We start from the raw sequence: 57,053 nt of genomic DNA, 5'->3' as shown, positions 1-57,053 counted from the left end.
GTACCTCGGCGATCAGCCGTACGAGCCGCCGTACCTCGCCCGGCAGACCCGGGCCCGGCGACCGGCCGGCCCGCCAGTGCCGTACCTCCGCGCCCAGCTCGCGCAGCCCTGCGGCCAGTTGGCCACCGGGGCAGGCCACGGTGACCTGCAGTCCCGCCGCGAGCTGGGCCCGCGCCAGGTCCGTCACGACCCGGGCGACACCGCCGTCGACGGGCTGCGCGAGGTGCAGGACCCGGGTCCCGGGCTCGGGTGCTGACTGGTGCATTCGCGGGTTTCCTCGCTCACGGGGGCGCTCGGGACTGCGGTCGGGAACGCGCCTCACTGCCGGACGTCCACGGCGGCGAAGAGCCCACCGGCCCACGCCGCGTCCCACTGGGAAACGAGCCGGGAGCCCGCCGGGTCACCGCCCCGGCGCAGAGCCGCGCCGAGATCGAACACGCCACGGTCGCAGCCCGGCGGGCGGGCGTAGGCCGGGACCCGCCTGGCCTGTACGTCATCCGGTCGGCCGGTCGTGGAGTCCGGTACGCCGTCCGGTGGACCGGTGGCGTCGCGCAGTGCGACCGGCGTACGCCCGGGGCGGGAGTGCGCTTCGCGGGCGGGCGCCCGTGGCGAGCGATGGTCGGGGGAAGAGCCGGCCGTGCGGACGAACCCGCCGAGCCGCACGGCGTGGTGGCGCTGCGGGAACTTGCGCATGACCGGCGGTGCCCTTTCGCACGTGCTGGAGAAGTTTGCAACTCTAGTCGCCATCGGCATCAATACGGTCAAATCGGGCAAGTGTGTCGGAATCGTGAAGGCGTTCCCGCGTGGTTCCGCGGCGTCTCCGATGTGGATCACCCCATTGGCGGCACAACCAGGGAGGGTGCCGCGCGTTGACACAGCGCCGGGAATCCGCCCGGATGTCGTGTCGATCCCAAGGAGCACCTCTCCATGTCGCGTATCGCGAAGGGCCTGGTCCTGACCTCTGCCGCCGTCGCGGCCGTCGCCGGTGGTGCCGGCGTGGCCTCCGCCGACGCCGGCGCCACCGGCGTCTCGGCCAACTCCCCGGGCGTACTGTCCGGCAACGTCGTCCAGATCCCGGTCCACGTGCCGATCAACGTCTGCGGCAACACCGTCGACGTCATCGGTCTGCTGAACCCCGCCTTCGCCAACACCTGCGTCAACGACTGACGTCCGCACGCCCCTTCGGCCGGCCGCCCGCCCCGTGAAATCCTCGCGGGGCGGGCGGCCGGTTTCGCTCCCCCGGATGGGGCACGCCCGGTGTCCGAGCGGTTGCGGCGGGCGATCGGTGAACGGACGGTGGGCTCAGGTCCCGATGTTCACCGAAAGGAACACCCACCATGCGTGGTCTGCCGCCCCGGCGTCTCGCGTCCACTGTCCTCTGCGCTGCCGTCCTGGTCGGCATCACCGGCCCCGCCGTCGTCGCCGCGGACTCGGCGCACGAACGCACCCCTGGCGCCTCCCCGATGGCCGTTCCCGGCGGCGAGAGGCTGCTGACCCAGGTCAGAGCCCTCCGCGACTCGGGCGCCGTCCTCGACCCGGTCGCCGACCTGCTCGAGCAGTCCCTGACGAAGGGCCGGCTGCCCGCCGGCCAGGCCAAGCGGCTCGGTGACGCGGCGAAGAAGGCCATCGCCAGGGTCGCCGCCGCCCCGGCGCCGCCGGTGGCGTCCACGCCGCCCGCGACTTCGACGGCGCCCACCGCCCCCACCGCGCCGACGAGTCCCCTCGTCCCCGCGGCGCTCACCACCCCGGCCGGCTCGACGACCCCCGCGGCCCCGTCGGCCTCGACGACGCCCGCGGCTCCGTCGGCCTCGATGACGCCCGCGGCTCCGTCGGCCTCGATGACGCCCGCCGCCCCGAGTCTGCCCGCGACGCCGGACGTGGCGGCCAGCGCGTCGCAGTCCGCGGCGGCGGCCCAGCCGGTCGCGGCCCAGCCGGTCGCCGCGCAGCAGAGCGACGACGGCGAGCGGCCCCTGGCCCGCGACGCCGTGGACGACCTGCTCGCCACGCTGAACCAGGCGATCGACAACCTGGTCGGAGCCCTCACCTCCAAGCTCAACGATGTGCTGTCCTCGGCCACCGGTGTGCTGGACGACCTCCTCGGCCTGCTCGGCTCGACCCTGGGCGGCGTCACCTCCGCCGCACCCTCCCTCCCCGCCCTTCCTTCGCTGAGCCTGCCCCCGGCACCGTCGCTGCCGGCCGTGTGACGCGGGCGAAACCCCGGCCCTCGGCCGCCGGACCCACCGTCCGGCGGCCGAGCGCCGTCCTGCGGAGTGCTTCTCGGGGATCTCATATGTCTTGTGGGCGCAGGGTTTCCGGCCCGGCCGGACATCGTTAGGCACGGCACCGGAATCCCCTGGGGTGACGTGAGTCGCCGAAGAAAGGAACACGATGAAGTCCCTGAAGGCCGCCGTCGTCGTCGCCGGTTCCTTGGCCCTCGCCGGCGCCGCCGCGCCCGCGTTCGCCTACGACGCCGGCCACCTGCCGCCCATGAGCCTCAACGGCGCGGTGGACACGCTCGGCAAGAACCCCCCGACCGTGAAAGACCTGATGCCGCTGCAGCACCAGTCGGACGCGCTCGACACCGAGAACAAGGACTCCGTGCTGAGCACGTTCAACGACACCTCCGACACCCTCAACCGGGGACTGCTCGGCGGCCGGCCCCTGGGAAGGTGACCTCACGCGCCACCGACGTCCTCGGGCGCCCGGGCCGGAACCGCACTCGCGGGGCCGGCCCGCGCCGTGTCCGGGGCACCGTCCCTCGATCGTGTGGAGCGTCCCCGGGCGTTGCTCCGGAAGGGTGAGAGGCCACCCGGGAGCGCCGCGGCCCGTCTGTATGGTCGCGCGGTGACCTCAGCCCCCAGCGAACTCCGTCCCTTCCGCGCCGTCGACGTCGGCACCTTCGTCCTGCTGGCCTGGATGGCCAGGAACGAGGAGGGCGACGGCAGGACGCCCTGCCTCCTCGCCTGCTCCCTGGGTGACGGACCGGACGGCCCGGAGGCCGCGTCGGCCGCCGTCGAGCGGCTCATCGGCGACCTCGGCCTGCACATCGGCGGCGAGCCCGTCGACGGCACCACCCGGCCGAGCCTGAAGGTCGGCATGCTCGTCGCGGCCGGGCAGATCGTCCTGCAGATGCCGCAGATCAGCAGCCAGGTCACGCCGCCGGCCGACTGGCTGCGGGCGGTCGAGAAGCTCGGCTACACCTACTTCATGCTGACCACCCGCGTCTGCCCCTCGACGGGCCCCCGCCGGCCGGTCGACGGCGAGGCCCTGGCCGCGTTCGCGGGCTCCCCGGAGACCACGAACGCCGCCGCGCACGCCTACCTCCCGGCCCGCGGTCTGCGGGTCTGATGCACCGGTACGCGGGTGGCGGCCGCGCCCTCGCCCTGCTCATCGCGCTCGCGGGGGCGGCCGGCCTGCTCGCGTCCTGGGTCATCACCCTCGACGAGTTCAAGCTGCTCCGGGACCCCGCCTTCGTGCCCGGGTGCAGCCTGAACCCGGTGGTGTCCTGCGGCAGCGTGATGAAGAGCGCGCAGGCCTCGGTGTTCGGGTTCCCCAACCCGATGCTGGGCCTGGTCGCCTACGGCGTCGTCGTCTGCGTGGGCATCGGCCTGCTGGCCGGCGCCCGCTTCCCCGCCTGGTACTGGCTGCTCTTCGAAGCGGGCTGCCTCTTCGGCGTCGGCTTCGTCTCCTGGCTGCAGTTCGAGTCGCTCTACCGGATCGACGCGCTGTGCCTGTGGTGCTGCCTGGCCTGGGTCGCGACGATCCTGCTCTTCTGGTACGTGACATCCCTTTGCGTGCGCCACGGTTTCCTGCCCGCGCCCGAATGGCTGAAGGCCTTCCTCGCCGAATTCACCTGGGTGCTTCCGCTGCTGCACGTCGGCGTGATCGCCATGCTGGTGCTGACCCGTTGGTGGGACTTCTGGACGAGCTGACTATTACGGCACCCGGGGGAATTGTGAACTGATGCCGTTTTCCGGCTCGTTACGCGGTACGGACGTCGAACCCCCGCATCCTGAAAGGGACCGTACCTGACATGAAGTCGACCACCCGAGGAACCCTCGCCGCCGTCGTCACGGGCATCGCGGCCACCGTCGGGGCCGCCGGTCCCGCCGCCGCGGCCGGTACGGTCCCCGTGACCGTGCCCCTGGGCGGCGTCTCCAAGGCCCTCGACATGGAGGTGCCCCACGTCGGTGCGGAGCTGCCGCTGGTGAGGCCGGGCGCCCCCGACGGGCCGCGGTACGTCACGGGCCGGCTGCTGCCGGAGCGGACCCTGCCCCAGCTGCCGGTCAACAGTGCCCTGCCCGGCCTGGACGCCAGGTCCCCGCTGCCCCACGTCCTCGGCGACGGCTTCGACCACGTCGACGTCGACGCGCCCGCCTCCGACCTGCGCGCCCTCACCCCCGGCCTGTCCCTGGACGCGCCGCTGACCGCGCCCAGGGCGGACAACTCCGGTCTCCCGCAGACCAAGCTCCCCGAGGTCGGCGTCCTCGCGCCGGTCCTCCAGACGGTCCCCGACGCGAACCTGACCACGGGCCCCGGCCTGTAGGTCCCCGCCCCCACGACACGGGCCGTCGCGCACCGCCCCCGGCCCCCGTACTCCTCGGATGGCCCTCGGGCGGTGACCCCGCCCGCCCTCCGGCGGTTACCGGTACGGACATGATCTGGAACCCGGACGAGGAGTGCGCGATGGTCATCGGTGCCGGCGGACTGGCGGTGGGCGCGGAGCAGCAGGTCACGAGGGCGGTGCGCAGACCGTCCCGGAGAGAGGTGGCGCGGGGGCTGCTGGCCTCCGCCGCCGCCCTGGCGCTGGCCCCGGTCGTCGCCGCGTCCCGGCCCGTGCCGCCGGCCGGGGGCTCCGACGGCCGCTCCTTCGACGAGGCCTACCGAGGCCGCCGCATCCAGGGCGTCCTGGTTCCGGACGCGGGGCGCAGGGCGCTCGACGGCGCCTGGCAGATCACCATCGACGGCCGCCCGCTGCATTTGATGCGCCGGGCCGACGGCACCTGGCTCAGCATGGCCGACCACTACACGTCGTACCCGACCCCGCTGGAGGCGACGCGGGCGGCCGTGGACCAGATCGGCCCCGGGCAGCGGCTGCGCGATCTGGCACCGGGCCCGATGGGCGGCGAACACGCCGGGGACCACACGCACACGGGGGGACAGCATGGCGTACGTGCGTAAGGACGTCCGCAAGCTCACCCCGAACGAGCGACGGCGGTTCGTCAACGCGCTGCTGGAGCTGAAACGGCGCGGCGAGTACGACGAGTTCGTGCGCATGCACATCGACTTCTACACCGCGGACGGCGAGGACGGCCTGCGCACCGCCCACATGACCCCCTCCTTCCTGCCCTGGCACCGCAGGTTCCTGCTGGAACTGGAGCGGGCGCTGCGCCGGGTGGACTCCTCGGTGACGGTGCCGTACTGGGACTGGACCCGGGACCGTACGACGACCTCCGTGCCCTGGACGAAGGACCTGCTCGGCGGGAACGGGCGGCGCTCCGACCGGCAGGTCATGTCGGGTCCGTTCGCCTATTCCGCGGGTCACTGGACCATCAAGGAGGGCATCACGGACGGCCGGTTCCTCACCCGGGACCTGGGCCGCTCCGCCGCCCCCATCCAGCTGCCCACCAGGAGCGAGCTGAAGTGGGCGCTCGACGACCCGGTCTACGACGCGTGGCCATGGGACTCGACCGTCCGCAGGGGCTTTCGCAACAAGCTCGAGGGCTGGGGGACCGGTACCGGCAGCGCGTCCTGGCACAACCACAACCGGGTGCACCGCTGGGTCGGCGGTGCGATGCTCGGCGGCGCCTCGGTCAACGATCCGGTGTTCTGGCTGCACCACGCCTTCCTGGACCTGCAGTGGTACCGCTGGCAGCGCGCCCACCGCCAACACCGCTATCTGCCCGCCGAACCGCCCGGCGCCACGGACAAGCAGCACCACCGGGTCGTGAGCCGGCACCAGAAACTCCCACCGTGGCAAGAGACACCGGACCAGCTGGAGGACGCGAGCCGGTTCTACCGGTACGCGTGAGCCGGTTCCACCGGTACGCGTGAGCGGGCCGCCGGCCGACGGTCGTCCGGCGGCCGATGGCCGTCCGCCGGTGGGTGTCCGCCGGCAGGGGGAAGGGCCCCGGCGCTCGGAGTGCCGGGGCCCTTCCCTGTTCGTACGGTCGGATCGGTCGGATCAGTTGCCGTAGCTGCCCGGGCCGGGAGTACCGGGGGTGTCACCGCCGATGTTGGCGCAGGCGTTGCCGAACGCGGGGTTCAGCAGGGCGATGACGTCGACCGTGTTCCCGCAGACGTTGACCGGGATGTTGACCGGAACCTGGACCAGGTTGCCGGACAGCACGCCGGGCGAGTCGGCGGCCGCGCCCTGGGCGCCCGCGTCGGCCAGGGCCAGTCCGGCCCCGCTGATCATCACGGCGCCGGTACCGAGGACGACAGCAGCCGCCTTCGCGATGCGAGCCATCACGTTCTCCTTCTGTTGCTCGGAAAGGCGCAGCGGCAGGCCAGCCGCCGCACTTCCCGTTCAACGGTGCCGCCCGGACCTGGTCACGGTGGAAGGTGGCGGATCACCCTTCGAGACATTGCTCCGGCGATATCCAGGGGCGCCGGGCGGTGGTGGTCGTCTAGCCTGCGGCCATGGACACCGACACACTCTCCGGCGCGGCCGAGCGGCCCCGGCGACTGATCGGGCTGCTCGCCGAGGAGCGCCGGCTGCGCGCCTTCGCCGCCGTCGTGCTGGGGGCGGACGGCCCCGAGAAGGTCGCCGAGGCGGCCGGCCTCACCGCGAAGGACACGGCCCTCGCGCTGCTCAGGCTGCGTGAGCAGGGCGCGGTGACGGACGGCGCGGACGGCGGGTTCACCGTCTCCTACGACCTCCTGCGCGAGCTGGCCCGCGGGGAGCGGCCCGCGCGGCCGGCCGGGGACGACGTACTGGACACCTTCGTACGGGAAGGCCGGCTGGTACGGCTGCCGGCCCGCTGGACACGCAAGCGACTGGTGCTGCGGCACATTGCCGAGCAGACCTTCGAGCCGGGCGTCGAGTACCCGGAACGCGTGGTGAACGAGCGGCTGCGGGCCTGGTGCGAGGACTCCGACGAGATCGACCATGTGACGCTCCGGCGCTACCTGGTGGACCTGCACGAACTGCGCCGGAGCGAGGGGATCTACGTCCGGGTGACGCCGGAGGCGACGGCCGCCTGAGGCCGGAGGCCACGACCGGCGTGGCAGCCTCCGGCCGGCCTCCGACAGGTGGGGGTCAGGGCAGTCGTCGTACCGGGGAGCCGGCCAGGTAGGCCTGGATGTTCTCCACCGCCTGGCGGTAGTACGTCGTGTAGTTGGCGTGCGAGACGTAGCCGAGGTGGGGCGTGGCGAGGAGGCGGGGGGCCGTGCGCATCGGATGGCCGGCGGGCAGCGGCTCGACGTCGAAGACGTCGACGCCGGCACCCGCGATCCGCCCCGCGTGCAGCGCGGCCAGCAGGGCGTCCTGGTCCACGATGGCCGCGCGGGAGGTGTTGATCAGATAGGCGCTCGGCCTCATCAGCGCCAGTTCGGCGGCACCGACGAGGCCCCGGGTGCGGTCGCCGAGCGCCAGGTGGACGGAGAAGAAGTCGCTCTCGGAGAGCAACTCCTCTTTGGAAGAGGCGAGTTCGACGCCCACTTCCTCGGCGCGCTCCTTGGTGAGGTGCCGGCTCCAGGCGCTCACCCGCATGCCGAAGGCGAGTCCCACCCTGGCCACGCTGCCGCCGATCCTGCCCAGTCCGAGCAGCCCCAGCCGGCTGCCGTGCAGGTCGGCGCCGACCGTGGACTGCCAGGGCCCGCCGGCCCGCAGCGTGTTGCTCTCCTGGACGATCCCGCGGGCCAGGCCCAGCAGCAGCGCCCAGGTCAGCTCGACCGGCGGCGTGCCCGAACTCGCCGTACCGCACACGGTGACCCCGTGCGCCTCGGCGGCGGCGAGGTCGATGACGCTGTTGCGCATGCCGGAGGCGATGAGCAGCCGCAGACGGGGGAGGCGGGCGATCAAGGAGCCGGGGAAGGGGACGCGTTCGCGCAGGGTGACGACGATGTCGTAGTCGGCGAGGGCCGCGGCGAGTGCGTCCTCGCCGTCCAGGTGCTCGCGCAGTGCGACGACCTCGACCTCGTCCTCGATCACCGACCAGTCGGCCATCGTGGTGGCCACGCCCTGGAAGTCGTCCAGCACCACACAGCGAAGTCGCACGCGGTCTCTCCCCCCACGCCGGTTCCGGCGGTTTCGACAAGACTGTAATGCCGCTCCGCACGCGTCCGCGCTGCTCGCCGAGGACGTACCCACTCGCTTCCGGCCGAGTGAGGACGAACAGACACCCGAAGGCCGCCGGCGAGGCCGGGAACCGGAGGCCGCCGGTGGGGGCTGGGAACCGGAGGCCGCCGGTGGAGGCTGGGACCAGAGGCCGCCGGTGGAGGCTGGGACCAGAGGCCGCCGGTGGAGGCTGGGACATCGGCGTGACGCTTTTCGCGGTCATCTTCGCCTACCAGCGACGGTCGGCATGGACACCCGGCATCCGGTCGGTGTACGCCCGCCGTCTGGTCGCCTCCGCTCGACGGCCGGACTGGCGAACCTGACCGGCCGGGACAGCGCCGCTCTGGCGTACGCGCAGAAGGGCCCCGCACCCCACCGCCCGGCGCCCGACCCGGCGAACGCGAACGGGTGACAGCCCGCGCACCGCAGCCCTGGGCGCGGCAGCTCGCCGACCATCGCAGGATGAATCCGGTCCTGGGCATGGCCCAGAATCTTCGGGGTCCGGCATCCCGCGGATGTCGAGAACGTGCCACCGGCTCCGTCCCAGGGACGTCAGCGGCCACCACCGGCCGCGCGAGGAAGAAGGAGAGACCAGCATGGCGATTCAGCGGATGGACAACGTCGGCATCGTCGTCGAGGACATGGATGCCGCCATCGCGTTCTTCGTGGAACTCGGCATGGAGCTGGAGGGCAGGGGGGAGGTCGAGGGCCTCTTCGCCGACCAGTGCACCGGCCTCGACGGCGTCCGCTGTGACATCGCGATGGTCCGGACCCCGGACGGCCACAGCCGGCTGGAGCTGGCGAAGTACCGCAGCCCCGCGGTGATCAGCGCCGGGCCGCGCAACCGGCCGCACAACATCGTGGGCACGCACCGCGTCATGTTCGCCGTCGACGACATCGAGGACACCGTTGCCCGCCTGCGCCCTCATGGCGCCGAACTCGTCGGCGAGATCGCCCGGTTCGAGGACAGCTATCTGCTCTGCTACCTCCGCGGCCCGGAGGGCATCATCGTCGGACTGGCCGAGCAACTGCGCTGAGAAGCGGGAACCGGAGCACGCGGCCGAACGGAAGCCATGAGACGGACCTCGGAGGGGGGCGGCTCGCCACCTCCGAAGTCGCCTGCCGGCGTGGAAGGCCCAACGACGCCATCCCGCCCGCCCAGTTGGCGGAGCGGCCCGTCACCAAGGGGGTGCCCGGGGCTGAGCCGTGTCGCCTCCGCCTGCGCTGACCGGTCCTGGGTATCCGTCAGAGCATGCATGCTCTCGTTGCCTACCGCTCGTATCACGGCGCCGTCACGGTGTGGGCCTTCGTGGTCAGCATCCTCATCGTGCTGGTGGCGGGTTGGTACATCCGGCGCCGCAGGTAGGCCGACACGTACGGCCTGGTGCTGCCGCGAGACGGCAACGGCGGCCGGTACGCGATGGCTGCGCCGAGCCGGCGTCGTCCACGTCTCCGGGGTGGTACCTCAACGCGTAAGGACCTGTCGGGACGGGGCCAGACGGGGCTCCCCCCACATCAGCCTCTCGAACCACCCATCACGCTGTGGTCCCTGTCTCCCGGAGCCGAAGGCCCTGCCGGCGGCATGATGGCATCATGGCGAAACAAACCGCTGGCGAGTGGCTCGAAGTGCAGAGTGCAGCACTCAAGTACATCGCTGATAACCGCAAGAAACTTGCCGCACAGGCAGAGGCCCGTTGCCCTCACGATGGACGGTTGCTTGCTGCGATCTACCCCGTAAGGGGGAAATCCTGGGAATGGCGAGTAGGGGAGCACCTGACACGTGAGCAAGTGGTCAGGGAACGTCTCGCCATGGCGGCAATGGAGTACGAGGCCCTGGTCGAAAGCGGCACACACGGTGAAGAGGCCTGGGAGGGGACTCTGGGACTGGTCGGCACCCACGGCCCAGGGGATCGCGTGCCTACCCCGCCCCCGAGGGTTACGGGACCGTACACGCTTTCACCAAGGGAACACGACCCAGCTGAACTGGCGAGACTACGTGACGACCTCCCACGAGGGGACTTCGCGAGCTGCGGCAAATGTCGGCGCACCTTCATGATCCAGACTCCGGTGATGATCTACGCCGCTGGATACGGCCTCATGAGGCGCACTGGAAAGCCGATCATCGTCCATCCTGGCCGGGTGAATCCCGTCCGCCCTGATGACCGTGTTCCTGAGGGTGTCGAGGTGTACGGATTCGAACCGCCCTGGTATCCATCACCCTGGCGGATCATCGGTCTCCCGGACGGGTAGCTTATGTATCATGGCTCCCCGGAAAACCTCAGATTCGCGCGTACGTGGCTCGTCGAACCTGTCCGTGATGTAGCGCACCCGGACCGCACCCGGAAGGGGTCGGTTTCGCGTGCCCACAGTAGCGTTTGTGGCGACTGCACTAGCAGGCGGAGTTATTGTCGGGATCTTGGTTCTGGTCTACGCGACGGTTAGACGGGTTACTCCCGAGTCATTCAAGATCAGCGCCAGCATCGCCCGGTGTGCCTCGTTCTCGGTCGAGATCAAGGCGGCCAGAGGTTCACGTCGTTGAGCTATGTAGCCGGCCGGCCGGGGCGGGACCGGCCCGGAGAGGCCGCACGCACGGCTCGGCCGACGGATCCGCCCGCGGAGCAGGCGACTTGACGGCCGGAGCCAGGACGCGGGAGTTGATGACGCGGTCGGGGCACAGCAGCCCCCGGGCCGCGCTGATCCACCAGCACACGACCAGCGACCGACCGGATGGCCGTGGTCATTCCGTGCTGCAAGGGTGCCTGGAAGACCACGTACACCGAGCAGTGGACCGACACGGGGGAGATTCGCGAACGGCGCGACCTGAAAGGCCGTGCCGAGGGAGAGACGCGTACGGTGCCGGGTCATCCCGCTTCGACGCGCATCCTGTGGCGGCACATCCTCGACGAGCAGCTCCAACCGGGTGATCTTCTCTTTCGAGGCGAGACCGGCGGAATCCTGGCCGGCTCCGTCATCCGCCGGGCTTGGCGCAGGGCCCGCAAGGCCGTGTTGCCGTCGCACGTCTTCGAGTCGCCGACCGGGCGGCGTGTGTACGGCAACCGAACACGCGGTCGACGAAGTGGCTCAACGGCGGGTTTCCGCCCGCTCAGGTGGCGGAGTGGGCCGGGAGCAGTGTCGCGGTGCTCCTGGCCACTTACGAGCGGTGCGTCGACGGCCAGCCGCCCGATCTCAGGCGGCGGCTGGAAGCTGCCGGGGACCTCCACGAGCCCGCCGGCGGTGGCTGATCCGCCCGGCCGGCCCCCGGTAACTTCGACACCTATGCGGCACGGCCACCCGCGAAAACCCGGTGACAGCCGGACGGCCCCGGATCGCTCACTTGATCAGCAAGGCGGTGCCCAGGGCTGGGCCGTGTCGAGTGAAACCGCCTCTGACCAGCAAAAAGCCCTCCCGAAGGGGAGGGCTGGGTGTGGGCGCCCCCGGCAGGACTCGAACCTGCGGCCAAGCGCTTAGAAGGCGCCTGCTCTATCCACTGAGCTACGGGGGCCTGGTGGCCGGCTTCGTACCCGGTGCCCTGGACGGGCTGATCCGTGACGCTGCCGGGGACAAGGATAGGGCTCCCTGTTCCTTGCCCCTGTCGCTTCGCCTCCGTGGCTCGATGTGGAGGTTCGGTGAAGCGGTCCTGATAATCGCAGGCAGGTACGAATCGTGCATCGCTTTTGACGCCTGGCGCACCGGGTGTTGTGCACTTGTTATGCCTGGACTGGGCCCGTGTCCCGGTCGTCCCTTCTGCCTGATCTGACCCGTCGGCACGCAGACATATCTATATGCTTCAGAATTCCCCTAAAATTGGGCATTCTTCGCATGTGGTGACCTTGGACGTACGGCCTCAGCTGCTCGACACACTTTCCGCTCTGCGCGACCGTGTCGCCGCCGCACGCTTTCCGCTGCCCCTGGCCGGGGCCCCACGCGCGCGTGCCAACCGCGACGAACTCCTCGCACAGCTCGACGACTACCTGCTACCCCGGCTGCGACACCCCGAGGCGCCGCTGCTGGCCGTCATCGGCGGCTCCACCGGCGCCGGCAAGTCGACGCTGGTCAACTCCGTCGTCGGCCGGCGGGTGAGCGAGGCGGGCGTGCTCCGGCCGACGACCCGGACCCCGGTCCTCGTCTGCCATCCGGAGGATCATCACTGGTTCAGCGGCGTGCGCGTGCTACCCGATCTCACGCGCGTGTGGACACCCCACCAGGACCCGGTGGACGACCTCATGGTCCCCGGCGACACCCACGGGCGGGTGCTGCGCGTGGAGACCGCCGACTCCGTCCCGCGCGGGCTCGCCCTGCTGGACGCCCCCGACATCGACTCCCTGATCGCCGACAACCGTGTCCTCGCCGCCGAACTGATCTGCGCCGCGGACATCTGGGTGATGGTCACGACGGCCGCCCGCTACGCCGACGCCGTGCCCTGGCATCTGCTGCGCACCGCCAAGGAGTACGACGTCACCCTCGTCACCGTCCTGGACCGGGTCCCCCACCAGGTCGTCTCCGAGGTCTCCCGGCAGTACGGCGCCCTGCTCACCAAGGCCGGGCTCGGCGACGTACCGCGCTTCACCGTGCCCGAGCTGCCCGAGTCGGCCTGGGGCGCCGGCCTGTTGCCCAGCACCGCCGTCGCGGCCCTGCGCAGCTGGCTCGTGCACCACGCCCAGGACACCGGTGCCCGGCAGCAGGTCATCGCCCGCACGGCCCATGGGGTCCTCAATTCGCTCAAGGCCCGGATGCCCGAGCTGGCGGCTGCCGCGGCCGCCCAGTACGCGGCCGCACTCCGGCTCACCTCCGCCGTGGAGTCCGCCTACGACGCCGAACACGCGCGCGTGCGCGGCCGCCTCCAATCCGGTGCCGTCCTCGCCGGGGACGCCCTGAAGCGTTGGCGTGCCTTCCCGCTGGACTGCACCGCCGGCGAGCTGCTCGACGCCCTCGTGGAGAGCCTGGCCGCGCTGCTGCTGTGCTCCGTCACCGCGGCCGACGAACGGGTCGACGAGATCTGGCGGCGCGAGCCCGCCGCGGCAGCCCCGCAGCTCGCCGGTCGTGGGGCCTCCCTGGAGAGCGCCGAGCACCGCATCGGTCTCGCCGTACGGCGCTGGCGGCGCGAGCTGGAGGAGTACGCCGAGGACGAGGTGCGCGTCCTGGAGCGTACGGCCGCGCCCGACTCCGAGGCCGTCTCGGCTCTGGTCGCCACCGCGCTGCTGGGCGGGCGCCGGGCCCGCAACGCGGGTGAGGGCCTCGCCGAACGGCTCAGCGCCCACGGCGCACTCAGGTTGCGGGACCGGGCCGGACGGCTGCTCAACGAGCACGTGGACCGCGTGATGCTCGCCGAACGCGAGCGGCGCCTCGCCCCGCTCGATGCCCTGGACGTCCACCCCGAGCCCCAGGCCGAACTCATCGCGGCGCTGTCGCTACTGCAGAAGGAGAGGTGACCGGTGACCGCCGTCACTGACCAGGACCACACGGATCACATCGACCACATGGGACGCAGAGAGCGCGGCAGCGAAACCGACCACTCGGGGCGCAGAGAGCGCGGCAGCGACATCGACCACATGGGACGCATGGAGCAGGGCGGCGACAGAGGGCCCGGGCGGCCCGCGCAGCTTGCCGAACACCTCGGCCCGGGGCTCACGGGACCCGGCGAGCAGGCCGACGGCTCACGGGGGCCGCGCGTGGAGGCCGCCGGTGCCGGTGACGGCGTGGGTACGGGCGACAACGTGCAGCGGGTACGGCACGCGCGCGCGAGGGACGTGACCGACGAGGGCGCGGACAGTGGACCGGGGGTTCGGGTGTCGGAGTCGCGAGGAGACGAGTCGCTGGGCGCGGACGCGGAGCATGCCCACGAGCGGCACGCGCGCGTGGGTGACGAGGGGCCCACGCGCGCAGACGGGAAGCTCGCCCGCGAGGACGAGAGGCACGCGTGCGTGCGGGGCGAGAAGCCGCTGCGCGCAGGGGACGAGCAGCACGTACCCGTGCCGGACGGGAGTGTGCATCAGGGCTGGCCGGAGCGAGGCCTGAGCGGCGACGCCGGTATGAGCGCGCGCCTTCACACGCCGAAGCCCCGCAACACCGAGGACACGCAGAAACCGCCCCAGGCCGAGGACGCGCTGGCGCTCCGTCCCTTCGAGGACACGCGGAAGGCCCGTCCCGCCGACAACGTGCTGAGGTCCCGCTCGCTCGAGGACCTGCTGCGGGACCTGCCCGCCGAGGACGAATTGAGATTCCGCCCCCGCCCCGACAGCCTGATGGGAACACCCCGCCCCGACAGCCTCACGGGGGCGCCCCGCCCCGACAGCCTCACGGGGACGCCCCGCCCCGACAGCCTCACGGGAACGCCTCGCCCCGACAGCCTCGGCGTGACGACGTCTCCCCCCGAACACCTCACGGGGACGCCCAGCCCCGAGGGCTCCACGGGAATGCCGGTCCCCGACGACCTCACACGAGCGCCACGCCCCGTCGAGGACGCGTCGAGCCCCGTGCCCGTCGAGGACGGGTGGACGCGCGGTGCCGTCGAGGACGCGCGGAAGCCCGGTCCGGTCGAGGAGGCGCCGGCGGCGGATGCCGTGGAGGACCCGTTGGTGCCCGGCAAACCCGTCGAGCTGCTGAAGCCCCGCCTCACCGAGGACGCCCCGCAGCCCCGCCTCGTCGAGGAGGTGATGAAGCCTCGTCCCGTCGAGGAGGTACCGGAGTCTCGTCCGGTCGAAGACGTGCTCAGGTCTCGTTCCGTCGACGACGTACCGAGGCTTCTGCCCGCCGAGGGTGCGCCGGAGCCCCGTCCCGACGAGGACGCGGGTGAGCCTGGTCGCGCGGAGGACACGCGGAAGCCGGGCCCGGTCGAGGAGGCGCCGGCGGCGGGTGCCGTGGAGGACCCGTTGGTGCCCGGCAAACCCGTCGAGCTGCTGAAGCGCCGCCCCACCGGAGACGTGCCGGAGTCCCACCTCACCGAGGACGCACAGAAGTCCCGGCCCACCGAGGACACACACAAGTCCCGGCCCACCGAGGACGCATCGATGTCGCGCCCAGCCGAGACAGCGCCGAAGGCCCGCCCCGCCAACGAGGCACCGAAGGCCCGCTCTGCCGAGGAGCCGTCGAAGTCGCGCCCTGCTGAGGCGGCGCCGAAGTCGCGTGCGGAGGCGTCACCGAAGCCCCGCGCGGTCGAGGAGTCGCCGACGTCCCGGGCCGCCGAGGAGTCGCCGAAGACCCGGCCCGCCGAGGAGGCGTCGAAGGCGCGGCCTTCCGAAGACGTGGCGAAATCGCGTTCCGGGGACGGCGAGGCGAACGAAGTGGACCCTGAATCCGCGGAGTCCTGGGACGACGGCCTGATCGCCCGGCGCATGACGGAGGCCGCCGCCGCCGCGCTCGCCGCCGAACGCACCACCGCCCTGGAGGCCCCGAACCGCGGTGCGGGCAGCCACAATCCCGCCCCGCTGGCGTACGACGGCTCGCTGAGGTCCCGGCTGGACGCCCTGCGCGAACTCGTCGGGCTCTCCCGCACCCGCCTGGAGAGCCGCACCCTCGCCGAGGCGGGCCGTGTCCTGGACGAGGCGGCCGCCCGCCGCAAGCTCTCCGGCAAGCACACCGTCGTAGCCATCGCGGGCGCGACCGGTAGCGGCAAGTCGCAGCTGTTCAACTCCCTCGCGGGCGTGGCCATCTCGGAGACCGGCGTCCGGCGCCCCACCACGGCCGCCCCCATCGCGTGCAGCTGGAGCGACGGCGCGGCGGGCCTCATCGACCGGCTGGGCATCCCCGGCCGGCTGCGCCGTCGCCCGCTGCAGAGTCCCGAGGCCGAGGCGCAGCTGCGCGGGCTCGTCCTGATCGACCTGCCCGACCACGACTCCGCCGCCGTGCAGCACCGCGAACAGGTCGACCGGATCCTCAAGCTGGTCGACGCGGTGATCTGGGTGGTGGACCCCGAGAAGTACGCCGACGCCGTGCTGCACGAGCGCTACCTGCGGCCCATGGCCGGGCACGCGGAGGTCATGTTCGTCGTCCTCAACCAGGTCGACCGGCTGCCCGGGGAAGCCGCCGACCAGGTCCTGGACGATCTGCGGCGGCTGCTGGACGAGGACGGCGTCGCCCTCGGCGAGTTCGGCGAGCCGGGCGCCACCGTGCTGGCCCTGTCCGCGCTCACCGGTGACGGCGTGGCCGACCTGCGCGAGGCGCTCGGTGAATTCGTGGCCGAACGTGGCGCCGCGGCCCGTCGGGTCGGGGCCGACCTGGACGCCGCCGCGGCCGAGCTGCAGCCCGTCTACGCCACCGGGCGGCGGGTCGGCCTCAGCGAGGAGGCCCGCGAGGAGTTCGCCGCGCGGCTCGCGGACGCGGTGGGCGCCACGGCGGCCGGCGAGGCGGCCGAGCGTGCCTGGCTGCGCAACGCAAACCGGGCCTGCGGCACTCCGTGGCTACGGCTGTGGCGCTGGTACCAGGGCCGCGGCGAACGCCCCACGGGCCGCATCGCGGTGCGCACCCAGGCCGATGAGGAGGCAACGGCCCGCCAGCGTGTGGAACAGGCGGTCCGTACGGTCGCCGACCGGGCCTCGGCCGGGCTGCCCGCCCCGTGGGCGCTTGCGGTGCGCGAGGCGGCCGTACGCGGCTCGCACGGGTTGTCGGAGGCGCTGGACGAACTGGCGGCGCGGGCCGGACTGCCGCCGGGCCGTCCGCCCCGGCCGAGCTGGTGGCCGATGGCGGTGCTGGTCCAGGCGTCCATGACGCTGCTGCAGATCGTGGGCGGGGCCTGGCTCGCGGGCCAGATCGCCGGTGTCATGGCCCCCAACCTGGGTGTCCCGGTGCTGCTGATGATCTGCGGGATCGTCGGCGGCCCGCTGGTGGAGTGGGGCTGCCGGATGGCGGCGCGGGGGCCCGCCCGGCGCTACGGCCAGGATGCGGAACGGCGGCTCCGGGAGGCGGCCGGGAGCTGCGGCCGGGCCCGGGTCCTCGATCCGCTGGCGGCCGAGCTGCTGAGGTACCGGGAGGTGCGCGAGCAGTACGGGCGTGTCGTACGGAGCGGAGCCGGGGTGGGGTGAGGCGGGCCGCCGTGGCTGGGGCGGCGTGGGGTGGGTGAGGCGGCACGGGCAGGGGCGTCACTCGTGCGGGTGGCGGAGTTTTCCACAGATGGCATGGACGTCCACAGCTTTCAGCGGGCCCGGCCCGGCGGAGGCAGTCTGTGACCACGTCGAACGCACGGCGGGTCCGCCCGGAAGAGGGGCGGGTGTGCGGCGGTCGGCGGGGTGTGCGGGCGCGTACGGCAGTCGTACGCGCCGGCACGGCAGACGCAGCCGTACGGGAAGGGCCCGTACGTGTGTCCGCCCGGCCGGCCGGGACCGGCCGGGGGAGGGGAGCGAGGGCATGAACGAGACCATCGTCTGTGTGGTGGGCAACGTGGCGACCCCGCCGGTGTACCGGGAGTCGCCGGCGGGCCCGTCGGCACGGTTCCGGCTGGCGGTCACCGCTCGCTACTGGGACCGGGAGAAGAGCGCCTGGACGGACGGGCACACCAACTTCTTCACGGTGTGGGCCAACCGCCAGCTGGCTGTGAACGTGTCGGCGTCGGTGGAGGTGGGCCAGCCCGTGGTGGTCCAGGGCCGGCTGAAGGTGCGCACGGAAGCGCGCGAGGGCCAGCAGCAGTGGGCGTCGGCCGACATCGACGCCGTGGCGATCGGCCATGACCTGGCCCGCGGCACGGCCGTATTCCACCGCGCGGCCAAACCGGAGACACCACCGACGGCGACCCGCCCGGAGCCGAACTGGGAGACACCCGCGACGGCCCGCCCGGATCCCAACTGGGAGACACCGCGGCCCGGTGACACGCCGGACGGCCGCCCGGCCCAACCGAGTCCGGAGCCAGCGGCGATGACGTGACGTCAGGGCGGCCGTCCACTTCGATCCGAGGGGCGCAGGCGGGGACGCGGCGAGGGAATACGACCCGTGCCCGAGCCCGTGCCCGCAGCCTTGGCTGTGCAACCCGTGCCCGTAGCCGCGGCCTTGGCTGTGCAACCCGTGCTGTCCGTGACCGGAGCTTGCAGACCGTGCCCGTGCCCGTACCCGTGTGGGCACGTGCCCGAGGCTTGCAACCCGTGGCCGTTCCCGGCCTGGTGTGCCGGTGACTCCGCCTCGAACTTCTCGGACCCCTCGGACCCCTCGGACCCCTCGGACCCCTCGGACCCCTCGGAGGGCCGCTGGGACCTGGGACCCCTCGGACTCCTTGAACTCCGCGAACCCCTCGAACACCCCGTGCGCTCGGTGGATTTGTCGATACACCCAGCTCACGAACGGCTCTCGCGATAACGATTACGGATCGGATCGGCCGTCGGATGATCCGACCGGCCGGTCTGGCTCCGCCGGATCCATAGGATGCCGGGCGTGCCCCTTGGGGCCGCTGATTCTGCTGGTGGGACCGTCCCCCACGTCCAACGGGTCCTGCTCGAAGGGGAATTCTGTGTTTGCTGCGCTCTCTGGATTGCGTCGGTCCGCCGGAGCGGCCCGCCTGGCCGCCGTCGCCGCGGTGGGCCTCGCGGCGGCCGGTGTGCTGTCCGGCGCCGGTACAGCCGTGGCCGACGGGACGTCGCAGACCCAGGGCGGCGCGACGGCCACGACCAACGGCCTGAAGACCTACGGCGAGGCCGTGATCCATGGGGACGGCGGCGATCAGAGAGTCTCCGCGGGGCTGTTCGAGATGTCGGTGGACGGCGGCGGCACGCTGCAGACGTACTGCGTGGACCTCCACAGTCCCACCCAGCGCGACGCCCGGTACCAGGAGACGTCCTGGAGGGGCACGTCGCTGGGCGCCAACGAAAACGCCGGCAAGATCCGTTGGATCCTGCAGAACTCCTACCCCCAGGTCAACGACCTCGCCACACTCGCCCGGCGGGCGGGCGCGGGCACCCTCACCGAGCAGGACGCGGCGGCCGGCACCCAGGTGGCCATCTGGCGCTACTCGGACGGTGCGAAGGTCGACGCCGCCGATCCGCAGGCCGAGAAGCTCGCGGACTACCTGCAGAAGAGCGCCCGGAACCTCGGCGAGCCCCAGGCCTCGCTCACCCTGGATCCGCCCGCGGTCTCCGGCCGGTCGGGAGACCTGCTCGGGCCGGTGACCGTGCACACCAACGCGGGGGCCGTCACGGTGGCTCCGCCGGCGGACGCGGCCGGCGGCGGGGTGCGGATCACCGACAGGACAGGCAAGGTGCTCACCTCCGCCAAGGACGGCAGCCGCCTGTACTTCGACGTCCCCGAGACCGCGGCGGCGGGCACCGCCCAGCTGACGCTGCAGGGTTCGACCACGGTGCCCGTGGGCCGTGCCTTCGTCTCCGACAGCCGTAGCCAGACCCAGATCCTCGCCGGTTCCAGCGAGTCGACGGTCTCCGCCACTGCGACGGCCACCTGGGCGGCCGAGGGCGCCATACCGGCGGTGTCGGCGCGGAAGAACTGCGTCAAGGGCGGAGTGGACGTCGTCGCGGCGAACAAGGGCGACGAGCCGTTCACCTTCGAGTTGCTGGGCACCGAGCAGGTGATTGCCGCGGGCGCCTCCCGCACGGTGACCGTTCCGCTCCAGGAGGACCAGGCGTACGACTTCACGATCACCGGCCCGAACGGCTTCAGCCACCGCTTCACCGGTGTCCTCGACTGCAAGACGCAGGGTGCGATCGCGACCGAGACCACCCGGATCCACACCCAGCCCAGCCCGGCCACGGTGGGCGGCGTCGCCGCCGCGGACACCACCGACCTGGCCGAGACCGGTGGCTCCGCGATCACCCCGCTGATCGCGGGCGTGGCGATCGGCCTGGTCGTCATCGGCGGCGCGGTCCTGGTGCTGCTCCGCAACCGCGAACAGACGGACGCCTGACGACGACGCGGACGCCCTCCTGTGTGAGTGCAGGGATGAGGGCGAAGCCCAGGCGCTCACCCAGCGGGCGCGCACACCGCGGGCAACGCTCCCCGCGCGCGTTCGTGAGAGTGATCGTCATACAGAGGACGATGATCGGATCCGAGGGTGGGCTGTCCCCGTCTCGTCGGGGGAAACCTGCTCTCGCCGGAAAGGTCGTGAGCCGTCGGCCGTTCGGGATCTTCCTGTGGAGAGAAGGTGTGCCCGATGCCATGGGCTGGCTGAGATCACAGCCGTGCCGCTCGGGATGGAGCTGCCGGCCCTCGGGGCCACCGTCACGGGCGTCGTCCACTGGCTCGACGCACGCAACCATCAGGTAAGGGTCCGGCTCGATGAGTGGCAGACGGAGGACGAGTGATCGTTCCTGGGCCGTCTCTGGGCCGTGCGAGGGTGCCCGAGGGCGGCCGATGGCGACCGGCAGTGACAGGTGAGACGGAGTCCGCAGCGGCGAAGCCCCAGGTCAGAGCCCCCGGACCAAACGGGTTAACACCCAAGGCTGGCGGTCAGGCAAGATGGGGTGTATCTGCCCACTGCCAGATTTCAAGCTGCCGGACGGTTTCTCTTGGCTGAGTTCATTTACACCATGCGCAAGGCGCGCAAAGCGCACGGCGACAAGGTGATCCTCGACGACGTCACCCTGAGCTTCCTGCCGGGGGCGAAGATCGGCGTCGTCGGTCCGAACGGCGCCGGTAAGTCGACCGTGCTGAAGATCATGGCGGGCTTGGAGCAGCCGTCCAACGGTGACGCCTTCCTCTCGCCCGGTTACAGCGTCGGCATCCTGCTCCAGGAGCCCCCGCTGAACGAGGAGAAGACCGTCCTGGAGAACGTCCAGGAGGGTGTCGCCGAGGTCAAGGGCAAGCTCGACCGGTTCAACGAGATCGCCGAGCTGATGGCGACCGACTACTCCGACGCGCTGCTCGACGAGATGGGCAAGCTGCAGGAGGAGCTGGACCACGCCAACGCCTGGGACCTCGACGCCCAGCTGGAGCAGGCCATGGACGCGCTGGGCTGCCCGCCCGGCGACTGGCCCGTCGTCAACCTCTCCGGTGGCGAGAAGCGCCGCGTCGCGCTCTGCAAGCTGCTGCTGGAGCAGCCCGACCTGCTGCTCCTCGACGAGCCCACCAACCACCTCGACGCCGAGTCGGTGAACTGGCTGGAGCAGCACCTGGCCAAGTACCCGGGCACCGTCGTCGCCGTCACCCACGACCGGTACTTCCTGGACAACGTCGCCGGCTGGATCTGCGAGGTCGACCGCGGCCGCCTGCACGGCTACGAGGGCAACTACTCCAAGTACCTGGAGAGCAAGGCCAGCCGTCTGAAGGTCGAGGGCCAGAAGGACGCCAAGCGGCAGAAGCGGCTCAAGGAAGAGCTGGAGTGGGTCCGCTCCAACGCCAAGGGGCGCCAGGCCAAGTCCAAGGCCCGCCTCGCGCGGTACGAGGAGATGGCCGCCGAGGCCGACAAGATGCGGAAGCTGGACTTCGAGGAGATCCAGATCCCGCCGGGCCCGCGCCTGGGCAGCGTCGTCGTCGAGGTCGACAAGCTGAACAAGGCCTTCGGCGAGAAGGTCCTGGTCGACGGCCTCAGCTTCACGCTGCCGCGCAACGGCATCGTCGGCGTGATCGGCCCGAACGGCGCCGGCAAGACCACGCTGTTCAAGATGATCCAGGGCCTGGAGACGCCGGACTCCGGCGACATCAAGGTCGGCGAGACCGTCAAGATCTCCTACGTCGACCAGACCCGCGCCAACCTCGACCCCAAGAAGACGCTGTGGGAGGTCGTGTCCGACGGGCTCGACTACATCAACGTCGGCCAGGTCGAGATGCCGAGCCGGGCGTACGTGTCCGCCTTCGGCTTCAAGGGCCCGGACCAGCAGAAGCCGACCGGCGTCCTCTCCGGCGGTGAGCGCAACCGCCTCAACCTGGCGCTGACCCTGAAGCAGGGCGGCAACCTGCTGCTCCTCGACGAGCCCACCAACGACCTGGACGTCGAGACCCTGTCGTCGCTGGAGAACGCGCTGCTGGACTTCCCCGGCTGCGCCGTCGTCGTCTCCCACGACCGGTGGTTCCTGGACCGGGTCGCCACGCACATCCTCGCCTACGAGGGCGAGTCGCGGTGGTTCTGGTTCGAGGGCAACTTCGAGTCGTACGAGAAGAACAAGGTCGAGCGGCTCGGCGCGGACGCCGCGCGTCCGCACCGCGCCACCTACAAGAAGCTGACCCGGGGCTGATCGATCTTGCGGCACCTCTACCGCTGTCCACTGCGCTGGTCGGACATGGACGCGTACGGCCATGTCAACAACGCGATCTTCCTCCGCTATCTGGAGGAGGCGCGCATCGATTTCCTGTCCCTGCGGGGCAAGGAATCCAAGCAGGGGTCCGTGGTGGCACGCCATGAGATCGACTACAGGCGGCAGCTCGTCCACCGGCCCACGCCCGTGGACATCGAGCTGTGGGTCAGGGAGATCAAGGCCGCGTCCTTCATCGTCTCCTACGAGGTGAAGGACGACGACCACGTCTACGTGCGGGCCTCGACGGTCGTCGTCCCGTTCGACTTCGAGACTCAGCGGCCGCGCCGGATCACACCGGAGGAGCGGGAGTTCCTCGGGAAGTACGGGGACGACGCCGAGGGGCAGGCCGGCGCCGTATGACGGTGCTGCACCTCGGCGACGAGACGGAGGCGGCGGACCTCGCCGCCTTCCTGTCCAGGCTGCTCCACTACGACCGTGGAGCGGCGGTGCGCCTGCAGGCGGCCGGCACGGCACTCGCCGTCTTCGGACGGCCGCCGTCCTTCGAGGTGCTGGCCATCCGCGCGGTGCGGCTGGCGAAGCCGTACGAGCACGGGCTCGACCTCACCCTGGACGTCACCGTCTCCGCCGGTGAGTTCCTGGAGTCCGTGGACGAGCAGGCGGCCACCGCCGCCGTGCCGGGTCCGGTCACCGGTCCGCCGTGGGCCGGTGTGCTGCCGCCGCGCGGCGGCTGGCGGCCCGAGCCCGGGCTTCCGGCCCCGGACGCGCTGCGGGCGACCGTGGCCGCCGCGGTCACCGAGTTCCGCTCGCGCACGGAGGAGCTGGCGCCCGAGCGGCGCGGCCGGGCGGAGCTGGACCGGATCGGCCGGGACATCTGGTCCCGGGAGATCGGGCGGACCCGGCTTCCGGTGCGGGCCGTGCACGCGGCACAGACCCTGGGTTTCCTGCGACCGGGCACCGAGCCGGCCGACACCGGGCTCTTCTCCTCGGGCGCGTGGCTCAGGCTGCGTACGCCGTACGGATCCGTCGCCGTCCGGCGTTCCGGGCTCGGGGCCCTCGGGATCAGCGTGCGCTGACGGCTCGTCCACGCCGGGTGCTCACCGCCGGGTGATTCCGCGGTGCCCGGCCGGCGGTGCCGGAACCCCGGTCGGCGGTCGGCGGTTCGTCAGTCGGCGGTGTTCACCATCGAAGCGGCCGCGTACGTCAGGTAGTTCCACAGCGTCCGCTCGTGCTCCTCGGACAGGCCGAGCTCGTCGACGGCCGCCCGCATGTGCTTCAGCCAGGCGTCGTGCGCCGCCCGGTCCACGGTGAACGGGGCGTGCCGCATGCGCAGCCGGGGGTGGCCGCGGTTGTCGCTGTAGGTGGTGGGGCCGCCCCAGTACTGGATGAGGAACAGCGTCAGCCGCTCCTCGGCCGGACCGAGGTCCTCCTCCGGGTACATCGGCTTCAGGATCGGGTCCCCGGCCACTCCCTCGTAGAAACGGTGGACGAGCCGGCGGAAGGTCTCCTCCCCGCCGACCTGCTCGTAGAAGGTCTGCTCCTGAAGCGTGCCGCGCCGAATCTCATTCACCTGTACATGGTCTCAGACCGGGTGACCGAGGACCGAAGGCGTAGGACCCGCATACGGCGGCCCGCCCCTACTGTGGACCCATGGGCGCCTACGACACCGAGATCGACGACCTGGCCGCCGCGGCGCGGGCCGGGCTCGTACGGGAGATCGACGCCGACGGGGTCTGGGCGGCGGAACCGGTCTGGCGGGACGCGTTCGCGACGGTGCCCCGGCACCTGTTCGTGCCGTACTACTACGTCTCGGGGCGGGGCGGCTACGAGCGCCGCTGGCGCGAGAGCCCGGCTCCCGAGGCCCGGGAACGCTGGGTGCGCGGCGCCTACGAGGACATGCCGCTGGCCACCCGGCTGCGCGACGGCGAACTGCTCTCCTCCAGCAGCCAGCCCTCCTTGATGGCGCAGATGCTGGTCGCCCTGCGGGTCGGGGAGGGCGACCGGATCCTGGAGGTCGGCGCCGGCACGGGATACAACGCGGCCCTGCTGGCGCACCGGCTCGGCGACGACGACCTCGTCACCACCGTCGACCTGGAACCGGAGATCACCGAATCGGCCCGGCAGCACCTGACCGCGGCCGGGTACCAGCCGGTCGTCGTCACCGGCGACGGTGCGCGCGGGGTGCCCGAACGCGCCCCCTTCGACCGGATCATCGCCACCTGCGCGCTGCCCAGGGTGCCGCGCGCCTGGCTCGCCCAGTGCCGCCCCGGCGCCCGCGTCCTGACCCCGCTGGCCACCGGACTGCTGGCGCTCACCGTGCGGGACGCGGAGCACGCCGAGGGCCGCTTCCTGTCGACGCCCGCCTACTTCGTACCGCTGCGCGGCGAGGGCCGGGCGGAGCCGGAGGACGTGTCCCTGGCCGGGCTGCCGGACCGGGCCCGGGAGCAGGACCTGTTCCGCTTCATGCTCGCCCTGGTCCGGGGCACCCTCGAACCGCGGGCGGCCTACGCGCTGTGGGAACGCGAGGGCGAGCCGGCCCGAGCACGGTACGGCGTCACGGTGGCCGGAGAGCGGGCGTGGGCCTGGCTGGACGACCCGGAGGGGCCCTACCTCTGGCCCCTCCCCTGATCGGCCCTGCCTGACCGGCCCTCTCCGGCCGGCCGTCTCCGGCCGGCCGTCTCTGATCGGCCCTTTCCGGGCCGGCCCGCTGTCCTGTCGTTCTCAGCCCTGGTGGACGGTGATCGTCGTCCAGGCGCCCACGTGCACCCGGTCGCCGTCCCGCAGCGGCACCGGAACGAAGGGCTGGATCGGTTCGTCCGAGCCGTTGACGGTGGTGCCGTTGGTCGAGTTCTGGTCGACGACCGCCCAGGTGCCGTCCGGCTGCTGCACCAGCACGGCGTGCTGGTGCGAGACGCCCGGGTCCTCCGGCGGCACCGCCAGGTCGATGTCCGGGGTGTCGCCGGTGGAGTGCCGGCGGCGGCCGATGGTGATCTGGTTGCCGGTGAGCGTGCGCTGCTGCTCGGGCGAGTACGCGGGCAGGTTCAGGCCCGCGGCCTCGGGGCCGGAACGCTGCATCATCGCCATGAAGTAGTCGCGGTCCGGGCCGATGGTCGCGGTCCAGGTGGCCGGCTGCTGCGGGGCCTGCGGGAAGCCGGCGCCGTGCGGGGCCTGGCCGGCACCGGGCTGCGGGTAGCCGTACCCGCCGCCCTGACCGCCGGGGCCCTGCCCCGGTCCCTGGCCGGGCCCGGAGGGGCCGGTGGACGACGGCGGGGAGATCACCCAGTCGTCGTCACCGCCACCGAAGGACGGGCCACCGAAGGAGGGTCCGCCGGGGCCGCCGGCCGGGGGCCGGCCGGTCTCCCGCGGGAAGGCGGGGGGAGCGGACGGTCCGGCCTGCTGGAACGCCTGCGGGGCTCCACCGGGACCCTGGGACGGGCCGGGCTGAGCCGGGCCCCCGGGACCCGACGGCTCCCGGCCGAACGGCGGCTGCGCCGAAGGCCCACCGGCCCCCTGCCCCGGCCCACCACCGAAACCGGGCCGTTGACCAGGCCCCTGACCGGGCCCCTGACCGGGGCCCTGGCCCGGCCCACCGCCGAAGCCGGAGGGGCCACCGGAGCCCGGCCCCTGACCCGGTCCCCGGCCTTCGCCGAAGCCGGAGGGGCCGCCGGAACCGGGGCCCTGCCCCTGACCGGGACCCTGGCCTGGCCCACCGCCGAAGCCGGAGGGGCCGCCGGAACCGGGGCCTTGCCCCTGACCGGGACCCTGACCCGGACCGCCGCCGAAGCCGGACGGGCCGCCGGAACCGGGGCCTTGCCCCTGACCGGGACCGCCGCCGAAGCCGGAAGGGCCACCGGCACCCGGACCCTGACCCGGACCGGGCCCCTGCCCCTGACCGAAGCCGGAAGGGCCGCCGGAACCGGGGCCCTGCCCCTGACCGGGACCCTGACCCGGACCGCCGCCGAAGCCGGACGGGCCGCCGGAGCCGGGGTTCTGGCCCTGGCCGGGGACCTGGCCGCCGAAGCCGGAGGGGGCGCCGCCGGGGCCCTGGTTCTGGCCCGGGGCGGTGCCGAAGGCGGGGGGTGGCGGGGGCGAGGGGCGTCGTTCGCCGCCGAAGGCGGAGGGGCCCGGGCCCGGTGAGGTGGGCGGGCCGGACGGGCCGCGGTCGCCGCCGAACGGCGTCGGCCCGGACGGCTCGCTGCCGAAGGACGGGATCGGCTCGGCGGGCCGGTTCACCTGCGAGGGCCGCGAGCCCTGGTACTCGTACGAGTCACCGCTGCCGTACGTCGCGCTCGGCGGCTCGAAGCGGGGCTGCCGCGGACGCGGAGCGGCCGGCGTGTAGGAGGTGGCCGTGTTGGTGAGGAAGTTCCACCGGCACTCCTCGCAGAACGGCGCGCCGCCCTCCCTGGGCGTACGGCACTGCGGGCACAGCTCCGCCTCGGGCGCACCCGGCGCCTGCGGGCGGCCGCCGGGCTGGTTGCCCTGCGGCGGCGGGAAGCCGTAGCCGCCGGCGGGCGGTGGCGGGGGCGGCGGAGGCACGGCACCGGCCATGCGGTGACCGCAGACCTCGCACCAGTCGTCGGAACCCGACTGGTGTCCGTTCGGGCAGGTCGGCATGTCGGTGCTTCCCCTTCTCCTAAGGGTCCGGCTGGATGCGCCGCCGTGTGGCAGCGTCACTTCTTCACTCGAACAGTCTTCGTGGACCGGGTCTCCAGAGTCATCTCATCGGCCTCCGCGACCCTCGTCTTCAACCGCACAGTACCTGTCGCCGCGTCGACCACGTCCACCACCTTCGCAAGCAGTTTCGCAGTATCCGCGTTCCCCGAGGCGCTCGCGAGCTGAACCGCGCGCCCCAGTTTGGCCGTTGCTCCATCGAAATCGCCCACTTTACGAAGATCGAGACCTTGCTGGATGGCTTGCGCCAGTTCGGCCTGCCCCGTGTAGTGCGCGACTTGGGGATTGATCGAGGTGGAGGCCGCCATGTCGTCGGTCCAGACGGCCCGTACCAGGCCCTGGGCGCCCAGGTTGCGCACCGTGCCGTCCGGCTGCGGGACGACGAGGGAGACGCGGGCGGCGAGCATCTCCTGGCCGAGCCCGGCCGGCGGAACCTCCACGCACAGGTGGTAGTCGCGGGACTCGTCGCCCCAGGACCCGGTGGGATAGTCCCCGGCGCGCGGTCCGGCCTCGGTGCGCCGGCCGGTCAAGTCGGCCACGGCCGGGGCGACTTGCTTGACGAATCTGATGGTGCTGCCGACCGGCGTCCACACTCTGAGGGTGACGTCGGCGACCTCCTTGCCCATCGCCGACTCCATCATCCGTGTGAAGTCCGCGGCCAGGCCCGCCGGGTCGGCGACGATGTCGGCGGTGCCGAGCAGCGCGGAGGCGATCCCTGTGACTTCTTTCACTTCCCAGTCGGTGCCCACGCCCCGGGCGTCGCAGGTGAACCGGCCGGCACACGCGTCCAGCGCGGCCCGCAGGTCCCCCGGCGACTCGTGTTCGTTGCGGCCGTCGGTCAGCAGGATGCCGTGCCGGATGGTGACGTCCGCCGAGGACAGCAGCCGGTCGGCGAGCCGCAGCCAGGTGCCGATGGCCGTGCCTCCGCCCGCGGTGAGCCGGCGCAGCGCCTGCTTGGCCTGCTCCCGGGTGGTGGCGTCGGCCACCGCGAGGCGTCCGCCGCCCGGGTAGACCTCCTTGGCCACGTGCGTGCCGCCGATCACCGCGAAGAGGGTGCCGTCGCGCAGGGTGTCGACGGCGGCGGCCGTGGCGTCCCGGGCGTTGCGCATCTTGGCCGGCGGGTAGTCCATGGACCCCGAGCAGTCGACCATGACCGCCACCGCGGCGGAGGCCGGCTGTCCCGGTGCGTGCACGGGTGCGGCGGCGCTGCCGACGGTGCCCCCGCCCCTCGACGACACCGTCACGATGGCGTCGACCTCACGGCCGCCGTCCGGCAGGTACTCGTTCTGGTAGACGTCCACCGAGAACTGCGGCACGTCCGACTTCACGAAATTGGCCATGCTTGCTCGACTCCCCCTAGAAAGCACCCCGCTGACGCGAGGCGGTGGATGTGGGCGGACCGGTCCCCTCCGGCCCGCCACTGCTTCCCGTCGCTCCGGCGTTATGTACGGCCTCAGGCCGATACTGCCCCCTGCGGCGGCGCCGGGAACGGCAGGACCGCCACTGTTACGTTGTCGTGGCCCCCGCCGTCCAGGGCGTGACCGACCAGCACGCGGGCGCTGTGCAGCGGGCGCACGGCCGCGTCCGCGGGTACCACCTCGGACATCTCCCCGGCCGTCTCGGCGTAGTTCCACAGGCCGTCGGTGCACACCACCACGACACCCGGCCGGTCCGGTTTGAACGACGCGGTGTGCGGCTCCAGTTCGTAGGCGTCCGCGCCGAGCCACCCGGTGATCGCGTGGGCGCGCTCGTCGGCGTACGCCTCGGCCTCGCTCATCAGCCCGGCGGCGACCATCTGCGCGGCCCAGGAGTCGTCCTCGGTCAGCCGGGCCGGGGGCGTGGCGCGGTCGGCGGGCACCCAGTAGACGCGGCTGTCGCCGACCCAGCCGACGACCAGCAGCCCGGCGGTGACGACCGCGCCGACGATCGTGCACGCGGGGGAGTTCTGGTGCGGGGCGTGCTCGCGGGCCGTGGCGGGTTCCTCGGCGAGCGCGTTGACGGCCTGCGCGGCGGCGACGATCGCCTCGTGCATGGCCTGCTGCGGGTGGGTGCCGCGCGGCAGGGCGGCCAGCAGGACGTCACCGGCCGCCCGGGAGGCGGCCAGCGAGGCCTCGTCGGGCCGGGTCGCCGAGGAGACGCCGTCGCACACGACGGCGAGCGCGACGGGGCCGCCGTCGGGCAGGGTGGTGTGACCGACGGTGAAGGCGTCCTCGTTGCGGTGATGGCGCAGGCCCCGGTCGCTGACGGCGGCGACCGGGCCCGACTCCTCCTCCATGTGGTCGCGTTCGCGGGGCTGCGCGTGCCCGCAGTTCTCGCAGTACCCGTCGTCGTCCACCCGGCCCGCCCGGCAGGCCACACAGACCTGTGCCGGATCGGCGGCCGGACCGTCCGGTGCGGCCGCGGCGGCGTCGGCGGCCGCGCGCGGGTCCGGTGCCTGCAGCGGGTACTCGTCGGGCTCGTCGGGCCGGTCGAAGCGGACACCGGGAGCGGCCGGTTCCCCCGGTTCCCCGGCCTGCAGCGGCCTGCCGCCCGAGTCCGTGCCCGGCAGGTCGGTCGGCAGGTGCGCCGCGGGCGGGGTGCCGCCGGAACCCGGTGGCTCGGCGGCCGGCCAGCCCGTGCCCTCCCCGGGGGCGGCCGGGCCGGTCGTGGTGAGGGCCGGATGGTCCTGCGAAGAGGCGGGCACCACCGAAAGGTCGTAACCGCACGCTCCGCAGAAGAGGTCACCCGGCTCGACGGGCTCCGCGCAGCTCGGGCACTTCGGCAGTGCGGTCTGCTGGGGCATCTGCGACATCAACTACACCCACGTCCGGGGGCGGTAACGGTTGGCCCGTTCCACCAGTTCGATCCTCTCCTCGCCGCCGGGCGCCAGCCGGGCCAGCGTGCGGTAGGCCCGCTCCAGTCCGAAGCGTAGGCCCCGCTCGTCCAGACCGGTGCCCAGCAGCACCTGCCCACCGGGGGCCGGCCGGGCGGTGCCCTGGCCTCCGGAGAGTATCCAGTCCAGCGCACAGCCGAGCACCTCGGCCGACAACCGCCCACGCCGGACCGGGTCCAGACCGTACGCGTCCAGCGCCTCGACCTGCCCGGCGGCGGCGGTCAGGTCGTCCAGGAACGGTACGTCACCGGCGGTCGCCGTGCGCTGTCTGAGCCGCGCCCGGACGGCGGCGACCCGGGCGGCCGTGTAGTGGATGGACGACTCCGGAACCGACTCCAGCGTCGTCACCGCGCCGCGCCGGTCACCGGCCGCGAGCTGCACCCGGGCGAGACCGAAGGCCGCGCTCACATAGCTCGGGTCGGTCGCCCACACCAGCCGGTAGTACTCGGCGGCGTTGTCCAGCTGGCCCAGCACCTCCGCGCACAGGGCCAGGGCCAGCTTGGGCGCGGCCTCACCGGGGAAGGCGTCGTAGATCGCGTCGAAGCCGAGGGCGGCGCCCTCGAAGTCGCCGGTGACCAGGGCGGCCACGCCCCGGTACCAGACCACCCGCCAGTCGTCGGGCCGCTCCTCGTCCAGCTCGGTCAGGCTCGCCAGCGCGGACCGGTGGTCGCCGCTCTCCAGCCGGGCGCGGACCTGCCGCAGCCGGCTCTCCACGGTCCGGGCGGGTGCCGCGTCCAGTGCGCTGATCAGCTCGGCCGGCGCGGAGGCCATGAGGCCCGCCAGGAAACCGGCGTTGGGGTCGTTCGGGTCGACCAGCGGCACCGGCAGGGCCTGCGCGGCGGCCGGGGTCTCGACCGGTCTGACGAGGGACGGCGGGGGCAGGGCGGGACCGGCCGCGGCCCGCCGGACCGGCCGGGCGCCCAGCCGGGACACCTCGCCGTCCAGGTGCGGGAACAACTCCCTGTCGACGACGCGTACTTCGGGCCCGAACAGGGTCGACAGCGCGGGCCTCGCCCGCCCGCTCTGCAGTGCGACGACCTCGCGCAGCACCCCGGTCAGCTGTTCGGACATCTCCTGCGCGGAGGCGAACCGGCGGGCCGGGTCGGGGTCGGTGGCGCGCACGAGGAGCCGGTAGAAGGATTCGTAGCGGCGGAAGACCTCGATGGTGTCGGGGTCGGGCAGGGAGTCCACGAAGACGTTCGTGTAGCCCTGGAAGTCGAAGGTGAGCACCGCGAGGGTGCGGCCCACCGTGTACAGGTCGCTCGCCACCGAGGGGCCGACCTCGGCGACCTCGGGCGCCTGGTAGCCCACCGTGCCGTAGATCGCCGACTCCTCGTCGTCCATGCGGCGCACCGCGCCCATGTCTATGAGCTTGAGCTGGTCCTCGGTCTGGATGGCGTTGTCGACCTTGAAGTCGCAGTAGAGCAGGTTGCGGCTGTGCAGGTGGCCGAGGGCCTCCAGGGCCTCGATGCCGTAGGCGCAGGCCTGTTCCACCGGCAGCGGATCCCGCCTGCCGTCGGCCGTGCGGCGGCCGTTGGCGATCTCCTTGAGCGACCTGCCGCCGACGTACTCCATGACGATGTAGCCGTCGAGGGAGCCGGTGCGCTGGTCCAGGTGCTCCACGAAGTTGTAGATCCGCACGATGTTGGCGTGCTCGATCTCCGCCAGGAAGCGCCGCTCGGAGATGGCGGCGGCCATCGCGTCCTGGTCGCCGGTGTCCAGCAGGCCCTTGAGCACCACCCACCGGTCGGAGACGGCCCGGTCCACGGCGAGGTAGATCCAGCCGAGCCCCCCGTGCGCGAGGCAGCCGGCGACCTCGTACTGGCCGTGCACGATGTCCCCGGCCTTCAGCTTGGGCACGAAGGAGTACGGGTGTCCGCACTTGGTGCAGAAACCCTCCGTCCGCCCGGGGCGCTCCCCGCGGGCCCGGCCGACCGGCGCCCCGCAGTCCGAGCGGGAGCAGAATCGCTTCCGCTCGGGCACCTCCGGATTGTCCAGCACCATGGCGCGCGGGTCGGGCCGCGGCACCTGCGGCACGCTCACCAGCCCGGCGCCCAGCCGCCCACGCGTCGACGTCCCCGAGGACGAACCGGAGCTGCGCACCGACACCGACCGGCCGGTGGACGTTCCCGACAGGGACCGGGAGAGCCGCCCGGACACCGAGCGGCGCGACTTCGACGACTGGGAGGACGTGCGGGAGCTGCGCGAGCTGCGGGAACTGCCGCTCTGTGCCGAGGCCCTGGTGACTCCGGTGGGCGGCGAGCCCACCATGCCGCCCGCCGCGACGACCGGCGCGAGACCGCAGGTGTCGCAGTACAGCTCGCCGCCCCCGACGTCCTCGTACGTCCCCTCGCAGCCCGGCCGCTGACAGGTCTGCCCCGGCTGGCTCATGACTGGTCCCCCTCACGGTCCTGCGGCGCTCCGGCGCTGCCGAGCTGTTCGGCAGCCGACCGCTGGTAGCGCAGCACGGCCTGTTCCGCCACGCGCAGATCGCAGGGCGCGCTCCACAGCATCCGCCGGGCCGCGTCGTAGCGCTCGATCAGCAGCGGATCCTCGGCGAGGCCGTGCCGGGCGACCTTCGCCCGGTAGGCGTCCAGCCGGCCCCGCAGCTCGGCGCGGACCGCGAGCGGCGCGGTGACCGCCGTCAACGACTCGCGGGCGCGCAGCAGTTCGTCCTCCGCCTTCCGCTCCAGCGACTCCAGCAGCGGCGACAGCCGGTGCCACCGCGCCTGCCGGCGGTACTCGGCGGCCGTGGCCAGCTGCTCCTGCAGCACGGTCGGCGGCCCGCTGACGACCGGCACCTCGGTGGCGGCGATCTTCGCCAGCACCTCGCCGCGCGCCGTGCGGGCCTCGGCGAGGGTGCGATCCGCCCGCGAGAGCAGGTCCCGCAGCCGGATCAGCCGCGCCTCCGCGTCCTGCCGGACCGTGAGCACGGCGTCGATCTCCCGCCGCACGTCCTCCAGGGCGCGCGCCTCACGGTCGTACACCGCGGTGTCCGGGCGGCCCCCGCCGGGCGCCGAACTGCCCTCGGCCGGCACCCAGTACGCCAGCGGGTCGGAGACGACCTCCTCGCGCAGCCTGGTCAGCGTGCGGGTGATCCGCTCCAGGTCGTCACCGGCCGGATGCTCGCCCGGCCGGACCCCGACGGAGTGGGCGAGCTTGCGGGTGCGCTGGAGCTCGGCGGCGAGTAAATCGATGCGCGCGGGCAGCGCCGACCAGACGGCGTCGGCGGCGACGACCAGGTCCAGGCTCGTCGCGTACAGCTCGTTCATCCGGTCCACCAGGGCGGTCAGCGAGAACGTCTCGCTGAGCGTGCCGTTCCCGGCGACGGTGACGGCCTCACCGCGCAGCAGCCCGGTCAGCTCGACCAGGTCCTCGCGGCTGGACCAGCGGCGCCTGGCGCGGATCTCGCGGGCGGAGCGCAACGCGGCCGCGTAGGCGTCGAAGTACCCCCACAACAGGGTGATCCGGGCCTCAGTGGCCTGCCAGCGTTCCCTGGTCACACCGGTCAGCTCGGCGCCCTCGAGGAGTCTGCGGCCCGCGTGGTCCTGCAGGGCCAGCAGCGAGGTCTCGATCGCCTCGTGCTCCTGGCCGAGCCGCGCCAGCGCACGGTCCACCTCGTCCCGGTCCATCACCGGCCCGGCGGGGTCCGTGACGCCCATCGATCACCTCTCGCTGCTGTCTGGTCGGCCTGTCGGGGTAAGCGGGGTTCAGCTGTCGCGCAGATACCGGGGCGCGGGCGGCTCGGAGGCCGCCGAGTCCCTCCCCAGTGTCGCCGACAGCCACTTGTCGTACGACGCCTGCCAGCCGTGCGCGCGGTAGTCGGTCAGGATGCGGTTGACCCGGCGTACCAGATCGGTGGCGTCCTTCTTCATCGCCACGCCGTAGTACTCGGTGGTGAACGCCTCGCCCTTGAGTTCGACGGCGGGGTCCTGCGCGGCCTGGCTCGCGGCGAGCGCGCCGTCGGTCACCACCGCGTCCACCTCGCCGAGTTGCAGCCGGACCAGGCAGTCCAGCTGGTTCGGGACGGTGGCGGCGATGTCGGTGGAGGCGGGCAGCTCGCCGGCCTTCCGGTCGGCGGCCAGCTTGGTGGAGGCGGTCGAACCGGCCGCCGTGCACACCTTCTTGTGTGCGAGGGAGTCGTCGTAGCCCGTCACGGCTGACGACTTGGGCGCGAGCACCTGCTGACCGGTCTTGAAGTAGGGGGTGGAGAAGGCCACCTGGGCCAGCCGGTCGCAGGTGATCGTCATCGTCCGCACGACCATGTCCACCCGGCCGTCCTGGATCGCCGGTATGCGCCGGCTGGTCGGGATCGCCTTGAACTGCACGGCGTCCGGGTCCCCCAGGATGTCCTGTGCGATCCGGTGCACCAGGTCGATGTCGAAGCCCTCCAGCTCCGCGCCCTCGGTGTTCGGGTTCCGGTAGCCCCAGTGGTAGCTGTTCTGGTCGACGCCGACGATCAGCTTGCGCTTGGCGCCCGTCCGGGCCTTGATGGCGTCGATCGTCGGACCGTCCGCGCCGGACGGGGCGAGGGTCTGCTTCTGCGCCTCGGAGTCGGTGCAGCCGCCGGCGCGTGCCTGGCGGCCGGTGGCCACCCGCTGCCCGGCGGAGCCGCCCTCGGGGGGCGCCTGGGTGCGCGGCAGCAACAGTGCGAACGCCAGCGCCAGCGCGCACAGCACCGCCATCGCGCCGACCCCGCCCCAGCCCCGCAGGGAGGCCCGAGCACGTGTCCCGTACATCGCCCTGCCCCCTGTCACCGGTACTCCGAAAGCCTGCGCCCGATGCCGGCCACGGCACCGGCCGCGCCCAGCACCGCGAGGACGGCCGCGCCGACCGGCAGCCCGGTCATGGCGTCCCGCCCGTCCCCGGCGGCCTGCTGGAACTCGCTCTGCTCGTGGTCGATGGCCCGGGCGAGGCTGGCGTCGACGCCGTCGAAGCACTCACCGGTCGCACCCTTGGCGCCGATCACCTTGTCCAGTGCCTGCTGGTAGTTGCCGTTCTCGTCCTCCGCGCGCGCCGCGGCGTGACGCTGCTTCCACACCGCCATGTCGCCCTCGGCCGCCTTGACCGGCGTGCTGCCGGCCCCGTCGTCGGCGAGCGTGCCGGCCTCGGTCAGCCGCTTGCCGAGCACGCCCATCTCCTTGTCGAAGTCGTAGTAGTAGGCGTCGTACGGCTTGCCGTCGACCGTGATGGTCTCGGCGCCGCGCGCCACCAGGCTCAGGTTCTCGTTCCCGCGCGCCTTCAGGGAGGCGATCCGGGCGTCGTGCAGGACGCTGAGCGAACGGATGCTGTGGTCGTAGGAGCCGTCCAGGCCCGACCGGGCGACCATGTGCCCGACGACCAGCCACAGCAGTACGGCCGTGGTGGCGGCGGTTCCGGCGACCAGGCCGTGGTTCAGGACGCGGTGGGTGCGCCGGTACGAGCGGTGCTGGGCCCAGCCGAGCGCGGCGAGCGCGACGGCGCCGAGCGCGATGGCGGCCCAGGGGTAGGGCGTGGCGTCCGCGTAGTCGGCGTCGAGCCGCTGGTTCTCCTTGGTGTAGAGGTCCTCCGCCGCCGGGAGCATGTCCTTCTGCATCTTCTCGTTGGCGTAGCGCAGATAGGCGCCGCCCACCGGATAGCCCTGCCGGTTGTAGGTCCGGGCCCGCTCGATGAGGCCCTTGTACTCGGGCAGCAGCCGGTTCAGCCGGATGATGGCCGCCTCCGCGGCCGAGCCGGGCTCGGCGCTGGACGCTGCGGTCACCAGCCCGGCGGCGGCACCGCGGATGTCCTTCTCGTACCGGTCCCGGGTGCCGGCGGTCTCCTGGCCGCCCGCGAGGAAGCCGCTGGACGCCGCCGTGTTGGCGTCCGCCAGCGAACGGTAGATCCCGGCCGCGCCGGAACTGAGCGGCTGGCTGCGGCGCAGCACGTCGTCGGCGGCGGCCGCCCGTTCGCTGGTCTGCCAGGCGGTGACGGCCCCGAACGCGACGACCAGCAGCGCGAGGACGGCCCCGATGATCCGCAGCCGGCCGGGCTCGGTCGTCGCGGCGGCCCGCACCCGCTCCACACCCTCCGCGAAGGCCGTACGGCGGTCCGGGGCCGCGGGCGGCACCGGGGGAGCCGGCCGGCCGGGCCGCTGCGGGGGCACACCGGGGGCGGCGCCGGGCGCCGCGGCCTCCGGCAGAGGTGGCGCCGCGCTGCTCTTCGGCGGGTGTGTCACTCGACCTCCCCCATGGTCATCCGTTCGCCGCCCAGTATCACCGCCCGGACCGGCCCGCGCACCGGCCTTCACTGGATCTTGATCGGATCGCAGCGTGCTCGGGGGAGCGCGCGCGCCGGGCACACCACCCCCTGTTGATGAACACGCGGGAGGCGCCGGATCGGTTCCGCTGCGGGGCTCGCCCTTCCGGCCTCACACCTTTCCCGACTCCCAGTACCCGCGGGCCCTTTCGCCCGCCTCCGCCCCCGCCCCCAGGCGGTCCAGCCCCAGCAGGGCCGCGCCCAGGACCGGGCTGGCCGTGACCACACGCGGGCGGGCCTCGGGGGCGCGGGCGGACAGCAGGTCGCGGATGGCGTCGTCCAGCTGGGGATGGCCCGCGGTCAGGACGCTGCCGCCCAGCAGCACCGGTGTCTCCTCCGCCAGCAGGTCCAGGCGGGTCAGGGCCACCGTGGCCATCACCGTGACCTCCTGCGCGAGCCGGGTGACCAGGGAGCGGGCCACGGGGTCCCCGTCCGCGGCCGTCGCGAAGAGCACCGGGGCCAGCTCGTGGCGGCGGTCGTGCTCGACGTGCTCCAGGTGCAGGGCCTCGATGAGGGCGTACATGGTCGGCAGGCCGAAGTGCGCGGGCAGGGTGCGGGCCAGGGCCGTCGGTTCACCCCGGCCGTCCTCGGCGCGCGCGGCGTGCCAGAGGGCCTCCTCGGCCAGGCCCCAGCCGCCGCCCCAGTCCCCGGAGATACGGCCGATGGCCGGGAAGCGGGCGGTGCGGCCGTCGGGGCGCATCCCGACGCAGTTGATGCCCGCCCCGCAGACCACCGCGACGCCGCGCGGCTCGGCCACGCCCGCCCGCAGGATCGCGAAGGTGTCGTTGCGGACCTCCACCGACCGCCCCCACGCGCGCCCCCGCAGGGCGGTCGCCAACTGCTCCTCCTCGACCGGCAGGTCGGCGTTGGCCAGACAGGCCGACACATGGGCGACCGAGGGCACACCGGCCTCGGCGAAGGCCCGCGCGACCGGTTCGGCCAGCGCGTCCAGTGCCGCCGTCAGGCCCACCGCGGGCGGCCGGAAGCCGCCGCCGCGGGCCGTGGCCAGGACCTCCCCGGCGGCGGTGACCACGGCCACGTCGGTCTTGCTGTTGCCCGCGTCGATGGCGAGGACGCTCGCACCCCCGGGGGCGGCGGCACCCCTCGGCCCCGGGGCGGTGCGGCGCGCGGTCTCAGGTGCGGTCAGGCCCACGCCAGGTGCTCCCGGTTGTGTGCGATCAGCTGGTCGGTGAGGGTCTCGGCGTACTCGTACTGGCCGATCAGGGGGTGGGCGAGCAGGGCGCGGAAGACCCGGTCGCGGCCGCCGCGCAGCGCCGCCTCCAGGGCCAGGTCCTCGTACGCGGTCACGTTCGCGACGAGGCCCGCGAAGAGGGGGTCCAGGTCGGGCACCGGCAGCGGCGCGGGGCCGCTCGGGCCGACCGCCGCCTGGACCTCGATCACCGCGTCGTCGGGGAGGAAGGGCAGCGTGCCCTTGTTGAGCGCGTTCACCACCTGGTACGGGCTGCCGCCGCCGCCCAGCAGGGCCGCGGCGAGGTCCACGGCCGCCTCCGAGTAGTAGGCGCCGCCCCGCTTGGCGAGCAGCGCCGGTTTCTCGTCCAGGGCGGGATCGCCGTACATCGCCAGCAGTTCGCGTTCCATGGCCGCCACCTCCGCCGCCCGGGACGGCTTGCCGCGCAGGCCGCGTACGACCTCGTCGTGGGCGTAGAAGTAGCGCAGGTAGTAGGAGGGGACGACACCCAGGCGGTCGAGCAGCGGCCGGGGCAGGCGCAGGTCGTCGGCGATCGCGTCACCGTGCTCGGCGAGCAGCTTGGGCAGGACGTTCTCGCCCTCCGGGCCGCCCAGCCGGACCCCGGTCTCCCAGGTGAGGTGGTTGAGGCCGGCGTGGGTGAGGTGGACGTCCGCCGGGGCCACGCCCAGCAGCCCGGCGAACTTGCGCTGGAAGCCGATCGCCACGTTGCACAGGCCGATCGCCCGGTGGCCGGCCTGGAGCAGAGCGCGGGTGACGATGCCGACCGGGTTGGTGAAGTCGATGATCCAGGCCCGCGGGTTGGTGCGGCGGACGCGCTCGGCGATGTCCAGGACCACCGGGACCGTGCGCAGCGCCTTGGCGAGGCCGCCCGCACCGGTCGTCTCCTGGCCGATGCAGCCGCATTCCAGCGGCCAGGTCTCGTCCTCCTGCCGGGCCGCCTGCCCGCCGACGCGCAGCTGGATCAGGACCGCGTCGGCGCCCTCGACACCGGCGTCCAGGTCGCCGGTGGTGACGATCCGGCCGTCGTGGCCCTGCTTGGCGAAGATGCGGCGGGCCAGGCCGCCCACCAGCTCCAGGCGGTCCGCGGCCGGATCAACGAGGACGAGTTCCTCGACGGGCAGGGTGTCCCTGAGGCGTGCGAAGCCGTCGACGAGTTCGGGGGTGTAGGTCGAGCCGCCGCCGACCACGGTGAGTTTCATACGTGGTTAACCCTTCACTCCGGTGAGCGTGACGCCCTCGACGAACGCCTTCTGGGCGAAGAAGAACACGAGGATCACGGGGGCCATGACCAGCACCGTCGCGGCCATGGTGAGGTTCCAGTCGGTGTGGTGGGCGCCCTTGAACGACTCCAGGCCGTAGCTCAGGGTCCAGGCGCCGGGATTCTCGGACGCGTAGATCTGGGGGCCGAAGTAGTCGTTCCAGGCGTAGAAGAACTGGAAGAGGGCCACGGCGGCGATGCCCGGCCTGGCCATGGGCAGGACGACCTTCAGCAGGGTGCGCAGCTCTCCGCAGCCGTCGACGCGCGCCGCGTCCAGGTACTCGTTCGGGATCGTCAGCAGGAACTGGCGCAGCAGGAAGATCGAGAACGCGTCCCCGAACGCCATCGGGACGATCAGCGGCCACAGGGTGCCGGAGAGGTCCAGCTGCTTCGCCCAGAACAGGTACATCGGGATGATGATCACCTGTGGAGGCAGCATCATCATCGAGATCACCAGCATGAGTGACAGATTGCGGCCCCGGAAGCGGAACTTGGCGAGCGCGTAGGCCACCGGTGTCGAGGACACCACCGTCAGGACCGTGCCGAGGCCGGCGTAGAACAGCGTGTTCTTCCACCAGGTCAGGAAGCCGGGGGTGTCGAACACCTTGCGGTAGTTGCCCCACTCCCAGGTGTGCGGGACCAGGTCGCGGCTGAGGGCCTGGCTGTCGCTCATCAGCGAGGTCAGGAACACGAACACGAAGGGCAGCACGAAGAACAGGGCCGCGGCGACCCCCAGGGCGTGGACCGCGATCCACTCCAGCAGGGCGCGGCGCCGGGCCGTGCGTTCGGCGCCGTACGACACCGGGGGCGTCTGCTTCACCGGCTGGTCCAGTACGTGGGTCATGGTCAGTCACCTGCCTGCATGAGACCGCCGCGGCGCCGCATCAGCAGTGCGGTGAACGCCATCGACAGGGCGAAGAGCACGAGGGCGACGACGCACGCCGAGCCGTAGTCGAAGCGCTGGAAGCCGAGGTTGTAGACGAGCTGGGGGAGGGTGAGCGTCGACTTGTCCGGGTAGCCGGGCTCGAACTGGGTGCCGGCCCCCTGGATCACGCCCGAGGCGACCTTCCCCGCGATCAGTGGCTGGGTGTAGTACTGCATGGTCTGGATCACGCCGGTCACGACGGCGAACATCACGATCGGGGAGATGTTCGGAAGGGTGACGTAGCGGAAGCGCTGCCAGGCCGAGGCGCCGTCCAGGGAGGCCGCCTCGTACTGCTCCGCCGGCACGTCGAGCAGCGCGGCCATGAAGATGACCATCAGGTCGCCGACGCCCCACAGCGCCAGCAGGGTCAGGGCCGGCTTGGACCAGGTGGGGTCGTTGAACCAGCCCGGAGCCGGGATCCCCACCTTCTCCAGGAGCGAGTCGACCGGTCCCGTGCCGGGGTTGAGCAGGAACGCGAAGGCCATGGTCGCCGCGACCGGCGGGGCCAGGTACGGCAGGTAGAACAGGGTGCGGAAGACGCCCGTACCCGTCTTGATCCTGGTGATGAGCAGGCCGACGCCCAGTCCGAAGACCACGCGCAGCGTCACCATGATCAGCACCAGCCACAGGGTGTTGCGCAGGGCGGGCCAGAACAGCGGATAGTGCTCGAAGACGTAGGCCCAGTTCCTCCCGCCGCTCCACGTCGGCGGCCGGAAACCGTCGTAGTGCATGAACGAGAAGTAGACCGTCGAGAACAGCGGGTACGCGAAGAAGACCGCGAAACCGATCAGCCAGGGCGACATGAAGGCGAGGGTCCGCAGCGCCGACCGGCGGCGCTTGGATGCCAGAGTGACCGTACTCATCGGCTACTTCGCCTGCGCGATATCCGTGTCGATCTGCGCGGCCGTCTTCTTCAGGCCGGCCTTCAGATCGGTGACCTTGCCGCTCTCGTAGTCATAGCCGAACTGCTGGATCGTCACCAGGTACACGCCGCCGTTGACCGACGCGGGTGAGGTGGTGGAATCCGGGTTGCCGGCGATGTCCAGGAACGTCTTGAAACGCGGGTCGTACGTGAGCTTCGGGGACTTCAGCGCCGCGAGCGTGGAGGGCACGTTGTGGATGGCGTTGGCGAAACCGACCACCGCGTCGGTGTCCGTCGTCATGTACTTCACCAGTTCCCAGGCGGCGTTCTGCTTGTGGCTGGTGGCGGCTATGCCGGTGATGGTGCCGGTGATGTAGCCCTTGCCGTACTGCGCGGCCCGGTCGTCCGGCACCGGCAGCGGGGCGACGCCGATCTCGAACTTCGGCTTGGCCTCCTCGGCCATCCCGAGCCGCCACTCGCCGTCGAGCTGCATGGCCACCTGACCGGTGTGGAAGGGGTGCCGGGGGCCCCACTCGTCGCCGAGTGTCGCCCTGAACCTCTCCAGCCTCTGGAAACCGCCCAGTTCGTCCACGAGCTTCTTCTGCAGGGTGAAGCCCTTTTCGAAGGCCGGGTCGGCGGCGATGTTCGACTTGCCGTCCTTGTCGAAATAGGACGGTGAGAACTGCCCGAAATAGTGCTCGGTGGTGGACTCCCAGCCGTGGTAGTTCGGCATGAAGCCGAGCTGGCGGTAGCCGTTGCCCTGGGTGATGGTCAGCTTCCTGGCGTCGGCCTCGAACTCGGACCAGGTCCTGGGCGGATTCGCGATGCCCGCCTTCTCGAACGCCGTCTTGTTGTAGTAGAGCCCGTACGCGTCACCGAGCAGGGGAGCCGTGCAGCGGTTCCCGTCGAACTGGGTGTATTCGTTCATCGGCTTCGGGAAGGTCGTCTCCGGATCGATGCCCGACTTCTCGAAGAAGGGGTTCAGATCCACCAGCGCGCCCGAGGAGCAGAACTTGCCCACGTTGTTGGTGGTGAAGGAGGAGATCACGTCCGGCGCCTTGCCGCCGCCGGAGCGCAGTGCCTGGTTGATCTTGTCGTCGGTCATGTTGCCGACGATGTTCACGTGGATGTTCGGGTGCGCCTTCTCGAAGCCGGCGACCAGCGACCTGACCGCCTTCACCTCGTTCGGCGCGCTCCAGGCGTGCCAGAAGTTGATCGTCGTGTCCTTCGACACGTCGTCCGTGGCACCCGAGCCGGACTGGCCGGTACAGGCGGTGGTGAGCAGGGCCAGCGACGCGGTCAGGGCAAAAGCCGTCTTTCGGACGACTGAGGATGCGACTTCGGGCATGGCGAGGTCTCCCGGGGGCGGAATGGGTGAGAGGGGGAGGTGCTACCTGGGTACTGCTCGGGTGCTGCCGGGTGGCGCGGAGACGGTGCTGGGGCGGTGCTCCGGAGGGCCGGGGTCCGGCCGGTTCGGTAGGGCTCAGCGCGAGGTGTCGAAGACCTCGTCGCGCGTGGTGGCGAGCGCGGACTCCAACGCGCCGCGCAGTACGGGGTGTTCACGGACGTCCCCGACGACCAGCCGGGGCCGGGCCGCCGCCAACTCCTCCAGTTCGGCCTGGACGAGGGCGCGCAGCACCTCGCCGCCGGCCGTCAGGGCGGAGCCGCTGAGAATGACGAGTTCGGGGTCGAGGACGGAGACGAGCGAGGCCAGACCGGTGGCCAGCCGGGTCGCGTAGGTCTGGAGCAGCTCCCGGTGCGGGCCGCTCGCGTGGTCGGCGGCGCGGGCCACCAGCTCCGCCGCGGCCTCGGTGTACGGCCCCGACGGCACGTCCGCGATACCGAGTTCGCGGGCCAGCCGGGGTACCGCCTGGGAGCCGGCCAGCTCCTGATAGCCACCGCTGTTGGCCCTGGTCACCTGGCGCACCAAGGGCGTGCCCGGTACCGGCAGGAAGCCGACCTCGCCGGCGCCGCCGGTCCAGCCGCGGTGCAGCCGGCCGCCGAGGACCAGTGCGGCGCCGAGTCCCTCCTGGTTCCACAGCAGCACGAAGTCCGTATGACCGCGGGCCGCGCCGAGCCGCTGTTCGGCTATGGCGACGAGGTTGACGTCGTTCTCGTACTCCACCGGCATCGGCAGCGCCGCCGCGAGTTCGTCGAGCAGCGCGGGGGAGTGCCAGCCGGGCAGGTGGGAGGCGTAGCGCAGGCGCCCGGTGCCCGGGTCGAAAGCGCCGGGGGTGCCGATGACCAGCCGGTGCACGTCGGACCGGGCGAGCCCGGCGGCCTTCACCGCGCCGTCTAGGGCGTCGGTGACCTGGCGTACGACGGGTTGCGCCGGGCGCCGGCCGGGGGTGGGCAGCTCGTGCTCGCCGACCGTGCGGCCGGTGATGTCGGCGACCGCGGCGCGGATGCGGTCCGGTGTGACGTCGAGTCCGGCGGCGTACGCGGCACCGGGATCGACCGCGTACAGCTGGGCGTTGGGACCCGGCCGGCCCTCGCTGGTGCCGGTCGCCCGGACCAGCCCGGCCGCCTCCAGGCGGGCCAGCAGCTGCGAGGCGGTCGGCTTGGACAGGCCGGTGAGCTTGCCGATCCGGGTGCGCGACAGCGGCCCGTGCTCCAGCAGGAGGTCCAGGGCGGCACGGTCGTTCATGGCGCGCAGGACGCGCGGGGTGCCCGGCGTACCGGCGGTTCCTGCCATGGGGTCGACACCTGCCTTTCCAGCCGCCCAGGTTCTCAGTGATCCGAGCGCGGAGTCCAGTCTCGATCATCGGTCCGCGGAGATCATTGTTAGGAAACTTTCCTATTGGGGTGGGAGGAACGTAAGCCCAGGACGAAGGGGGCGTCAATAGACAACGCCCCCGAGGCAACGGAGTCGTTACCTCGAGGGCGCGAAGATGCGGGGCCGCGCGGGGCGCCGGTGGTGCGGGTCCGGCGGAGCGGGGCCGCGCGGGGCGCCGGGGGCAGGGGGTGCGGGGCGGGGGCCCGTGGCGCGGGGGTGCGGGTCGGGGCGCCGGCGGAGCGGGGCCGCGCGGGGCGCCGGGGGCGCGGGGCCGCGCGGGGCGCCGGTGGTGCGGGGGTGGGGGTCGGGGCGCCGGGGGCGCGGGGGTGCGGGTCGGGGCGCGGGTGGCGCGGGGGCGAGGCTGCCTGTCCGTACGGGGCAGGTCCTCCCGCAGGCGGGCGGGGTGTCCGGGCCCGGTCGTCGCCGACCGGCCGGAGCGAGCCGCGGTGCAGCGTCACCGGCCGACGAGCCGGGCGCCCCCGCGGAACGACGGGGCACCCCGTGCGCTCCCGGCGCCGGAACGCCCCGTCCGTCCACTGGGACGCGTGTGCCGGACCGTGCCCGTGCTGCGGCTGGACCGTTCCCCTACTTCGCCGGCGGTGCCGGGCGCTGGGTGACTATCGGTGCCGTCGCCGCCGTCTGCGGGGAGTCCGCGTTGGCGTACACCGCCGGCGCCGCGACCGCCGCCGTCGGGTCCGGGGCGTCCGCCATGTCCTCCACGGCCGTCGCGCCGCCCACGATGCGGATGCTCGCCGCGTCGAACGCCCGCTTGATCCGCCAGCGCAGCTCCCGCTCGACCGTCACCGACTTGCCCGGCATCGTCTTGGCGGAGACGCGGACCACCATGGAGTCGATCAGCACCGAGTCCAGGCCGAGCACCTCGACCGGGCCCCACAGCAGCTCGTTCCAGGGCTCTTCCTTGCTCAGCTTCTCGGCGACCTCGTCCAGCGTGGCCTTGACCTTGTCCGGGTCCTCGCTCGCCTTCACGGTCACGTCGACCCCGGCCGTCGCCCAGCCCTGCGAGAGGTTCCCGATCCGCTTGACCTCGCCGTTGCGGACGTACCAGATCTCGCCGCTGTCGCCGCGCAGCTTGGTCACCCGCAGACCGACCTCGATCACCTCGCCGGAGGCGACACCGGCGTCGATCACGTCCCCGACGCCGTACTGGTCCTCCAGGATCATGAACACGCCCGAGAGGAAGTCCGTGACCAGGTTCCGGGCACCGAAACCGATCGCCACGCCGGCCACACCGGCCGAGGCCAGCAACGGCGCCAGGTTGATCTTGAAGGTGCCCAGCACCATCAGCGCGGCCGTACCGAGGATCAGGAAGCTCGCCACCGAACGCAGCACCGACCCGATCGCGGCCGAGCGCTGCCGGCGCCGCTCGGCGTTGACCAGCAGCCCGCCCAGCGCGCTGCCCTCCATGGCCGGCGTGGTGCGGCCCATCCGGTCGATCAGCTTCGTGATCGCCCGCCGCACCACCGCCCTCAGCGCGATCGCCACGACCACGACCAGCAGGATCTGCAGGCCCATGGCCAGCCACGTCGACCAGTTCTGCTCGACCCAGCTCGCCGCGTTCGTCGCGCTCTCCTGGGCGTCCTGGAGCGTCGGCACGGCCGGGGGCGTCGACCCGGAGGGGGACGGTGACGGGGACGGCGATGCACCGGCGGCCGACAGGGCGGCGGGCAAGGACGACACGGCAGGTACCTCCAAGGTGCTGCGCGGTCCGCACCGGTGGGCGGTCAAGGTCACGAAAAGGTCACCGGACGGACAGGACCACCACACTAACGGGGCATCGCGCGTGCCCCCCACGGATCCGGGGAGGCGTGCCACAGGAGAGACGGGGCTCACCCCGGCTTGAGCAGGCACTCGTCCGGGGGATGTATCCGGTGTGGTCGAAAACACTCCCAGCCCGTTACCGGGACATGGTGGCGCGGTCACCAGGCATGAGGGGAGACTGACTGCAGATCGTCCCGGCGCGAGCCACGCGCCGCCGACGCCCAAGGAGGCACCCGTGCCGCATGTCCTGGTCCTCAACGCGTCGTACGAGCCGCTCGGCGTCGTACCGCTCCGCCGCGCGCTCGTCCTCGTCCTGGAGAACAAGGCCGTCTCCCTCGAGGAATCCGGCGCCTATATGCACAGCGCGACCGTCACAGTCTCCGCACCCAGCGTGGTCCGGCTCAAGCGATTCGTGCGGGTTCCCTACCGGGGGCCCGTCCCACTCACCCGGCGGGCGCTCTTCGCGCGCGACGGGGGCCGGTGCATGTACTGCGGTGGCGTCGCAACCAGCGTCGACCACGTCATCCCGCGCAGCCGCGGGGGCCAACACCGCTGGGACAACGTGGTGGCGTCCTGCCGCCGCTGCAACCACGTCAAGGCCGACCGGCATCTCGTCGAGCTGGGCTGGCGGCTGCGCCACAAACCGGCTCCGCCCACCGGCCTGGCCTGGCGCATCATCGGCACCGGCCACAGGGACCCGCGCTGGCTGCCCTACTTGCAGCCGTACGGCGCGGACGACGCCATGGCCCGGATCGACGGCATCTCCGCGTAGCCGGTCCGGGCCCCGTTGCGTGTGGGGACGGGACGGGCCGACGCAGGGCAGGACCGGGCGGTCGGGGCCGGCGGGGCCGGCCAGGGCTGCGCGCGGCGCCGGTTGCCTCCTGTCCGACGGTGGCCCCGGCTCCAGCGCCGCCCCGTGGCCCCGGCTTCAGTGCCGGCCGGTGGTCCTGGCTTCAGTGCCGGCCGGTGGTCCTGGCTTCAGTGCCGGCCGGTGGGCCTGGCTTCAGTGCCGGCCGGTGGTCCCGGTTTCAGTGCCGGCCGGTGGCCTGGCCTTCTCCCGCCGGCCCCCCATGGGGCGGAGCGGTCTCACAACCCTTCTGCCGATCATCGGGCCGGCTCCGGGCCACGGCCACTCCATCAGGTGCTCCGGCAACGGCCGTGAGTGCCGACGCCCTCACGGGGTAGGCCTGCCGTAACCCGACCGAGAACCGCACCCCGTCCGACACGGCACCGATCCCCAGCGACCGCCCCCCACCGGCCGACCTCCACCCCCCGGCCGTCACCGACCGACCCCTCACCGACCGCCCCCCATTCCCCGCCCCCTCCCCGCCCCCCACCGATCACACCCACAAGGAGGCCCCCGTGGCCGCACCGGCTCGACTTCCTGTCCCCGCCCAGTGGAAACCCGTGGCGGACCAGTCCGCCGACACCGACGAGGCGCCCCTGTGCGTCTTCAGCTCCGAGAGCGCGTGCACGCAGGCGCCGCTGACCAGCGAACCGCCGCTGCCGGACGCCGAACCCCTGACCAGTGAGCCCCCGCTCGCCGAGACCGCCCCGCTGACCAGCGAGTCAGACCCGATCCCCGACTTCTTCACCGCGGGGGTGTAGATGGCCGCGGCGTACGACGACACGGAGCCGCCCCGGACGGCGGGCCCCGAGTTGTCCCGGCTCGCCGAACTGCATGGGGTCGCCGGCTCCTACAGCCCCGCACCGGACCGTACCGTCGCGGTCCCCGCCTCCGCCGTGGTCGCCGCCCTGGCCGCCCTCGGCGTCGACGCGGGCACCCCGGACGCCGTCCACGCCGCGCTCACCGAGCGGGAACGCGAACTGCGCGAGCGCCTGCTGCCGCCGACACTGGTCCAGTGGGCCGGCACCGAGCCCCCCGCCGCCCTCGCCGCACTGCCCGTCGGCACCCGGCTGCGCGTCGAGACCGAGGAGGGCGAGGAGCGGGACGGGACCGCCGGGCTTCCCCTCGGCGTGCACCGGCTGACCGCGCTCGCGCCCGACGGCCGCACCGGCCACGCCCACCTCGTCGTCGCCCCCGACCGGCTGCCCGCCCCGCCAGGACGCTCCTACGGCCTCCTCGTCCAGCTGTACTCGCTGCTCTCCCGCCGCTCCTGGGGCATGGGCGACCTCGGGGACCTCGCCGAGCTGGCCGGCTGGGCCGGGCGCACCGCCGGCGCCGGGTTCATCCAGGTCAACCCGTTGCACGCGGCCGTACCCGGCGCCCCCACCGACCCGTCGCCGTACCGGCCCTCCTCCCGTCGTTTCCCCGACCCCGTGCACCTGCGGATCGAGGAGATCGGCGAGTTCGGTTACGTCGCGGACCGCGAGCGACTGAACAGCCTGCTGGAGCGGGCCGAGCGGCTGCGGGCCACCGTCCTCGACAAGGGCGCCCTCATCGACCGCGACGCCGTGTGGGAGCTGAAGCGAGAGGCACTGGAACTCGTCCTCGCGGTCCCCCTCGGACCCGGCAGGCAGGCCGCTTACGACGACTTCCGCGCCTCCCACGGCCAGGCGCTCGACGACCACGCCACCTGGTACGCCCTCGCCGAGATCCACGGTTCCGACTGGCACCGCTGGCCGGACGGGCTGCGTGACCCGCGCTCCGCCGAAACCGCCCGCGCCCGCGCCGAACTCGCCGACCGCGTCGACTTCCACGCCCGCCTCGCCTGGCTGACCGACGGCCAGCTCCGCGCCGCCCAGCGCGCCGCCCGCGAGGCCGGGATGCCCGTCGGAATCGTGCACGACCTCGCCGTCGGCGTGCACCCGGTGGGCGCCGACGCCTGGGCACAGCAGGACGTGTTCGCCGCAGGCACCTCGGTCGGCGCCCCACCGGACGCCTTCAACGCCCGCGGCCAGGACTGGGGGCTGCCGCCCTGGCGTCCCGACCGGCTCGCCGCGTGCGGCCACGCCCCCTACCGCGACCTGCTGCGCGCCCTCTTCCGCTACGCCGGCGCCCTGCGCATCGACCACGTCATGGGCCTGTTCCGGCTCTGGTGGGTGCCCCAGGGCAGCCCGCCCACCGAGGGCACCTACGTCCGCTACGACGCCGACGCCATGCTCGCCCTCCTCGCCCTGGAGGCCACCCGGGCCGGCGCGGTCGTCATCGGCGAGGACCTCGGCACCGTCGAGCCCGGCGTGCGCGAGAGACTGCAGCGGCGCGGGGTGCTCGGCACCTCCGTGCTCTGGTTCGAACGGGACTGGGAGGGCGACGGCCACCCGCTGCCGCCCGAGCGCTGGCGCGCAGACTGCCTGGCCACCGCCACCACCCACGATCTGCCGCCCACCGCCGCCCGGCTCACCGGCGACCACGTCGAGCTGCGCGACCGTCTCGGCCTGCTCACCCGCTTGGCGTCCGAGGAGCGCGCCGAGGCCACCGCCGACGCGGCGGAATGGCTCGCGCTGCTGGGCAGCCTCGGTCTGCTGGACAGTCCGGCGGCCGGACCGCCCGGCTCCGACGAGGAGGAGGAGATCCGCGCCGTCCACCGTTTCCTGCTCCGCACCCCGGCCCGCCTGCTCGGCGTCTGGCTGCCGGACGGGGTGGGCGACCGCCGCCCGCAGAACCTGCCGGGCACGTGGGACCAGTATCCGAACTGGCGGCTGCCGATCGCCGACCGCGAGGGCAGGCCGGTGCCGCTGGAGGAACTGGCGGCCTCGGGACGCCTGCGGGCCCTGCTGGAAGTCCTCCGGCACCCCGCCCCACCGGACCTGCCGGACCCACTGAACCCTCCGGACCCACCGGCCCCACCGGAGGCCTGAGGAACCGGCTCCGTCGGAGGCTCGAGGGACGGGGCACGCCGACCGACTTGAGGAGGACGACGTCCGCGCCCACACCTCGGCCCGCCGGCCCACCCGTGTCCGCACCCCGCATCGCGTACGCGGACCCCGGGCGCGCACCCCGCGCGGCGGTTCGCTAACTTGAGAGCGTGGACAAGAAGAACGCCCTGCGCGCCGGCGCCCTGGCCGCCGGTACGACGCTGATGATGCTGCTCATGTCGTCCCCCGCGCTCGCGGTGGCCCGCGACGACGGCGACGACCCCGGCTCTGGCCTGAGCGTCATCCAGACGCTGGGTCTCTACGTGTTCCTCCCGATCGCCCTGTTCGTGGTCATCGCCGGCCTCGTCATGGTGCTGGACCGGTCCCACCGGAAGAAGGACGACACCACGTCCAACATCAACGTCAGGTCCGGCGCCGACGCCAAGGCCTGACCGCACCGTAGATTCCGTCGCCGAGGGCGCCGGTCCCCCCGTCGGTACGCGCACACGCCGTACCCGGGGGAGACCGGCGCCCTCGGTGTTTCTCCGAGCCGTGCGGGCCGGCCGCGTCAGGGGTTCGGCGCGGTCAGATACCGCTGCACGGTCGGCCCCAGCCACGCCACCAGCTCCTCGCGGGTCAGCGCCCGGGCCGGTGGCAGCCGCAGCACGTAGCGGGTGAGGGCCAGCCCGAGCAGCTGCGCGGCGCACAGCGCGGCCCGCGCCGGGACCTGCTCGGGGTCGGGGCACACCTGCCGTGCCACCGGCAGCAACTGGTCCCGGAAGACGTCCTGCATCCGCTCGGCCCCGGCCTGGTTGGTGACGCCGACCCGGAGGACGGCGGTCAGCTCCTCGTTCTCCTCCCACAGGCCCAGGAAGTGGCCCACCATCGCCCGCCCGACCTCGTCCGGCGGCACCCGCGTCAGGTCGGGCAGCCGCAGCTCCAGCGTGACGGCCGCCGCGAACAGGCCCTCCTTGCTGCCGAAGTACCGCATCACCATCGACGGGTCGATGCGCGCGTCCTTGGCGATGGCCCGGATCGTGGCCCGCTCGTAGCCGTCGGAGGCGAAGCGCTCGCGGGCGGCGGCGAGGATGGCGCCCCGCGTCGCGTCGGAGCGGCGGGCCTGGGGCGTGGCCCGAGAGGGCTTCCCGGCCGCGGGCGGCGGTGCGGCCGTATGCGGGGGCTGGGGCGTTTCGGTACTGCCGGTCATGCCGACGAGCTTAGGCCAACACGCGTAGGCCAACAAGTGTTGACTGAGCTTCCGTATCGGCCTACGCTTGCCAACAGACGTTGACCAACGCTTGTTGGCCAACAGGCGTAGGCCAATGATCGCCGGCCGGCCGACGCAGGCGAACAAACGTTGGCCAACAGGCGTAGGTCGGTGATCGTCAGCCAGCCGGCGTAGGCCAACAAGCGTTGGCCGACAGGTGTCGGCCATCACGTCTCGGCCTCCCACCAGGGCCATCACGTATCGGCCCTCGCGTGTGGGCCGTCAGGCGACGACCGCCACAACGTCGATCACCACCCGTTGGCACCCAGGAGGCCACCATGAACGGCACCGCAGGAACCCCCGGGATCGTCGTCGTCGGGTCCGGTCCCACCGGCCTCCTCTTGGCCGGCGACCTGGCCACCGCCCGCATCCCGGTCACCGTCCTCGAGAAGCGCCCCCACGACATCAGCAACCTCTCCCGCGCATTCGTCCTGCACGCCCGCACCCTGGAGCAGCTCGACGTCCGCGGTCTCGCCGACGGTCTCGAGGCCGTGGGGCAGCCCCTGGACCGCCTTCGTCTCTTCGGTCGCCTCACCATCGACCTCACCGACCTCCCCTCCCGTTTCCGCCACCTCCTCGTCCTGCCGCAGTACGAGGTCGAGAAGGCGCTGGAGCGGCGCGCGATCGAGGCGGGTGCCGACTTCCGGTACCGGACGGAGGTGACCGGCCTCGACCAGGACGCGGACGGCGTGACCCTGCAGGCCCGCGGGCCCGGCGGGCGCGCGGAGACCTTCCGGGCCGCGTACGTGGTCGGCGCCGACGGCATGCGCAGCGCCGTGCGGGAGGCGATCGGTCTGCCCTTCCCGGGCAGGTCGGTCATCCGGTCCGTCGTCCTCGCCGACGTCCGGCTCGCCGAGCAGCCCCCGACCCTGCTCACGGTCAACGCCGTAGGCGACGCCTTCGCCTTCCTCGCGCCGTTCGGTGACGGCTACCACCGGGTGATCGGCTGGCACCGCGGCCGCAACGTGCCCGACCACGAGCCGCTGGATCTGGCGGAGGTCAAGGAGATCACCCGGCTCGCGCTCGGCCGCGACTTCGGCATGCACGACGCCCGCTGGATGTCCCGCTTCCACAGCGACGAGCGGCAGGCGCCGGCCTACCGGGTGGGCCGGGTCTTCCTCGCCGGTGACGCGGCGCACGTGCACACGCCGGCCGGCGGCCAGGGCATGAACACCGGGCTGCAGGACGCGGCGAACCTCAGCTGGAAGCTGGCGGCCGTGGCCGGCGGCCACGCGGACCCGCGACTGCTGGACGGTTACCAGGACGAGCGCCACCCCGTCGGCAAGGCGGTGCTGCGCAGCAGCGGCGGGATCGTCCGCCTCGCCATGGCCAGACGCCCCTGGACGCTGGCGGCGCGCGCCGCCCTCACCGCCTTCCTGGACACGGTCGGTCCGGCGCGGCGCAAGGTCGTCGGCGAGATCACCGGTATCGGCTACCGCTACCCCGCGCCCCGGGGCGCCCACCGCCTCACCGGAGCGCGGGTCCCGGACGTCGCCCTGGCGGGTGGCGGCCGCCTCCACGAGGCACTGCGGGGCAGCCGGTTCGTGCTGATCACGCCGGAGCCGTTCGAGCCGGGGCCGGGCCGCGCGGACCGGCTGGCCGTGACCCGCTGGGCGGGCGACCGTCGCACGTCCGTGCTGGTGCGCCCCGACGGCTATGCGGCCTGGGCCGCCGACGCGGCCGCCCCGGCGGAGGTCGCGGCTGCCGTCACCCGCCACGTCGGGTCCCCCGGCTGAGCCGTGCGGCGGCCGTGCGGGGAGCCCCGAGCGGCCGCCGGCTGATCCGTGCGGCGGCCGTCCGGAGCGGCCGGGGCGGCTGCTTCCCGGTTACTCCTCGGTGGCGTACAGCAACTCCCGCAACAACTCCGCGAGTTGTCCGGCCTGCTCGGCGGTCAGGGAGGTCAGGGCGGCCTCCTGTTCGGCCAGTCCGGCGCCGACGGCCTCGTCGATCAGCCGCAGCCCCTCCTCGGTGAGCGTGACCTGCAGACCGCGCCGGTCGTGCGGATCGGGGGAGCGATGCAGCAGCCCGGCCCGCTCCAGCTTGTCGAGGCGGCCGGTCATACCGCCGGTGGTGAGCATGAGGGCGGCCGACAGCCGGCGGGGCGAGAGGGCGTGCGGCTCGCCGGCCCGGCGCAGGGTGGCGAGCACGTCGAACTCGCCGCGGGAGATGCCGTAGGGCTCGTACGCCTTCTCCATCCGGTCGCCCATGGCGCGGGTGAGCCGGAAGACGCGGCCGAAGATCTCCATCGCCCTGGTGTCGAGGTCGGACCGCACCTGCGCCCACTGGTCGATCTCCGCGTCGACGGCGTCCTTGCGCTGCTGCATGCGGTGAGTATCGGTGCCGGACCGGTCGGCGGCAAGGAAGTTACTCCCCCGCGAACGGCTTGCGGGCGAGCCGTGGATCCTCCCTGCAACCATTCAGAACTGCTGGAAGGAATGGTCGAAAACATTCGATGGACCTGACCGGTCCGGCGCTGGGACGGTGAGGACAAGACCCGCCCACCACCCAGCGAAAGGACGCCCGTGGCCGCCGTCCTGCACCGGACCACCGCCTCTAACCCCCGCCCCTCCCGCCCGGCCCGTACGGCCACGGCCCCCCTCCTCGGCGTCGCCTGTGCCGCCCTCGCCACCGTCGTCTGGTCCGGCAGTTTCGTCACCTCCCGCGCACTGCACGACAGCGTCCCGCCCGTCCAGCACGCCTTCTGGCGCTGGGTGATCGCCCTGATCGCCGTCGCCCCCTTCGGCGCCCGGCAGGCCTGGCGGCAGCGGGCGCCACTGCGCCGGCACGGCCGGTACGTCCTCCTGGTCTCGCTGCTCGGCGTGGCGGCCTACAACACGCTCGTCAACCAGGCCGGGCTGACCACCCCGGCCGCCACCATGGGCATGATCATGGCCGCGTCGCCGGTGCTCATGGCGGTGTTCGAGCGGCTGGGCGGCGTACGGCTCGGCGCGCGGCGCACCACCGGGCTGCTCGTCGCCTGCGCCGGAGTGGCGCTGCTGGCCGGCGGCGACACCGGCTTCCCCGCCGGTGGTCCGTGGATGATCGCGGCCGCCTGCTGCTTCGCCGGCTACAGCGCGCTGCTGCGCCGCCGGCCCGCCGAACTCGGCGGCACCGCCTTCCTGTTCACCACTTTCGTGGTGGGCACCGTCCTGCTGCTGCCCGTGCAGGCCGGCAGCCTCGCCATCCAGGGAGGCTTCACCCCGGCCCCCTCGACCGTGCTGCCCCTGCTCTACGTCGGCGTGGCCTCCTCCGCGCTCGCCTTCTTCGCCTGGAACAGGGCCATCGCCCTGATCGGCGCCACCCGTGCGGGCATCGTCTACTACCTGCAGCCGGTGTGCGTGGCCCTGCTGTCCTGGGCGGTGCTCGGCGAACGCACCGGATGGCCCCGGCTCGCGTGCATGGCGCTGATCCTGGGCGGGGTCGTCCTCGGCGCGGGTTCCAGGCGCCGACCACGCGGCGGCCCGGCCTCGTGACGTGGGAGACGCGCCGGCGGCGGCCGGTCGCGCGGCGGCGTGTAGCGTGCCGCGCATGGCCGAGTGGGACCTGAGGAAACTGCGGATCCTGCGCACCCTGCGCGAGCGGGGGACCGTGACCGCGACCGCCGAGGCCCTGCACATGACCCCGTCCGCGGTCTCCCAGCAACTCACCAACCTCGCGCGGCAGCTGGGCGTTCCCCTGCTGGAGGCCCAGGGGCGCCGGGTGCGGCTCACCGACGCGTCCCGGCTGGTGCTGGCGCACGCCGAAGCGGTGTTCGAGCAGCTGGAGCGGGCGGACGCGGCGCTCGCGGCGTACGCCCGGGGGGAGGCCGGGGAGGTACGGGTCGGTGCCTTCTCCACGGCGGTGCCCGCCCTGGTCGTACCGGCCGTGCGGGCCCTGCGCGCGTCGCATCCGCAGGTGACCGTCCGGGTCCGGGAGGCGGAGGCCGCCGAGGCGTACGAGCTGCTGGCCGGCGGCGAGGTGGATCTCGCCCTCTCCCTGGCGGCCGAGGCGCCGAGCGCGGCGGACCCGCGGTTCACGCGCCTGCCCCTGCTCACCGACCCCCTCGACGTGGCCCTGCCCCCCGGCCACCCCCTCGCCGGCGCCGGCACCCTGGCCCTGACCGATCTCGCCGAGGAGCCCTGGATCTTCGGCGGCAGCGGGCCCTGGTCGGACATCACCCGCCGGGCCTGCGAGGCGGCCGGCTTCAGCCCCCACCAGGGTCACTCGGCCGCCGGATGGACCGCGATCCTCGCCATGGTGGAGGCGGGCATGGGCGTCGCCCTCGTACCCAGGATGGCGGCCGGCCGCCGCGAGGGTGTCGTCCTGCGCGAGCTGGGCGCGGAGCGTCCGGTACGCCATGTGGTGGCGGCGGTCCGCAAGGGCGCGGAGACCGGCCGGGCCGTGGCCCGGGTGCTCCGGGTGCTGGGCGACACGGCCGCCGCCGGGCGCCCCGACGGGGGCACGTGACCGGCGCGGTGATCAGGCGGCGGACGTGTCCGGGGTCCGCCTGACCTCGTAGAGGAAGCAGCCGTACTCCACCGCCCGCACGTGCAGCAGCGCCACCTCCGGGTCGGCGAAGGCCTCCGCGAAGGCGGGCTCGAAACCGGCCTCGTCCTCGACCAGGCGGCCGCCGAGGATGTGGCCGTCGGCGGAGTAGCGGCGCACCGTGCGGTGGGCGCCGGTGAAGGGCAGCGCGGCGCCGTCCGGGCCGGGGCACTCGGCGGCGTGGACGAAGACCGGCCCCTGCTCGTCGTAGGCACCGGGTTCGGCCCCCGTCCCGGCCGCCCAGCGGCGCAGCGGTGCGTACGAGACCAGGGCGATCCACTCGCCGGGGGTGCTGCGGCGCAGACAGCAGCGCAGCGGCGCCCCGCCCTCCGCGTCGGCGAACGGAAGCGGCGGACGGCCCGCGTCGTCGGCGTCGCGCAGCTCCTCGAGGACCTCCGCCGTGATGGGTCGTGCGGTGTACGTCGTCATGTGCCCAGCGTCGCGTCCCGCCGCCGCGCTCACCGGCGGGAACCGGACATCGCGTTCCCCACCGGTCCCATGGAAGGATGGCGCAACCGACACATAACGAGGAGATGACCGCGTGCCTGGCACAAACCTGACCCGCGAAGAGGCACAGCAGCGGGCGGAGCTGCTCACCGTTGACTCGTACGAGATCGATCTCGACCTCTCCGGCGCGCAGGAGGGCGGTACCTACCGGTCTGTGACCACGGTGCGCTTCGACGTCGCGCGGGGCGGCGCGGAGTCGTTCATCGACCTGGTGGCCCCGGCCGTCCACGAGGTGGTGCTCAACGGCGACGAGCTGGCCGCCGACGAGGTCTTCGAGGACTCCCGGATCGCCCTGCCCGGGCTGCTGCAGGGGCGCAACGTCCTGCGGGTCGTCGCCGACTGCGCGTACACCAACACCGGTGAGGGCCTGCACCGCTTCGTCGACCCGGTCGACGAACAGGCCTACCTCTACACCCAGTTCGAGGTTCCGGACGCCCGCCGCGTCTTCGCGTCCTTCGAGCAGCCGGACCTGAAGGCCACCTTCCGCTTCACCGTGAAGGCGCCCGAGGGCTGGACCGTCATTTCCAACTCGGCCACGCCCGAGCCCAAGGACAACGTCTGGGCCTTCGAGCCGACGCCGCGCATCTCGTCGTACATCACGGCGCTCATCGTCGGCCCGTACCACTCGGTGCACAGCGTGTACGAGAAGGACGGCCAGTCCGTCCCGCTCGGCATCTACTGCCGGCCCTCGCTCGCCGAGTTCCTGGACTCGGACGCGATCTTCGAGGTCACCCGGCAGGGCTTCGACTGGTTCCAGGAGAAGTTCGACTACGCCTACCCCTTCGAGAAGTACGACCAGCTGTTCGTGCCCGAGTTCAACGCGGGCGCGATGGAGAACGCGGGCGCGGTGACCATCCGCGACCAGTACGTCTTCCGGTCCAAGGTGACCGACGCGGCGTACGAGGTGCGTGCGGAGACGATCCTGCACGAGCTGGCCCACATGTGGTTCGGCGACCTGGTCACCATGGAGTGGTGGAACGACCTCTGGCTGAACGAGTCGTTCGCCACCTACACCTCCATCGCCTGCCAGGCCGCCGCGCCCGGCTCGAAGTGGCCGCACTCGTGGACCACGTTCGCCAACTCGATGAAGACCTGGGCCTACCGTCAGGACCAGCTGCCGTCCACCCACCCGATCATGGCGGACATCCGCGACCTGGACGACGTGCTCGTCAACTTCGACGGCATCACGTACGCCAAGGGTGCGAGCGTGCTCAAGCAGCTCGTCGCCTATGTCGGCGAGGACGAGTTCTTCACGGGCGTGCAGGCCTATTTCAAGCGGCACGCGTTCGGCAACACCCGCCTGTCGGACCTGCTGGGCGCGCTGGAGGAGACCTCCGGCCGCGACCTGAAGACCTGGTCGACGAAGTGGCTGCAGACGGCCGGCATCAACGTCCTGCGCCCGGAGATCGCCACCGACGCCGACGGGGTCGTCACCTCCTTCGCCGTCCGCCAGGAGGCCCCGGCCCTGCCGGCCGGCGCCAAGGGCGAGCCGACCCTGCGCCCGCACCGCATCGCGATCGGCCTGTACGACCTGGACGCCGGCTCCGGCAAGCTGGTGCGCACCGACCGGATCGAGCTGGACGTCGACGGCGCGCTGACCGCAGTACCGCAGCTGACCGGCAAGCGCCGTCCGGCGGTCGTCCTGCTCAACGACGACGACCTCTCCTACGCCAAGGTCCGGCTGGACGAGGAGTCGCTGAAGACCGTCACCGAGCACCTCGGCGACTTCGAGGCGTCCCTGCCGCGCGCCCTGTGCTGGGCGTCCGCGTGGGACATGACGCGGGACGCCGAGCTGGCCGCCCGCGACTACCTCGCGCTCGTCCTGTCCGGCATCGGCAAGGAGTCGGACATCGGCGTCGTGCAGTCCCTGCACCGCCAGGTCAAGCTGGCGATCGACCTGTACGCCGCCCCGGCCGCCCACGAGCCGCTGCTGACCCGCTGGACCGACGCCACCCTGGCCCACCTGCGT

Annotated in this window: 50 protein-coding genes and 1 tRNA gene (2 of these 51 cut by a window edge); 28 read left to right on the top strand and 23 right to left on the bottom strand. The window is 72.8% G+C overall.

Features of this window, described 5'->3' with window-relative positions; genetic code table 11:
- Together ACGFT2_RS20265 and ACGFT2_RS20260 are read right to left on the bottom strand one after the other, a co-directional pair.
- A protein-coding gene (locus ACGFT2_RS20265) for a glycosyltransferase (RefSeq protein WP_393279932.1) crosses the window boundary here: on the bottom strand, window positions 1-265 show its 5' end (the start). 998 nt of this gene lie to the left of the window's left edge; only the first 265 of its 1,263 coding nucleotides appear in the window; it begins with the start codon at window positions 263-265; its stop codon lies off the left edge, out of view.
- Window positions 266-318: 53 nt separating this feature from the next.
- Window positions 319-693 (bottom strand): hypothetical protein, encoded by a 375-nt coding sequence (locus ACGFT2_RS20260; protein WP_393279930.1) that lies wholly within the window; start codon window positions 691-693, stop codon window positions 319-321.
- A 234-nt stretch (window positions 694-927) separates the two neighbouring features.
- On the opposite strand from ACGFT2_RS20260, the gene ACGFT2_RS20255 reads away from it, so the two are divergent.
- The 8 genes from ACGFT2_RS20255 (at window position 928) to ACGFT2_RS20220 (ending at window position 6,031) form a co-directional block, all read left to right on the top strand.
- A complete protein-coding gene (locus ACGFT2_RS20255) occupies window positions 928-1,167 on the top strand; it encodes a chaplin (protein ID WP_393279928.1) in 240 nt (79 codons plus the stop codon).
- 170 nt (window positions 1,168-1,337) lie between these two features.
- Complete coding sequence (locus tag ACGFT2_RS20250) at window positions 1,338-2,204, top strand: hypothetical protein (protein WP_393279925.1); 867 nt, start codon at window positions 1,338-1,340, stop codon at window positions 2,202-2,204.
- A 184-nt stretch (window positions 2,205-2,388) separates the two neighbouring features.
- Entirely contained in the window at window positions 2,389-2,673 is a 285-nt protein-coding gene (locus ACGFT2_RS20245; RefSeq protein ID WP_393279922.1) for a hypothetical protein, read from the top strand.
- Between the two features lie 171 nt (window positions 2,674-2,844).
- Window positions 2,845-3,348: a DUF5949 family protein gene (locus ACGFT2_RS20240; protein ID WP_393279919.1), complete on the top strand. Its 504-nt coding sequence runs from the start codon at window positions 2,845-2,847 to the stop codon at window positions 3,346-3,348.
- Complete coding sequence (locus ACGFT2_RS20235; RefSeq protein ID WP_393279916.1) at window positions 3,348-3,932, top strand: vitamin K epoxide reductase family protein; 585 nt, start codon at window positions 3,348-3,350, stop codon at window positions 3,930-3,932. The genes ACGFT2_RS20240 and ACGFT2_RS20235 overlap by 1 nt, the downstream gene beginning before the upstream one ends.
- 101 nt (window positions 3,933-4,033) lie before the next feature.
- Entirely contained in the window at window positions 4,034-4,546 is a 513-nt protein-coding gene (locus ACGFT2_RS20230; protein WP_393279913.1) for a hypothetical protein, read from the top strand.
- A 140-nt stretch (window positions 4,547-4,686) separates the two neighbouring features.
- Complete coding sequence (locus tag ACGFT2_RS20225; RefSeq protein ID WP_393280056.1) at window positions 4,687-5,181, top strand: tyrosinase family oxidase copper chaperone; 495 nt, start codon at window positions 4,687-4,689, stop codon at window positions 5,179-5,181.
- Entirely contained in the window at window positions 5,165-6,031 is an 867-nt protein-coding gene (locus tag ACGFT2_RS20220) for a tyrosinase family protein (protein WP_393279910.1), read from the top strand. Before ACGFT2_RS20225 ends, ACGFT2_RS20220 begins: the two co-directional genes overlap by 17 nt.
- Before the next feature lie 153 nt (window positions 6,032-6,184).
- On the opposite strand, the gene ACGFT2_RS20215 is transcribed toward ACGFT2_RS20220, so the two are convergent.
- On the bottom strand, window positions 6,185-6,469 hold the full coding sequence (locus ACGFT2_RS20215; RefSeq protein ID WP_393279908.1) for a chaplin: 285 nt from the start codon (window positions 6,467-6,469) through the stop codon (window positions 6,185-6,187).
- A gap of 173 nt (window positions 6,470-6,642) precedes the next feature.
- Between ACGFT2_RS20215 and ACGFT2_RS20210 the strand changes: the two genes are divergently transcribed.
- Window positions 6,643-7,206, top strand: coding sequence for a DUF2087 domain-containing protein (locus ACGFT2_RS20210; RefSeq protein WP_393279905.1), 564 nt, complete (start codon window positions 6,643-6,645; stop codon window positions 7,204-7,206).
- A gap of 55 nt (window positions 7,207-7,261) precedes the next feature.
- On the opposite strand, the gene ACGFT2_RS20205 is transcribed toward ACGFT2_RS20210, so the two are convergent.
- Window positions 7,262-8,221 carry a D-2-hydroxyacid dehydrogenase family protein gene (locus ACGFT2_RS20205; protein ID WP_393279902.1) on the bottom strand — a complete coding sequence of 320 codons (960 nt, stop codon included), beginning with the start codon at window positions 8,219-8,221 and terminating at the stop codon, window positions 7,262-7,264.
- Window positions 8,222-8,877: 656 nt separating this feature from the next.
- On the opposite strand from ACGFT2_RS20205, the gene ACGFT2_RS20200 reads away from it, so the two are divergent.
- Together ACGFT2_RS20200 and ACGFT2_RS20195 are read left to right on the top strand one after the other, a co-directional pair.
- Window positions 8,878-9,318: a VOC family protein gene (locus tag ACGFT2_RS20200; RefSeq protein ID WP_393279900.1), complete on the top strand. Its 441-nt coding sequence runs from the start codon at window positions 8,878-8,880 to the stop codon at window positions 9,316-9,318.
- 556 nt (window positions 9,319-9,874) lie between these two features.
- Complete coding sequence (locus ACGFT2_RS20195; protein WP_393279897.1) at window positions 9,875-10,531, top strand: hypothetical protein; 657 nt, start codon at window positions 9,875-9,877, stop codon at window positions 10,529-10,531.
- Window positions 10,532-11,710: 1,179 nt separating this feature from the next.
- Here the strand turns inward: ACGFT2_RS20195 and ACGFT2_RS20190 are convergent.
- A tRNA-Arg gene (locus tag ACGFT2_RS20190) sits at window positions 11,711-11,783 on the bottom strand.
- Window positions 11,784-12,102: 319 nt separating this feature from the next.
- Here ACGFT2_RS20190 and ACGFT2_RS20185 point away from each other — a divergent pair.
- The 8 genes from ACGFT2_RS20185 to ACGFT2_RS20150 all read left to right on the top strand — a co-directional run bounded on the left by ACGFT2_RS20185 (window position 12,103) and on the right by ACGFT2_RS20150 (window position 23,474).
- Window positions 12,103-13,710, top strand: coding sequence for a dynamin family protein (locus tag ACGFT2_RS20185; protein WP_393279895.1), 1,608 nt, complete (start codon window positions 12,103-12,105; stop codon window positions 13,708-13,710).
- 1,578 nt (window positions 13,711-15,288) lie between these two features.
- A complete protein-coding gene (locus ACGFT2_RS20180) occupies window positions 15,289-17,298 on the top strand; it encodes a GTPase (protein ID WP_393280054.1) in 2,010 nt (669 codons plus the stop codon).
- A 322-nt stretch (window positions 17,299-17,620) separates the two neighbouring features.
- The gene (locus tag ACGFT2_RS20175) at window positions 17,621-18,133 is read left to right on the top strand and encodes a single-stranded DNA-binding protein (protein ID WP_393279893.1); all 513 of its coding nucleotides are present in this window, start codon (window positions 17,621-17,623) and stop codon (window positions 18,131-18,133) included.
- A 598-nt stretch (window positions 18,134-18,731) separates the two neighbouring features.
- Complete coding sequence (locus tag ACGFT2_RS20170; protein ID WP_393279890.1) at window positions 18,732-20,114, top strand: Cys-Gln thioester bond-forming surface protein; 1,383 nt, start codon at window positions 18,732-18,734, stop codon at window positions 20,112-20,114.
- A 274-nt stretch (window positions 20,115-20,388) separates the two neighbouring features.
- Window positions 20,389-20,511 carry a hypothetical protein gene (locus ACGFT2_RS20165; protein WP_393279888.1) on the top strand — a complete coding sequence of 41 codons (123 nt, stop codon included), beginning with the start codon at window positions 20,389-20,391 and terminating at the stop codon, window positions 20,509-20,511.
- A gap of 204 nt (window positions 20,512-20,715) precedes the next feature.
- Entirely contained in the window at window positions 20,716-22,380 is a 1,665-nt protein-coding gene (gene ettA / locus ACGFT2_RS20160; RefSeq protein WP_393279886.1) for an energy-dependent translational throttle protein EttA, read from the top strand.
- Between the two features lie 6 nt (window positions 22,381-22,386).
- Window positions 22,387-22,800, top strand: coding sequence for an acyl-CoA thioesterase (locus ACGFT2_RS20155; RefSeq protein ID WP_393279884.1), 414 nt, complete (start codon window positions 22,387-22,389; stop codon window positions 22,798-22,800).
- A complete protein-coding gene (locus ACGFT2_RS20150) occupies window positions 22,797-23,474 on the top strand; it encodes a hypothetical protein (protein WP_393279882.1) in 678 nt (225 codons plus the stop codon). Before ACGFT2_RS20155 ends, ACGFT2_RS20150 begins: the two co-directional genes overlap by 4 nt.
- 89 nt (window positions 23,475-23,563) lie before the next feature.
- Here the strand turns inward: ACGFT2_RS20150 and ACGFT2_RS20145 are convergent, their stop codons facing one another.
- The gene (locus ACGFT2_RS20145) at window positions 23,564-23,968 is read right to left on the bottom strand and encodes a globin (RefSeq protein WP_393279879.1); all 405 of its coding nucleotides are present in this window, start codon (window positions 23,966-23,968) and stop codon (window positions 23,564-23,566) included.
- Between the two features lie 80 nt (window positions 23,969-24,048).
- Between ACGFT2_RS20145 and ACGFT2_RS20140 the strand changes: the two genes are divergently transcribed.
- Window positions 24,049-25,026: a methyltransferase domain-containing protein gene (locus ACGFT2_RS20140; protein WP_393279877.1), complete on the top strand. Its 978-nt coding sequence runs from the start codon at window positions 24,049-24,051 to the stop codon at window positions 25,024-25,026.
- Window positions 25,027-25,119: 93 nt separating this feature from the next.
- Here ACGFT2_RS20140 and ACGFT2_RS20135 read toward each other — a convergent pair whose 3' ends face one another.
- From ACGFT2_RS20135 to ACGFT2_RS20070, 14 genes are all read right to left on the bottom strand, one after another.
- Window positions 25,120-27,012 carry an FHA domain-containing protein gene (locus ACGFT2_RS20135; RefSeq protein WP_393279873.1) on the bottom strand — a complete coding sequence of 631 codons (1,893 nt, stop codon included), beginning with the start codon at window positions 27,010-27,012 and terminating at the stop codon, window positions 25,120-25,122.
- 56 nt (window positions 27,013-27,068) lie between these two features.
- On the bottom strand, window positions 27,069-28,409 hold the full coding sequence (locus tag ACGFT2_RS20130) for a VWA domain-containing protein (RefSeq protein WP_393279870.1): 1,341 nt from the start codon (window positions 28,407-28,409) through the stop codon (window positions 27,069-27,071).
- Window positions 28,410-28,522: 113 nt separating this feature from the next.
- Entirely contained in the window at window positions 28,523-29,860 is a 1,338-nt protein-coding gene (locus ACGFT2_RS20125; protein ID WP_393279868.1) for a PP2C family serine/threonine-protein phosphatase, read from the bottom strand.
- A 3-nt stretch (window positions 29,861-29,863) separates the two neighbouring features.
- Entirely contained in the window at window positions 29,864-32,332 is a 2,469-nt protein-coding gene (locus tag ACGFT2_RS20120; RefSeq protein WP_393279865.1) for a tetratricopeptide repeat protein, read from the bottom strand.
- Window positions 32,329-33,603, bottom strand: coding sequence for a hypothetical protein (locus ACGFT2_RS20115; protein WP_393279863.1), 1,275 nt, complete (start codon window positions 33,601-33,603; stop codon window positions 32,329-32,331). Before ACGFT2_RS20115 ends, ACGFT2_RS20120 begins: the two co-directional genes overlap by 4 nt.
- Before the next feature lie 48 nt (window positions 33,604-33,651).
- Window positions 33,652-34,680 carry a glutamate ABC transporter substrate-binding protein gene (locus ACGFT2_RS20110; protein ID WP_393279860.1) on the bottom strand — a complete coding sequence of 343 codons (1,029 nt, stop codon included), beginning with the start codon at window positions 34,678-34,680 and terminating at the stop codon, window positions 33,652-33,654.
- A 14-nt stretch (window positions 34,681-34,694) separates the two neighbouring features.
- Window positions 34,695-36,137 (bottom strand): hypothetical protein, encoded by a 1,443-nt coding sequence (locus ACGFT2_RS20105; RefSeq protein ID WP_393279858.1) that lies wholly within the window; start codon window positions 36,135-36,137, stop codon window positions 34,695-34,697.
- A gap of 192 nt (window positions 36,138-36,329) precedes the next feature.
- Window positions 36,330-37,283, bottom strand: coding sequence for an N-acetylglucosamine kinase (locus ACGFT2_RS20100; protein ID WP_393280052.1), 954 nt, complete (start codon window positions 37,281-37,283; stop codon window positions 36,330-36,332).
- Window positions 37,284-37,360: 77 nt separating this feature from the next.
- Window positions 37,361-38,626, bottom strand: a complete 1,266-nt coding sequence (locus ACGFT2_RS20095) for a 6-phospho-beta-glucosidase (protein WP_393279856.1) — start codon at window positions 38,624-38,626, stop codon at window positions 37,361-37,363.
- 6 nt (window positions 38,627-38,632) lie between these two features.
- Window positions 38,633-39,529 (bottom strand): carbohydrate ABC transporter permease, encoded by an 897-nt coding sequence (locus ACGFT2_RS20090; RefSeq protein ID WP_393279853.1) that lies wholly within the window; start codon window positions 39,527-39,529, stop codon window positions 38,633-38,635.
- Between the two features lie 2 nt (window positions 39,530-39,531).
- The gene (locus ACGFT2_RS20085; protein ID WP_393279851.1) at window positions 39,532-40,473 is read right to left on the bottom strand and encodes a carbohydrate ABC transporter permease; all 942 of its coding nucleotides are present in this window, start codon (window positions 40,471-40,473) and stop codon (window positions 39,532-39,534) included.
- Between the two features lie 3 nt (window positions 40,474-40,476).
- A complete protein-coding gene (locus ACGFT2_RS20080; RefSeq protein WP_393279848.1) occupies window positions 40,477-41,820 on the bottom strand; it encodes an ABC transporter substrate-binding protein in 1,344 nt (447 codons plus the stop codon).
- Between the two features lie 135 nt (window positions 41,821-41,955).
- Window positions 41,956-43,167 (bottom strand): ROK family protein, encoded by a 1,212-nt coding sequence (locus ACGFT2_RS20075; protein ID WP_393279845.1) that lies wholly within the window; start codon window positions 43,165-43,167, stop codon window positions 41,956-41,958.
- A 666-nt stretch (window positions 43,168-43,833) separates the two neighbouring features.
- Window positions 43,834-44,946, bottom strand: coding sequence for a mechanosensitive ion channel family protein (locus ACGFT2_RS20070; RefSeq protein ID WP_393279842.1), 1,113 nt, complete (start codon window positions 44,944-44,946; stop codon window positions 43,834-43,836).
- A gap of 316 nt (window positions 44,947-45,262) precedes the next feature.
- Between ACGFT2_RS20070 and ACGFT2_RS20065 the strand changes: the two genes are divergently transcribed.
- The 4 genes from ACGFT2_RS20065 to ACGFT2_RS20050 all read left to right on the top strand — a co-directional run bounded on the left by ACGFT2_RS20065 (window position 45,263) and on the right by ACGFT2_RS20050 (window position 49,238).
- Window positions 45,263-45,799, top strand: a complete 537-nt coding sequence (locus ACGFT2_RS20065) for an HNH endonuclease (RefSeq protein WP_393279840.1) — start codon at window positions 45,263-45,265, stop codon at window positions 45,797-45,799.
- A gap of 590 nt (window positions 45,800-46,389) precedes the next feature.
- A complete protein-coding gene (locus tag ACGFT2_RS20060) occupies window positions 46,390-46,635 on the top strand; it encodes a hypothetical protein (RefSeq protein ID WP_393279838.1) in 246 nt (81 codons plus the stop codon).
- Window positions 46,636-48,789 (top strand): 4-alpha-glucanotransferase, encoded by a 2,154-nt coding sequence (gene malQ, locus ACGFT2_RS20055; protein WP_393279836.1) that lies wholly within the window; start codon window positions 46,636-46,638, stop codon window positions 48,787-48,789.
- A 167-nt stretch (window positions 48,790-48,956) separates the two neighbouring features.
- A complete protein-coding gene (locus ACGFT2_RS20050; RefSeq protein ID WP_393279834.1) occupies window positions 48,957-49,238 on the top strand; it encodes a hypothetical protein in 282 nt (93 codons plus the stop codon).
- 116 nt (window positions 49,239-49,354) lie between these two features.
- On the opposite strand, the gene ACGFT2_RS20045 is transcribed toward ACGFT2_RS20050, so the two are convergent.
- Entirely contained in the window at window positions 49,355-49,993 is a 639-nt protein-coding gene (locus ACGFT2_RS20045) for a TetR family transcriptional regulator (RefSeq protein ID WP_393279832.1), read from the bottom strand.
- A gap of 338 nt (window positions 49,994-50,331) precedes the next feature.
- On the opposite strand from ACGFT2_RS20045, the gene ACGFT2_RS20040 reads away from it, so the two are divergent.
- A complete protein-coding gene (locus tag ACGFT2_RS20040) occupies window positions 50,332-51,789 on the top strand; it encodes an FAD-dependent monooxygenase (RefSeq protein ID WP_393279829.1) in 1,458 nt (485 codons plus the stop codon).
- Between the two features lie 90 nt (window positions 51,790-51,879).
- Here ACGFT2_RS20040 and ACGFT2_RS20035 read toward each other — a convergent pair whose 3' ends face one another.
- On the bottom strand, window positions 51,880-52,377 hold the full coding sequence (locus ACGFT2_RS20035) for a MarR family winged helix-turn-helix transcriptional regulator (RefSeq protein ID WP_393279826.1): 498 nt from the start codon (window positions 52,375-52,377) through the stop codon (window positions 51,880-51,882).
- Between the two features lie 198 nt (window positions 52,378-52,575).
- Here ACGFT2_RS20035 and ACGFT2_RS20030 point away from each other — a divergent pair, with 198 nt between their 5' ends.
- Entirely contained in the window at window positions 52,576-53,526 is a 951-nt protein-coding gene (locus ACGFT2_RS20030; RefSeq protein ID WP_393279824.1) for a DMT family transporter, read from the top strand.
- 55 nt (window positions 53,527-53,581) lie between these two features.
- Window positions 53,582-54,499 carry a LysR family transcriptional regulator gene (locus ACGFT2_RS20025; protein WP_393279821.1) on the top strand — a complete coding sequence of 306 codons (918 nt, stop codon included), beginning with the start codon at window positions 53,582-53,584 and terminating at the stop codon, window positions 54,497-54,499.
- A 12-nt stretch (window positions 54,500-54,511) separates the two neighbouring features.
- Here ACGFT2_RS20025 and ACGFT2_RS20020 read toward each other — a convergent pair whose 3' ends face one another.
- The gene (locus ACGFT2_RS20020) at window positions 54,512-55,006 is read right to left on the bottom strand and encodes a DUF1203 domain-containing protein (RefSeq protein WP_393279818.1); all 495 of its coding nucleotides are present in this window, start codon (window positions 55,004-55,006) and stop codon (window positions 54,512-54,514) included.
- 112 nt (window positions 55,007-55,118) lie between these two features.
- On the opposite strand from ACGFT2_RS20020, the gene pepN reads away from it, so the two are divergent.
- Window positions 55,119-57,053, top strand: partial view of an aminopeptidase N gene (pepN, locus tag ACGFT2_RS20015; RefSeq protein ID WP_393279815.1) — the 5' portion only. It continues 639 nt past the right edge of the window; only the first 1,935 of its 2,574 coding nucleotides appear in the window; the start codon lies at window positions 55,119-55,121; its stop codon lies off the right edge, out of view.

The sequence above is a fragment of the Streptomyces sp. NPDC048514 genome (genome assembly GCF_043199955.1).
GTDB lineage: Bacteria > Actinomycetota > Actinomycetes > Streptomycetales > Streptomycetaceae > Streptomyces.
Note: the sequence above shows the minus strand (reverse complement) of the source record. Positions and strands in the feature narration are given on the sequence as shown.

Excerpts from the sequence above, each read along its gene's own strand:
- ACGFT2_RS20260 (WP_393279930.1), bottom strand. The coding sequence starts at position 693 with ATGCGCAAGTTCCCGCAGCGCCACCACGCCGTGCGGCTCGGCGGGTTC.
- ACGFT2_RS20255 (WP_393279928.1), top strand. The coding sequence starts at position 928 with ATGTCGCGTATCGCGAAGGGCCTGGTCCTGACCTCTGCCGCCGTCGCG.
- ACGFT2_RS20250 (WP_393279925.1), top strand. The coding sequence starts at position 1,338 with ATGCGTGGTCTGCCGCCCCGGCGTCTCGCGTCCACTGTCCTCTGCGCT.
- ACGFT2_RS20245 (WP_393279922.1), top strand. The coding sequence starts at position 2,389 with ATGAAGTCCCTGAAGGCCGCCGTCGTCGTCGCCGGTTCCTTGGCCCTC.
- ACGFT2_RS20235 (WP_393279916.1), top strand. The coding sequence starts at position 3,348 with ATGCACCGGTACGCGGGTGGCGGCCGCGCCCTCGCCCTGCTCATCGCG.
- ACGFT2_RS20230 (WP_393279913.1), top strand. The coding sequence starts at position 4,034 with ATGAAGTCGACCACCCGAGGAACCCTCGCCGCCGTCGTCACGGGCATC.
- ACGFT2_RS20225 (WP_393280056.1), top strand. The coding sequence starts at position 4,687 with ATGGTCATCGGTGCCGGCGGACTGGCGGTGGGCGCGGAGCAGCAGGTC.
- ACGFT2_RS20220 (WP_393279910.1), top strand. The coding sequence starts at position 5,165 with ATGGCGTACGTGCGTAAGGACGTCCGCAAGCTCACCCCGAACGAGCGA.
- ACGFT2_RS20215 (WP_393279908.1), bottom strand. The coding sequence starts at position 6,469 with ATGGCTCGCATCGCGAAGGCGGCTGCTGTCGTCCTCGGTACCGGCGCC.
- ACGFT2_RS20210 (WP_393279905.1), top strand. The coding sequence starts at position 6,643 with ATGGACACCGACACACTCTCCGGCGCGGCCGAGCGGCCCCGGCGACTG.
- ACGFT2_RS20200 (WP_393279900.1), top strand. The coding sequence starts at position 8,878 with ATGGCGATTCAGCGGATGGACAACGTCGGCATCGTCGTCGAGGACATG.
- ACGFT2_RS20195 (WP_393279897.1), top strand. The coding sequence starts at position 9,875 with ATGGCGAAACAAACCGCTGGCGAGTGGCTCGAAGTGCAGAGTGCAGCA.
- ACGFT2_RS20180 (WP_393280054.1), top strand. The coding sequence starts at position 15,289 with ATGTCGCGCCCAGCCGAGACAGCGCCGAAGGCCCGCCCCGCCAACGAG.
- ACGFT2_RS20175 (WP_393279893.1), top strand. The coding sequence starts at position 17,621 with ATGAACGAGACCATCGTCTGTGTGGTGGGCAACGTGGCGACCCCGCCG.
- ACGFT2_RS20150 (WP_393279882.1), top strand. The coding sequence starts at position 22,797 with ATGACGGTGCTGCACCTCGGCGACGAGACGGAGGCGGCGGACCTCGCC.
- ACGFT2_RS20140 (WP_393279877.1), top strand. The coding sequence starts at position 24,049 with ATGGGCGCCTACGACACCGAGATCGACGACCTGGCCGCCGCGGCGCGG.
- ACGFT2_RS20135 (WP_393279873.1), bottom strand. The coding sequence starts at position 27,012 with ATGCCGACCTGCCCGAACGGACACCAGTCGGGTTCCGACGACTGGTGC.
- ACGFT2_RS20130 (WP_393279870.1), bottom strand. The coding sequence starts at position 28,409 with ATGGCCAATTTCGTGAAGTCGGACGTGCCGCAGTTCTCGGTGGACGTC.
- ACGFT2_RS20125 (WP_393279868.1), bottom strand. The coding sequence starts at position 29,860 with ATGTCGCAGATGCCCCAGCAGACCGCACTGCCGAAGTGCCCGAGCTGC.
- ACGFT2_RS20120 (WP_393279865.1), bottom strand. The coding sequence starts at position 32,332 with ATGAGCCAGCCGGGGCAGACCTGTCAGCGGCCGGGCTGCGAGGGGACG.
- ACGFT2_RS20115 (WP_393279863.1), bottom strand. The coding sequence starts at position 33,603 with ATGGGCGTCACGGACCCCGCCGGGCCGGTGATGGACCGGGACGAGGTG.
- ACGFT2_RS20110 (WP_393279860.1), bottom strand. The coding sequence starts at position 34,680 with ATGTACGGGACACGTGCTCGGGCCTCCCTGCGGGGCTGGGGCGGGGTC.
- ACGFT2_RS20095 (WP_393279856.1), bottom strand. The coding sequence starts at position 38,626 with ATGAAACTCACCGTGGTCGGCGGCGGCTCGACCTACACCCCCGAACTC.
- ACGFT2_RS20090 (WP_393279853.1), bottom strand. The coding sequence starts at position 39,529 with ATGACCCACGTACTGGACCAGCCGGTGAAGCAGACGCCCCCGGTGTCG.
- ACGFT2_RS20085 (WP_393279851.1), bottom strand. The coding sequence starts at position 40,473 with ATGAGTACGGTCACTCTGGCATCCAAGCGCCGCCGGTCGGCGCTGCGG.
- ACGFT2_RS20080 (WP_393279848.1), bottom strand. The coding sequence starts at position 41,820 with ATGCCCGAAGTCGCATCCTCAGTCGTCCGAAAGACGGCTTTTGCCCTG.
- ACGFT2_RS20075 (WP_393279845.1), bottom strand. The coding sequence starts at position 43,167 with ATGGCAGGAACCGCCGGTACGCCGGGCACCCCGCGCGTCCTGCGCGCC.
- malQ (WP_393279836.1), top strand. The coding sequence starts at position 46,636 with ATGGCCGCGGCGTACGACGACACGGAGCCGCCCCGGACGGCGGGCCCC.
- ACGFT2_RS20045 (WP_393279832.1), bottom strand. The coding sequence starts at position 49,993 with ATGACCGGCAGTACCGAAACGCCCCAGCCCCCGCATACGGCCGCACCG.
- ACGFT2_RS20040 (WP_393279829.1), top strand. The coding sequence starts at position 50,332 with ATGAACGGCACCGCAGGAACCCCCGGGATCGTCGTCGTCGGGTCCGGT.
- ACGFT2_RS20035 (WP_393279826.1), bottom strand. The coding sequence starts at position 52,377 with ATGCAGCAGCGCAAGGACGCCGTCGACGCGGAGATCGACCAGTGGGCG.
- ACGFT2_RS20025 (WP_393279821.1), top strand. The coding sequence starts at position 53,582 with ATGGCCGAGTGGGACCTGAGGAAACTGCGGATCCTGCGCACCCTGCGC.
- ACGFT2_RS20020 (WP_393279818.1), bottom strand. The coding sequence starts at position 55,006 with ATGACGACGTACACCGCACGACCCATCACGGCGGAGGTCCTCGAGGAG.